Source organism: Rufibacter psychrotolerans (genome assembly GCF_016924645.1).
Lineage (GTDB): Bacteria > Bacteroidota > Bacteroidia > Cytophagales > Hymenobacteraceae > Nibribacter > Nibribacter psychrotolerans.
The window spans coordinates 1-57,671 of the sequence record NZ_JAFFJV010000012.1 but is presented as its reverse complement, the minus strand read 5'-3'; the positions used below and the strand labels follow the sequence as shown (position 1 = coordinate 57,671).

Here is a 57,671-nt window from a genome sequence, read left to right as displayed (position 1 = left end):
AGGTGAAAGATGATGTTGTTTTGGTCTCCGGCCGCGCCGGAGGGAGCATTTTAGCGGAACCCGAACAGCAGGGGGAACAGGAACACCACCACTATGGTCCAGACAAAGTACACCGGCAGGTACAGGGCAATGGCTCTGCCCACCTCGGTAAGGGCGGCTTTGCGGGTAAGGGTCTTGAGCAGCATGACGGTGACCAGCAGCAGGTGCACCAGGATGAGGACGTTGCCGCCCAGCACCGCCACCCGGTTAGGGGTGATGCCCCACTCAGAGATGCGGAAGGAGATCGCCGACAGCGCGATGCCGTTGACCACCACCGTGACTATAGACAACAGCAGCAGCACCCACACGGCCGAACCAGATTTTTCCTTAGCGGAGCTCTCGGCTACGGAGAAGAAGATAAGGGCCATGACCCCAATCAGGAGCACGTTGAAGAGCAGCAGGAAATCGCGGTCGTTGTAGGGGTCTTTGCCCGAGAAAACTATGGCCCCCAGGTAAATGACCAGCATCACCAACACCAGCGGACTGAAGATACGGGCAATGACCGGCGATACTTTGTTGACCAGCTGCGGATTGGTTTGGGTGAGGAACGCCGCCACCAACGGCACCGCGGGCAGCCCGAACACCACCACGTACTCAAAGTAAAACTTCTCAATCTTGAACCCAATGAGCGCGAACAGCCCAATGGTGATGCCCGTCATGATGCCCCCCGCAATGACCAGCATGGCCGACATCACGGCCAGGTCGCCGTTGAAGCGCAGGAAACTGAGCCGTTTCCTGTAGTCCTGGAGCTCATCGCCGGCATACGCAACCCCCAGCACCACCCACAGCAGCAAGGGCAGATGGAGGCAGGCCAGGACCAGGGTGTCGCTGGCAGGGTTGTGGGGCAGGAGGTTGATGTACACCAGGCACACCAGGAAAACCGCCCCCAGAAAAGCCAGCTTGCCGGGGCTTACCTGGTTTTTCCAGGCGAAGTACGCGGCCAGGAAGGGGAACACCAGAAAACCGATGTTCCGGGGGTAGAAGAATTCCTCGTCCAGGGGGAAGAAGGTGGGCAGTTTGGCGCACAGCCCGGCCAGCAGAGCCGCGATGGCCACAAACCAGAACTCCCGCCGGGTGCCCCAGGAAATATCATCAGACTCGTAGGTGAGGCGCTCGTGCCAGTAATCGGCCAGGAGGTTGCCCTTTAGCTCGGGGTACAGGCCGCTGAACTCCCGCTTGAAGGGGGCCGCGTTGCCCCGGTACAGCTTCTCAAGCTGACGGGGGTTTTGTAGGTTAGAAAGGATCTGGTCCCGCATGGTGCTAACAGGTTTCATTGCCGGAGAGAAACAAAGCGCTTAATTCCACATGGTGCCGGCCAGGCCTAGCACAATACCCAGCCACAGGCCAACAAAGTACACGACCATGCTGAGCAGGATGGCCAGGGTGCGGTTAAAGCCCCGGGCACTCTGGTAGTCCATGAAAGCGTAAAAGGCACCGCCCAAGGCTCCGGCCAGGGGAGTAATGAGGAGCGGCCTGATCATCCAGTATTCTCCCCACTCGGGGCGGGGCGAATCTACGCCGGTGACAAAGAACAGGATCGCCAGCAGGGCAATGCCCGCCCCAGTCAGGATGGGCTTCAGGGGGGATACTGGCGGATGCGGTTGGGTGGTTAAGGGGTTTGTGGTCATGGTGTTAAAGATTAAATGGTGGATAGATGTATTTACGTTTAAAGTACTTTGAGTTTCAAAGTTAAGCTGCAAAAAAAATTATTCTTTTTGCCGATTGTTCAAAATAAGTTGCTCCAGGGCATCTAAGTGGCTTTTGAAGGCCTGGCGGCCCGACTCGGTGGCCTGGTAGGTGGTCTGGGGCTTGCGGCCCACAAACTGCTTTTCCACCTGCAGGTAGTCGGCCTCCTCCAGCGCCCGCAGGTGACTGGCCAGGTTGCCATCGGTGAGCTGCAGGTTTTCCTTTAAAGTATTAAAGTCAACTTTGTCTTCTACCATCAGCACCGACATAATGCCTAGCCGCGCCCTGCTTTCAAAGGCCTTGTTTATATTTTCAAGATAGTTTTTCACCGGTCTGCTAGCGCTCGTATTTAAAGTATACCAACGCCCCATATACTACGTGCAGCATGCCAAACCCCACGGTCCAGAGCATGAGACCGTAGCCCACAAAAATGCTGGCCAGCAGCCCCAGCGCAATCTCAAACAGGCCCAGGTACCTGATGTCGCTGAGGGTGTACTTGCTGGCGTTAAGCAGGGCCAGCCCGTAAAACACCAGCATGGCAGGCGCCACCAGGTAGAAAAGGCCGTGGTAAAGCAGGATGGCGCAGAAAGCCCCGCCGGTTCCCAGGGGAATGGCCAGGTTGATGAGCAAGCGCCTGGACTGGTTGTCCCAGACGCGCTGGTTCTTTTTGCGGGCGTTGCGCACCGTAAAGTACGTGGCGGCGCAGAACCCCAGCACCAGCACGCCGGCCGCTACCCCTAGCAGGAAAAGAATGTCCTGCCGGGTAAGGTCGCGGTCCAGTTCCTGGTAGTAGTTGATGTTGCGTTGGCTAAAGTACCATTTCACCAGCGCAGCCCCGGCCAGCGCCGTTAAGCCCGGGAATACCCCAGACAATCCGCTTAGCGAGATGAAGCGGGAAGAACGATCCATGATGTTGCGGATCTCGTGCAGGGCTTCTAATTGGTCTTGCGGTTGGTTCATAGTAAAGTACTTTGCGTTTCAAAGTTACAAAAGGTTTCAGAATAAACAAGCGCTGCCCGCATTATTCCTCCTTTCTTTTTTGGGGTCAAGGCGTTCGTGCTTCGCCGTTGTACTGGCAGGCTTTATGAACTAGTTAGCCTGAAGGAAGCCCGGCGGACCCTAGGCTGTGTCTTAATGATGCTCCCGGAGTTTTTCATCCGGTTTCCTTTGGCTGATCTCTGCCGCCATTGCCTATTGTAGGCCGGCGTTTTGGGGCTACTTTCCCAAAAGCAGCCCCAAAACGGTACTGCCCCGCCATTTTTCAGACACAGCCTAGTAGGAGCTAGGAGCTTTATTGGGTGAAGGTAGGAGCCATAAACAGGAGAGAGGCTGCTTGTTTTGGAATGGCCTTAAAAACCTCAATCAGCGCGCATAGCCCTTCTGCGGCAAGAAGAAGCGGACCTGGTGGTGCCAGGAATATCCCTTGTCCAATTAACAAGAAACCTGTAGGCGGGAGTAAGAAGGCTTCAGGCTTTTTGCAGCAGGAGCGTGAGGATTCTGGGGAGGGAAGTTCGGTCCTCCGCGTCAAAATACTCCTTTACCTCCTTGATCTGAAGCCCAGTCTGGTGGACCGCCTGCGCGAAATCGGAGAAGTGGTGGGTGAAACAGGTTACTTCCTGCAGGCCTGCCTGGGTCTCAAAGCGAGCTTTGGTGCCGGCATACTGCTTAAAGGGGTGCAGTTCGCCCACGTACACGTAGCCGCGGGGCGCCAGGGCGGCGGCTGCTTGCCTAAAAATGCTGGTCAGGTCCTGGATGTGCTCCAGCACCAGGCTGAAGGTGATCAGGTCAACCGGGTGCTGCACAAAGCTCCAGGGTTGCGTGATGTCGGCCTGGTGGAAGCGCACCCGGTCTGAGGTGACTTTTGCTTTGGCCCGCAGGAGCATTTCCTCTGAAAGGTCAACGGCGGTTACCTGGCGGGCCCTGGTGAGCAGCCATTGGGTGTTCTTGCCGGTGCCGCAGCCTACCTCCAGACAATGGTTTACTTCCAGATCGGCTATTGTTTCGCGCAGCGATACGGCCTCCAGGTCGCGGGTTCTATTCTTGTTGGTGTCGTATTGCTGGGCCCAGAGGTTGTACGCTTCTCTTACTTCCATGGGGGGTCTTGGTTAACGGGCCACTCCCGTGGCGGTTATGATGTACAAAACGAGATAAAAGTACTATGCCCCTGGCAGGAGCGCAAGAGCGCCGAGGGCAGCATCACCGGCAGCTCGGCGCTCTACAAACAGGTTCCGCGGGGCCTTGTAACCGGGTATTCCTGAGAGAAGCCTACCGGAGTTGACTCGCCCATCCCGTTTGCTTACCGTTGGTTTTTTAGGCAGCGAACGCTGAACCCCGAGCTTTTACCGGGCGTGAAGATGCTGATCCTTTCCCCGTTGTAAAACAGGGTGGCGCTCCAGGCTAACCAGTCCCGGTACTCGGTAGAACTCCAGAAGTGGCCCAAAAAGCCTTTGCTGATAAAGTTGTGGTAGTTGGCCACCGGCTCAGAAGATCCTCCCGGCAGCCCCGTGAACCCGCTGCTGTTACTGGCTCTGGTATTGGGCTCTTCCCAGTGGGTGGTGCCTTCTTCCTTGAGGTACCGGCCTACAAATTCTTCCTTGTCAAGCAGGTCTCCGCCCAGGTGGTTCACCAGCACATCCCACTCTTGCTTGCTGGGCAGGTGCCAGTCGGGCGGACAGACCTTGCAGGCGGTTTCCCAGTTGTACAAGCGGCCATACACCGCGGCGTTGGCCGAATCATTATCGTACACCAAGCTGCCCGGGGCCTCGTAGTTGAGGTTTTCGGCCATCCAGACCTGTGCGCCTATCTGAACGGTCTTGTAGGTTTTGCCGTCCCGGGCATCGGTAAAGTGGCCGTGCAGGCTTTCGGCCTCGTCTTTGTCGCACCCAAACAGGGCCGCCACTACCATCACCTTTAAATACAACGCTCCTTTTCTCAGGGGAGACTTCCGGGCCTTTGTCATGTACAGTTTGCTGGTTCCTTGGGCTTAGAATTGGTTCTGGGGTTTGTAGATCGCCCTTGGGCAAGCCTCGGACAGGCTGCGGTCCAGAGGGGACGATAACACAATAATAAGCGTAGTTTTTGTGTTCAGAAAGAGCCTTTCTGTTTCGGGGCCTTTTTCTCCAAAATAGCCCCAAAACAGGAACCGACCGCGCCCACTCAGGCCTGGCCTGTGCCATTTCATGGTGGCCGGGGGCTTGCCGGATGAGGCAACAGCGCCCTGGGCTTATGGAGGTAGCGCTGGGTGTCCCTTGTGCCAGTAAAGAACCCTGAAGGGTTGTGCAGGGTGGCTACCTTGCCTGGTTCCAGCGGCTTTGGCTCCCTGCGGGCTGGGGGGCAGGGAAGGGACGGGTGGGGTACGCGGTCTGGTGGGCGCGCATGGCTTTGCCTACCCAGCAGGAGCGGCTGGGCAACCAGGCCCACGCGGAGCGTCAGTTTTCACATTGGTTGTTGGCGTGCCGAACGGTTAGTTTCCAGGTATCTGCTTTCTTCATCCAGATATTGGTGTATCTCCTGGTTAGGGTCTTGCCCGCATTGGGGGCGCCGGGGGCCGGAACCACTTCTTCGGTGCCCATCACTACCACGGTTTGGTCAAAGAACAGGAATTTCTGAGGGGTTCGCTTAAAGGAAGTATACCGGATCACGCCGGCATTGATGAGCTGCAGCAGTTCCTGTTTCTCATTGACAATGCGGTTGGTGGGGTGATGGACCGTGATGTTGTCGTCCATGAGGGCATCTAAGGCGGGAGCATCGCCTTTGAAGATAGCGGCGGCATGCGCCAGATCCAGCTTTTCAATTTCCTGCCTCAATTGCGGGTTTTCCTGCGCCGAAGAGGTGGTCAGGTGCAGCACCGCCACCGCCGCGAGCAACATTTTCTTCATACTTCATCAAGGTTAAAACTACGTGAAGAAACGTGATAAATGATACATGCCCAGGAGGATAAAGCTGGCCGCTCATGCGAAGAGGTACGCGGTTGGGCCAGCCCAGAGAGGAGCGAAGAGCCACTTATTGGCTGGTTGAATTGAATACCCGCCGTTCTATTTTACGGTAGTTTTCAAGAAAAAAGGCTGAAAACGGAAGTTTACAGCACCACCCGCTTTTGGATTGCGAGCATCTTCTGCCACTTGCCGTGTTCAGCCTCTTCTTTAAAAACTTGTTCCGCTTTGTAAGTAAGTAGAAAGACAAATTAAAGTATACATTTTGTCATCCTGAAAGGATCTTGGTGACGAACTAGATAGGCTCTTATAAACCGCTACTGCCGTTCGCCACCAAGATCCTTTCAGGATGACAGAGAGGAGAGGAATGTATCGTTATTTCTGCCCAGTAGGTAGTTGCGCCAGCCTGAAGGATTATGATGCGATTTTGTCTTTTAGAACTTCAGGACCACTTTCCCAATGGCTTTGCCACTTTCTAGTAAACGGTGCGCTTCTTTCAGGTTTTCGGTGGTCAAGCCTTCCATCGTGGTATGAAGGGTTGGTTGTAAGGTACCCTCATCCAGCAGTTGCGCAATTTTGTTTATAATGTGGTGCTGCGCTACCATGTCTTCTGTTTGGTACATAGAACGGGTAAACATCAGCTCCCAATAAAAGCTGACACTCTTTCTTTTTAGCTGCTGCAATCTTACAGGTTCTGTAGGGTCGCTGATGGAGCCTACCTTTCCCAACGGTTTGATGAGTTCTACTATGGCCTCCCAATATTGATTCAGGTCTACAAAGTCTACAATAAAGTCTACCTGTTCAAAGCCGATATTTTTTACCTCAGGCACAAGGTTGCTGTGGTTGACGACGTGATCTGCACCCATTTTTTGGCACCAATCAATGGTAACGTCTCTTGATGCGGTGGCAATAACGGTTAACCCCAACAACTTTTTAGCCAGTTGGATGGCCACGGAGCCAACACCTCCTGCACCGCCAATAATAAGTAGGGTTTTGCCTGCATCTTTCTCTTTACTCAATCCAAAATGGTCAAAGAACAGTTCATAGGCAGTAAGGGAAGTAAGCGGCATGGCGGCAGCTTGTTCCATGCTGATGTTCTTCGGGGCGAACCCTACAATGCGTTCATCCACTAACTGGTATTCTTGGTTAGAGCCTTCTCTGGTTAGGTCTCCGGCATAAAATACCCTGTCGCCTTTCTGAAAGAGGGTCACCTCCTTGCCGGTAGCCTCTACCGTACCTATCGCATCCCAACCAATGACCTTAGGCGAATCCTGTTGCTTGTCTTTGAGGCTGTTTCTTCTTATTTTATAATCTACCGGGTTGACCGATATGGCTTCCACCTTTACCAGAATGTCTTTTCCTTGCGCAGTTGGTATTTCTTTTTCAAACTGGAGAAAGCTATCTGCTTCCTCAATGGGTAATGATGTTTTAAATCCAATTGCTTTCATAGTGTGTGTTACTTTGGTTTTAGATAGTAGTTCTAAAGCCTGTTACCGTTAAATTCCTGTGGGTGTTGTCAGGAATTCTTCTTTCCCCTATAGCTTTCAGTTTCAATTCTTCGGGAAGCTTATAGAACCACCCGCTTTTCAATAGCGAGAACCTCCTGCCATTTGCCGCTTTCCGCCACTTCTTTGATCACCCGGTTCCGCTCCAGAAGCAGGTGCGTCATGTACTGCTTTAAAAACAGGATATCTGCCAACTTGCCCAGTATACCCAAAGGCGAGGTAAACTGGAACACATCTGTCATGCGGGTAGCCTCTCCGGCTATGGCCTCAAACCTGTGCTCATGCCGGAAGCTTTTGAAAGCGCCGGTGAGCATTTCATCTGCAAAGAAGTAAGGCCGTTCAAATGCCGTTATGTGGCTGCTCAACTTTTGCCGAACGCACAGGTGTTTAGCTTCCCACGTGACGGAATCTCCTAACTCCATCAAGCCTGCTACTACTCCTTTGATGGCTTTCTCTTCAGTTTGTGCCGTAGAAACCTGATGCAAATCAACGCTTCTGGACAAGTCAAAACAGACAGCAGGTGGTGCTTGGATGGTAGTACTGAGATTGATTATGGGCATTATACTAGATTAAAGAGACCTATATATAAGGCTAATATTTTTTATCAGTAACGATAAGGGCTATGCGCTGTGGCCAATAGGAAAACTTCTGATTGTTTGGGTGCTCGGAGTTTATAGCGCAACTGTGCTCTAGTTCGGAAGGTACCTTAACTTATGACTCCCCACGCATTCTTCTTCCAACAGCATTAGAGAACTCAATCCATTCGTTCGTCAATTGATTGTCGAAACTCCAATGTAGGGACCTCGCGAAGCCATCCAAGCCAGGATAAAGCGTTGCTGCAGTAATATTCATTAACGACAGGTCTTTTCTTATCTCTTTATGTATTGATTTTGGTATCCGCACTTTCAAGAGCGCACAATCATCAATGTCTGAAAACTCCCTGATAGCCTTTACCTTTGGCAAGTCCTTTCGTAAAGGATAAAGAGTAAGAGATAAGTTGTACTCAAAAGTTTGTGCTATCTCGAATGGGACGGCAAAGAGCCCTTGTTGAGCCGCTAATCTTTCATTGTAAGAATCTGGCTCTGCAATAATAACGAGGGGGCTTAGCCGTCCTTCAGTTATCGCATGATCACAGAAAGCAGATGTACCAAATTTGAATTTACTGTCTGCTCCCAATCTATATTCAGCCTCTTTTCCCTTTCTATCAATCAATTTTCTATTAAGGCAGTAAACAGCAGCGTCTGTTGTTGTCGACTCAACAGCAAAAAAGATCGCAACATAAAAAGAATGCGACAAGTCTAAAAGCCTGCTTGGACCTCCAAAGTGCTGAATAAGCGAAAACCATTCTAGTAGCCTACTGTTGTTGGGAACTCGACTCAAGTAACTACTTGCCCTTTTCCTAAACTTTTCCAAAAGCACCTTTTCGATTTCCGCAGTTGCTCTTGTATCATAACCGCTTCTTGACGCTGAACGCTCTAAAGAAGTAGACAATTTCCATGAATAATCCCCTTGACCTCTAAAAACCCAATCGTTTAAGCCTGATAATACATCTCTAAGATCAGCCCATGATTTTGCGTAATAGCTACAAAAAGTATTTTCGAATTCTTTTTCCATTATTAGAGTGGTCTATGATGGCAACTAACGGTTGAGCATAGGCAGTAGCGTCCCACAGGATGCTATTGCTTTTAAGTTTTGTTGGCATTAGTATTTATTCTTCTTTTTAGCTGGTCTTCCAAAATATTTCGGCAGTCATAAACGGCTAAAGACTTATTTTCCTTTAGGTAGTCAGTCAAAATTTTCGAGAATAATTCCATGAAAATACTAGGTAATTTACCAAAGAAAACTTCTATAACCTTACTAGTAAGAGGAATAGAGTTTATCATTGAATCTTTAATATTCATAATAGATGAATTTGATTCATAAAGGTCTTTACCTGCTTTTTCTATTCTTTTAATTGTATTAGTAGTTAAATTGTTATTTAGTGATATTTCATTATGCGCTTCCTTATAAAAGCCAAACTCTTTACTTTCCAAAACTTTAAACAACCGTTCTATATCAATTTTATTTATATCATACTTTAAAACAGGCAATTTGGAATTTACAATTTGAACAGACTTTTCAATTGCATTGATAGGTACTGCAATCTCAGGATTTAGATTATCTAAGTTTCCAAACAATTCATCTTTAAAGATTTGAAGAATACTGGATTTCGTTTCCATTGCAAACAATAGATTCGATAATCTATAAGCTGCCCTTGAATAATTCTTCTTATCAATATTTGGATGATAATAAGCCATTAACTCGTTGACTTTTTCAATAGCACTATGCCATTTTTCTTTGTCCGAAACAGTAACAAGACCTTTGATTAGTTTGGTATTTGAATCTTTTGGGAAGTCAAAAGAAAGAATCTTATCTACTCCCGAAATTGTTATGGCAGAAAAAAATATGTGAGGTACATCAATTTGTGGTAAGTCGCCTTTCAGTTCGGGAAAGTTGAGAACTTTGTTAAAAGCGTCTAATCCTCCAAGTTCATATGGAGTTATGATTATTTTTCTGCTCATCTTTATTAATATTAATGCCAATTACTGGACAAACGGAGTGAGTTCCGGTTATCGGCTCTATAGTCGGAGGTAATTAATACCACTTGTTTTGGGGCTGTTTTCACCAAAACAGCCCAAAACAGAAAACTCTACCTCAACGCCTCATACAACACCTCAATCGGGTGTTGCGCATCTCTGCCGGTACCGTCGTGGATTTGGTGGCGACAGCTGGTGCCCGGGGCGGCGATGATGACATCGGCGGGTTGTTGGCGGACGGTAGGAAAGAGCACCAGTTCGCCAACTTTCATGGAGACCTCGTAATGCTCGGCTTCATACCCGAAGGAGCCGGCCATGCCGCAGCAACCCGATGGAATGACTTCTACCTTGTAGTTGGCCGGTAAGCTCAGCATCTGCTGGGTGTACAGCACACTGGAAAGCGCCTTCTGGTGGCAGTGGCCGTGCAGTTTAATCAGGCGGGCCTCGTCTTTGAAGAGATCCTTCTCAATGTTCTTGTTCAGGATTTCACGCGCAATGAACTCATCAAACTGAAGGCAGTTGATGGAAAGCTTTTTGGCGTCTTCCAGTTGGTCTTCGTCTACCAGATCAAGGTACTCATCACGGAAGGAGAGGATACAGCTGGGTTCAATGCCTATGAGCGGCGTATCTGAAGAGATCAACTTGTGCAGCATGGCCACGTTCTTCTGAGCCAGCTTCTTGGCTTCGCGTACCAAACCCTTAGACAGGTAGGTACGGCCGCTTTCTTCGTGCTCGGGTACCACTACCTCATAGCCCAGTTTCTCCAGCAGCAGCACCGCTTTAATACCAATAGGCGTGTCATTGTAGTTAGTGAACTCGTCGCAGAACAGGTACACCTTCTTCTTGAACACCTTGCACTCTTTCAGTTTCTCTTGCTGGTGCTTCTTAAACCAGCTGCGCAGCGTGGTTTTGTGCAGCAACGGCAAGGTGCGCTCCGGCGCAAAACCTACGGCTTTCTTAAAGGCTCTGGCCGTGAAATCGTTTTTGAAGAGCAGGTTGTAGGCACCCGGCAGGAGCGAAGCCAGTTTGTTCGCGTTATTGAAATTAGAGATGAGGCGCGTACGGAACGGAATTCCGTTGGCATCATAGTAATGCTGCAGGAACTCGGCCTTCAGCTTGGCTACGTCTACGTTAGAAGGGCACTCAGACTTGCAGCCTTTGCAGGAAAGGCACAGATCCATGGCATCCTTGATTTCTTCATGGTCAAAGCGGTTGGCTTTAGGTGAGCGGGTCAGGAACTCGCGCATCACGTTGGCCCGTCCGCGGGTAGTGTCTTTCTCATTGCGGGTCACCATATAGCTAGGGCACATGGTACCGCCTGTGAGGTGCGTTTTGCGGCAGTCGCCGGAGCCGTTACAAAGTTCAGCTGCTCTGAGTACGCCCCCCGCCTGGCTGAACTTGAACACCGTGTGAAACTCCGGGGTCTCCTGTCCGGGTTCATAGCGCAGGAAGGTGTTCATAGACGGCGTGTTCACAATCTTGCCCGGGTTGAAGATGTTGGCCGGGTCCCACACGCGCTTCACTTCCTCCAGCAGCTTGTAGTTCTCGTCGCCAATCATGAACGGGATAAACTCACCGCGCAGACGACCATCGCCGTGCTCGCCACTCAGAGAGCCGCGGTACTTCTTCACCAAGTGGGCAATCTCGGTGGCAATGTCCCGGAACAGCTTATTGCCTTCCTCGGTCTTCAGGTCAATGATAGGCCGCAGGTGCAGCTCACCGGTACCCGCGTGGGCATAGTGCACGCAGTACAAGCCATACTGCTCCAGCGTGAGGTTAAACTCCCGGATGAACTCAGGCAGGTCTGCCACATCTACGGCAGTGTCTTCAATGACCGCCACTGGTTTGGCATCTCCGGGGATGTTAGACAACAACCCGAGGCCCGCTTTCCGAAGTGTCCAGACTTTCTTGGTGTCAGCGCCCAGTACCAGCGGATAGTGGTAGCCCAGTTTATTTACTTCTAAGTCTTTCACCAGCGCGTTGGCTCTTTCCTGAATAGCGGCCTGGGTGTGATCGGTGAATTCCACCACCAGAATAGCGCCCGGGTCACCTTTCACGAAGAAGCGGTTCTGGCTCTGCTCAATGTTAGTTTTGGTACACTCCAGCACGTAGTGGTCCATCAGCTCACTCGCACTTGGGTGATGGCGCAGCGCCACCAGGTTGGCCCTGAGGGATTCATCTACGGTCTCGCAGTGAATACACAGCAAGCCAATTTCCTTTGGTGGAAGCGGATCTGCGTGTAGTTTGATCTCGGTAAGGAACGCCAGCGTACCCTCAGAACCGGCAATCAGTTTACAGAAGTTGAAAGGCTCTTTGCCCTGGGTGAACGGCTCGGTTTCCAGCAGCAGGTCAATGGCATACCCGGTGTTCCGGCGCTGGATGCTTGGCTTCGGAAATTCCGCGCGGATGTTCTCCTGCGTAGGCTCGTGGCTCAGCATGGCCTTGGTGGCCTGGTAAATACGTGTTTCTAAATCACCGGAGGTATTCTCGCCGCGACATTTGGCTTCAAATTCTTCCAGGGTCAACGCCCCGAACTCCGCCTCAGTACCATCGCTCAAAATAGCTTTCACGCTCAAGAGGTGCTCCCGCGCGCTGCCGTACACAATAGAGTTAGAACCGCAGGAGTTGTTACCCACCATGCCGCCAATCATGGCACGGTTAGCGGTAGACGTCTCCGGCCCGAAGTACAGGCCATGCTGCCGCAGGAACATGTTTAATTCATCACGTATCACACCCGGCTCCACGCGTACCCAGCCTTCAGCAGGGTTTACTTCCAGAATCTTAGTGAATGTTCTGGATACGTCCACCACAATGCCGGCTCCCACTACCTGGCCCGCCAAAGACGTACCCGCCGTACGCGGAATCAGCGAGGTGCCTTCCAGCCGGGCGAATTTAATTAAGGTTTTTATATCCTGCACCGTAGCCGGGAACGCCACCGCCAAGGGCTTCTCGCGGTACGCCGAAGCATCGGTGGCATACAGGGTGCGGTAGGTATTGTCTAGGTGCAGTTCGCCTTCCAGCTTGCTGGCAAGGTGCAGTAATTTCTCTGGACTCATGTGCGTGGGGCGGCTCCGCACCAAACAGGTGAAAGGGAAGGCCGCGTAAAAACTCAGAACTTGGAAGAAAAGGGGCGGTAAGGCCGCTCAGGCGTAGCGTGCGCCAGTAGCAACGGACAAAGCCACCCCTTTTCCCTGAAACCCGAATGTAAGGCGAACCGGGGGAAAGTCAAAAACGATTTTGGCCCGTTTTACAACTTCTGAAACCAGCGGGTGTGCCAGTTATGAGTCCTGAGTCTTGAGTTCTGAGTTCTGAGTCTTGAGTGGGAATTTGTTCTTGGGGCTTTTGAGTGGGGCAGTGGTAGGAACGTAGAAAGTGCTAGGAACGGATCAACCCACCCCTAACTCCTCCCAGGAGGGGAATTCCTGGAGTGCGTGATGACCTTTCTACATCTTCACCTTAAGCCCCTTCAAGGAAGGATATAAAGAGGACAAGAAAATGCACCTACAAACGCTGAGATACCATCATGCGTTACCATGCAACAAAATTCCCCTCCTGAGAGGTAGGGCCGTTAAGTTCTACACAAAGCCTTAAAAGGCAGAAAAGTCCATTGCCAGTCTGACCTATTTTGAGGCTATTGCCTCACTGATTTGCAAACTTCAATTCATTTTAGGTCCAAGTTGAAAACTTGAACCATGCATATTTTAGAACTTAACGGCCCTACTCCCAGGAGGGGAATTCCAGGAGTGCGTGCTTTCCTGTGTAATCATCTCCCAAGGCCTCCTTGAAAGAAAGGAACGAAGAGGACAGGAAAATGCACCTACAGACGCCAGCATACCATTATACGCCACTATGTAACAAAATTCCCCTCCTGGGAGGGGCAGGGGTGGGTTTAACGTTCCCACTACCTTCCCCCAAATTCCTAACTCAAGACTCAGGACTCAGCACTCAGCACTCAGAACTACCACTCGACCTCATAGTGTCCGCAGGTCCTACGAGTGTCTCAATTGCTCCTCACCCCCTAAAAACAGTTTTGGGCCTCTTTTCTGGAAAAGAGGCCCGAAACGAGGGAACGCTAAGAAACGCTGCGGCTTAGTTGCGGCCCCCGCCGGGGATACCGCCGCGCGGACCGGCTGGCATGCTGCCCCCGCGGGCCGAGCCAAACTGGCGCAGGTTGTAGTTGAAGCTCAGCATGAAGTAGCGGCGCAGCACGGTGGTCTGCACGTCTTCAATGTAGGCGTTGGTGATGTTCCGTTGGATGCTGGTGTTCTCGCCCAGCAGGTCAAAACCCGACAAGCGGATCTCGGCCTGACGGTCTTTCATGAACTTGTAGCCAATGCTCCCGTTCCACAGCATGAACGTAGGGTCAATGCCCGCCGAGAGGCCGCCGTTGTACTGGTGGTTCACCTCAGAGGTAATGTTCAGGCCTTCCCAGATCACCCAGTTCACCCGCACCAGGCTGCTCTGGTTGTAGTAGTTGTTGTTCTGGGAGGTCAGGAAGCTGTATTTCACGTGGTTGTAGTTGGCGTTGGTAGACACCAGAAAGTCCAGGTTCTCGCTGATGTTGCTGCTGATCACCAGGCCGCCGCCCAGGTTGGTGGTCTGGGTGTTGTTCTCCACAAACCGGAAACCAGTGCTCCTGTCGGCGTACAGAGAAGGGGAGTTGGTGAACGTGGCGTTGGCGTTGAGGTTCAGGTTAGACTTGATGAACGGAATGGGCAGGCCGTAGTTGAGGAACGACCGCAGGCTGTACTGGCCTTCCAGGTTCACGGGTCTGGACAATTGCTGTCCGCTGGCCAGCCGGATGCCGGTAGGGGTGAGGATGGACTGGTTGTCCGTGTCAGCTCCGCCGGGCGTCTGGTTGCTGCGGTTTCTGATGCCGTTGCTGATGGTGCTGGTGCCTATGTAGTCCTGGGCAAAGGAACCGCCAAACACGGCGAAGAACGAAGAAGACCTACCCGGGTTGGCCGCCGAGTACCGGATGTTGAAGTTATGGTTGAAGCTCTGCCCCAGGTTAGGGTTGCCCTGGCTCAGCAAGGTAGGGCTAGAGTAGTCCACGGCGCTCTGCAGCTGCTCCACGCTGGGGGTTTGCGAACGGCCCATGTAGAACACCCGTATGTTGCGGTCTTGGTTAAAGTTGTAACGCAGCATGGCAAACGGCAACACGTTGTGGTAGTTGCGGGTAGTGTCAATAGGGGTGGGGTAGAGCTGGTCGGTGGAGAGCTGCAGCCACTGGTAGCGGGCGCTCAGCATCAGCTGGAAGTCTTTGGTGTTGTAGCGCCAGCCCCCGCCCAGTTCCTGGGTGCGGGTCACGTTGTCTACCGTGCTGCTCTGGTTGGTCACCAGGCTGTCGTACTGCTCGGTTCTGGGCCGGAACTGGAACGTGCGGCGGTCGCCGTCTGAGTTGCTGTAATTGGTGCCGTAGGTCAACTGCAACTGCGTGTTCTGCGACAGGGGCTCGGTGTAGTTCAGGTTGGCGCCCATGGAGAAGCCCTTGTTGTCCAGGTTAGACGACAGGTACACCAAGGAGTCATCGCCCTCGTTCACCAGGTCTTTCAGGTACGAGATGTTGGAGCGGCTGTCGCCTTTGTTCTGGTTGTAGCCGTTGTTAATATCAATGCTGAACGTGCGGCCCCGCTTGGCAAACGCGTGGCGGTACAAAATGCTGTTGTTGAAGTTAAACCCGGTAAGGTCTGAGTTGAACAGGTTGTCAAAGTTGTTGATCAGGAGCCGGGCCGACTCATCTGCCGTACCCACCGACAGGCGCGAGTTGGTGAGGCTGGAACCGTCGTTCTGCTGGAAACTCAGGCGCGGCCTGATGATGATGGAATTGGCGCTGTCAATGGTGTAGGTGAGGCGCAGGTTCAGGCGGTGGTTCTGGTTTCGGGCGTCTGAGGTACCGCCCTCGCGCACGTCATAGGCGTCTTCGGTGTCAATGCCGAACTGCCGGAACGCCGAGTAGTTGTAGTCGTTGTTGGTGTGGTTGAAGAAGTAGCTGCCCTGCACGTCTACCTTTTTGCCCCACTTGTCCAGGTAGTTCAACCCGATGGCGTTGGTGTTGGCAATGCCGTTGCTGGTGTTCACCAGAAAGTCGCCGGTGTTGTTGCCACCCCAGCCGCCGCCGCCGCCGCGCGGACCACCACCGCCCCGGGGGCCACCGCCGCCGCGGTTTCCGCCGCCCCGGCTAGAGGCGCTGGCCACGCCCACCAGGTCCTCAGAGGAGAAGTTCTGCTCGTTCACGTTGTTGCTGAGGCCCACAATGGAAATGCGCTGGTCGCCCTTGAAGCTGTTGAGGTTGCCGCTGACCCGGTACCGATTATCCGTGCCCACGCCCGCGCTGAAACGCCCGAACTGTCCGGTCCTGAACTCGGGCTTGGTCACAATGTTGATGGTTTTCTGCTCGTTTCCGTCAGAAAAGCCCGTAAACTGGGCCTGGTCGCTCTGGCGGTCGTACACCTGTATTTTGGCGATCACCTCGGCGGGCAGGTTTTTCAAGACCGCGTTGGGGTCTTCCCCAAAAAACTCCTTGCCGTCTACCAGCACGCGCTGCACCCGCTCGCCCTGGGCCTGCACCTGTCCGTTCTGGATGGTGATGCCCGGCATTTTCTGGATGAGGTTCTCGGCGTTGGCATCGCGGTTCACTTTGAAGGCCGCCGCGTTCATCTCAGAGGTGTCCTGCTTCTGGATCACAGTGGCGGCGCGGCCTACTACTTCCACTTCTCTGAGCCGGGTGGCGCCCTGCCCTAAGGTAAGGGTGCCCAGGTTGATGGGTGCACCGGTGGCCGTGAGGGGGCGGTACAGATCGGTGAAGCCCAGGTACGACACCTTCAGGATAAAGCGGCCATTTCTGACCCCGGCAATCTCAAACCTTCCTTCCAGGTCAGTGGCGGCCCCTTTGTATACCGTGGAGTCCTGTGCGTTCAGGAGGGCCACCGTGGCCGCAATCAGCGGAGAGCCGCCGCCTACCGCCTGCCCGCTGATGGACGTGGTCTGGCTCCAGCCCAGAAAGGAAAGGGTGAAAAAATAGAGAAAAAGTAGAGGTATTTTTTTCATTTGCACATTGGTTTCAGCTTAGACTGTATTGCCTATCCTTGGTTTAACGGCCCCTGAAAAAATCCATGCCACGGCTTGCTTTCAGGAAGGAGCCGTGGCATGGATGGTAGGGTAAGCAGGTAGAAGTGGGTGCGGGAATCTTGGGTAATCTGCCCTTGTACGGAGTAGCGTGATTTTCCTCCCGCTTGCGGCCTGCCCGCGGGGGTTGCCTGCGGACTCTGCCTGCTAAGTGGTGATCTGCTGCTTTTTCAAGGGTGCGCACTAGCGGCGCTGGTTGAAGTTGTTGGTGAGAACACCAACAACGGGGGCGTTCTTGGGTGATCCTATCACGGCAGAACAAACACCACGGTGATAGCGGCTCTGGTGAAAAAGTTGTTGGTGATAACACCAACAACGGGTATAAACACCAACAACGGGTATAACGGGGTATCCTAATAAACGACGGTAACCCAACTACAGAGGTAACCCCAGCAAATGAGATAACATTTGCAACGACGTACAAGCAGCGTTACCCCTTTTCATGATTCCTTCCCGCGCGCGTAAGTTTCCGCAGGTTTCCGCCGCTTTGGTGGTCTACAGATTGCCGAACCCCTCAACTCCAACCAGTGCTTGGCTAGCGACCAAATGACTTAGTCTTTTAGAGCCGTTTTCTGAAAATCAGCCCTAAAACGGTTGGAGAGAAAGAGCTGGAATTTGGGCCTGGCTTACTGTTTCAGGAAGGCCAGCAGGGGCTGAATGAACCGGTCATAGGCCTCAATGTGCGGCAGGTGCCCCACGTTGTTCAGCTCCACCAGTTTGGCGTTGGGAATCTTCTGGGCGGTTGCTTTGCCCAGGGCCGGATAGTTGCCCAGTTTCTCCCGTACGGCGGCCGGGGCGTTGGCCTTGCCCAAGGCGGTGCGGTCGCGCTGCCCGATGAGCAGGAGCGTGGGCATTTTAAGCTGGCTGAACTCATAGACCACGGGCTGGGTGAAGATCATGTCATAGGTGAGGGCGGCGTTCCAGGCAATCTGGGGGTAGTCGGGGCCCACGGTCCAGCCGGCCAGCAGGTCAACCCAGGGGTCGTATTCGGGCTTCCACTGGCCGCCGTAGTAGTTGTCCAGCTGGTATTTCCTGATGCCGGCCTGCGTCTGCTTCAGCTCGCCGGCGTACCATTTCTCCACGCTCTGGTAGGGCACCCACACCTTCCAGTCTTCCAGCCCAATGGGGTTCTCCAGGATGAGCTTCTCGGTCACCTGGGGGTACATGAGGGCAAAGCGGGTAGCCAGCATGCCGCCCATGGAGTGCCCCAGCACCGCCGCTTGCTGCACGCCCAGGGTGTCCAGGAGGCTTTTGGTATTCTGCGCCAGCATCTGGAACGAGTACTGGATGGCCTGCGGTTTGGAGGACTTGCCAAACCCAATCTGGTCTGGGATGATGACGCGGTAGCCGTTTTTAGCCAGGTCTTTGGCGGTCTGCTCCCAATACGCGCCGTTAAAGTTCTTGCCGTGCAGCAGGAGCACCGTTTTGCCGTTGGCTTTCTGCGGCTTCACGTCCATGTAGGCCATTTCAAAGTTTTGCCGCTGCACCTTTACCGGGTGAAACGCCACCGGGAAAGGGTAGGTGTAGTTGGTGAGTCTGGCATCCAGGGGTTTTAGTTGCGCCTGCAGCGAGGAGGCAGTTAGCGTGAGTACCAGCAGGAAGAGGAATGTAAGCTGTTTCATTTTTTAATTCGGTTTACCTTCTGGGCCAGAAGGAAGGGGTTTTGGGTTGATTTTTATAAAAAGGGCCCTGAAACGGGTCGGCGTGCACCGGCTTGGCTTACTTGGCGGCCACCCGCCAGATGGTGTTGGCCGCGTCATCGGCGACCAGCAGGGAACCGTCCTGCAGCACGGCCAGGCCCACGGGCCTTCCGTAGACCTTACGGCTGTCCTCCTCGGCGATAAAGCCGGTCAGGAAATCCTGGGGCGGGCCGCTGGGCTTGCCGTCCTGGAAGGGCACGAACACCACCTTGTAGCCCGCCAGCTGCGAGCGGTTCCAGGAGCCGTGCTGCCCAATGAACGCGCCGCCGCGGTACTTGCCCGGAAACGCCGACCGCTTGTAGAACGCCAAACCTAGCGAAGCCGTATGGGCGCCCAGCGAAACGTCGGGCACCAGGGTCTTTTTCACCAGGTCGGGGCGCTGGCCGGCCAGGCGGGGATCTTCGTTGGGGCCGAAGTAGGCGTAGGGCCAGCCGTAGAAGCCGCCTTCCTTAACGCTGGTCAGGTAATCGGGTACCAGTTCATCGCCCAGTTCATCGCGTTCGTTCACGGCGGTCCAGAGGGTGTGCGAGTTGGGGGCCCAGTCCATGCCCACGGGGTTGCGCAAACCACTGGCAAAAATCCGCTCGCCGGTGCCGTCTGGGTTGATCTCCAGGATGCAGGCCCGCCGCACCTCGTGTTCCATGCCGTTTTCGCCGTTGTTGCTGCCCGAGCCCACCGCTATATAGATCTTGGAGCCGTTGGGGTGCGCGATGAGGTTGCGGGTCCAGTGGTTGTTGTAGCCGCCGGCGGGCAGCTCCAGGATCTTCTCGCCCTTGCCCCGGAGCTGGGTTTGGCCCGGTTGGTAGGGGTAGCGCCACAGGCCGTCGGTATTGGCCACGTAGAAGTAGTTCTGGAGCACCAGCATGCCGAAGGGTTGGTTGAGGCCCCGCAGGAACGTGTAGCGCTCCTCGGGCACGCCGTCCTGGTCTTTGTCGCGGAACAGGGTAATGCGGTTGGCGCTGCGGTTCATGTTCTGGGATTTGTCCATCCCCGATTTTCGGGCTTCGGTTCGCTCTTTGCCCCGCTTGATGGTTTCAGCCTCTGAGACAAAGATATCGCCGTTGGGCGCCACGTAGATCCAGCGCGGATTGCGCAGCCCTTGGGCGAATTTGTTCACGGTGAAACTGGCGGGGGCCTCCGGGGTTTTGCCGGCGGGCCAGCCGATGACCTGGCTGTAGTGCTTAACCTGGTGGGTGGTGTCGGGGGGCGGCAGGGGTACGCTGGCGGCGGCCGCCGATCCGGCCTGGCCCGCACTAGCCCGCCCATTTTCCTTTTTGGTGGAGGGGTTACAGGAAAAGAAGAAACTGCCGGCCACCAGCAGGGCCACCGGTATTCTGGTAAGTGGTTTCATGAAAGGATGCAAAGATTGTCACGTGCTGTGGTATATACGCAGGTTTTGGGGTAATACGGTTTCTGCCGGCCACAGGCTTCCGGGTTTAGATGAAATTCCGGTAAAATATGCCCGTATCGCTTCCTACGCCCTGGTTCAGGGATTTTCCCGTACGCTGAAGCGACCGGATGCTAAGGGACTCGGCCCCGTTGGGCCGCAGAAAGTGTCCCAAACTTACGGCTTCCTCTCACCTTTTGCCAAACAGGTTTGGGTGACTACCGGTAGGTTCAGCGCCAACCAAGGCCTTTACGGGAAAAACAGCAACCGCCCGGGGCTATGCTAAGAAAGCCCCGGGCGGTTACTTAAAGGGAGGACCTGCGCATTACGCTTCGCCCATCATCAGCCCCTCAATGGTGTGGGCCTGCACAATGGGTTCCAGGTGGTCTACCAGCCGGTAGGTGAGGTGCCGGATGACGTTTTGGGGCAGTTTTTCGTAAAATGCGCGCGAAAGCTGCAGGTCGTGGCGCTCGGCGTTGATGCCGCCGGGAGCGTCTACCCCCAGCACCAGCGCTGGCCGGGCCTGGTCTGAATGGTTGGCGGTGCCCCGGTGGATGGTCAGGGCCGACCGGGCCGAAATGTCGCCCATCTGGGGCATCTTGCGCTGGGCTCTTTCCTCGTAGCGCCCGTACAGCGTTTTGGGCGGGAACATGCCGTGCTCAAAGCCGGTGGGGAGGTCCCACTGCGTGCCCGGCGCTATCTCAAACGGCCCCATGTTTTCCTTCACGTCTACGGTGGTGAGGTTAAAGGCCAGCGAGTTGAGCCGCCGCCCCAGGATGGTGTCCTCGGGGGCGGGGAAATCGCGGTGCCAAGGCTGGTTCACGGCGCCGGGGTTGGGCACGTCAAAGCCAATCTCCACAATCTTGTAGTCGGGGCCCAGCACCGCTTCGCACACGGTGGTCACCCAGGGATGCGTGACCAGGTCTACAAAACCCCGGATGTTCTCCGGATGGATTTCCACGTAGTGCCGTTTGGGGCCCCGGCCCACCGCGCCACCCGGCCGCTGCAGGGCCGCTTCGTACAGGGCCAGAATATCCTCGTGCAGCTGCTGCACCCATTCGCGGCTAAACGCGCCCTTCAGCCCGATAATGCCTTCGCCGTAGATGCCGCCCATGATCTGCGCAAGGTCATACTGCGGCGAAGCCAGGCTGGTGAACGTACCTTGATAATCAGCGATGCCTTCCGTGGCCTGCTCTTTCCAACTGTTTTCCATGTCTTTTTCCCAAATTAGCCTCCTTTCAAGAACGGGCCGGGAAGCGTTTTGTTCACCTGAAAGGCCGCCCGCCCCGCGGCAGCACGCTGAAAAGGAGCTGTTTTGGCGAAAAGGGATGAAAAACAAGGCCGCCTGGACTACCAACCCCTGGACAGGGACAGGAGCAACCTGCGCTCCCAGACGGCGGCGCCCCTTGCGCCACTCAGGGGGCCAGAAACACAAAACCCCGGCTTTTGAGCCGGGGCTTTAGAGGTGTTATGAAGAAAACTTTGGTAAAACTCGTTGATGCGTGGTTACCCTTTTCTCACCGGGCCAGAGGCCCATTCTTCCCTCTCTTGTATGTTATAAGGCAACTTTGGCGGGTTCAGCGGCTGCCTGGATGTGCAGCGAGTGCTGGTGGATCTCCTGGAAAATGGCTTTCACGAACACTTCTTCCAGGCCTTCGCGGGCGGCGGCTTTCAGGCGCTGCTCCATCACCTGCTCCCAGCGGCCGGTTTGCAGCAGGTTCATTTTGTTTTCCTTCTTCAGGAGCCCGATCTGCTTGGCCACCGCTGACCGGCGCGACAGCACGTTGATCAGTTCATTGTCCAGGTAGTCGATCAGGTTACGGAGCTCGCTCAGTTCTTCCTCGTTCTGGGTGGAGGTAACCGGAATACGCTCAATCTCCAGGGAACCCAGGAGCTGGGCCAGCCCCTGCGGAGTTACCTGCTGGGAGGCGTCGCTCAGGGCCACGTCTGGGTTGCAGTGGGTCTCAACCATGAGGCCGTCTACCTGCAGGTTCAGGGCCTCCTGGCTGATCTGCTGCAACAGCGAGCGCTTGCCGGCAATGTGGCTGGGGTCGCAGATCAACGGAATCTCGGGCAGCAGTTTCTTGAACTCGTAGGCCATGTTCCACTTGGGGTGGTTGCGGTACGGGCGGCTGTCAAAGGAGGAGAAGCCCCGGTGAATGGCGGCCAGGTCGGTGATGCCGGCGCGGTTGAGGCGCTCCAGGGCTCCCAGCCACAGCTGCAGGTCGGGGTTCACGGGGTTTTTCACCAGCACGGGCACGTCTACGCCTTCCAGCGCATCGGCAATCTCCTGCACCGAGAAGGGGTTTACCGTGGTGCGGGCACCCACCCACAGCACGTCCACGCCTTGCTTGAGGGCATCGTTCACGTGTTCGGCGGTGGCTACCTCGCAGGCGGTGAGCAGGCCGGTTTCCTCTTTCACGGTCTTCAGCCATTTCAGGCCTACTTTGCCAATGCCCTCAAACGCCCCCGGCCTGGTGCGCGGTTTCCAAATACCAGCCCTGAAGATGGTTACTTCAGGTACGGCCTGCAAGCCCCGGGCGGTGGCCAGCATTTGCTCTTCGCTCTCGGCGCTGCAGGGGCCGGCAATGATCAAGGGTTGTCCATCCGCACGCTTGAAGATGGTGTTAGAAGACAGGGCTAAAGGTTTGGTGCTCATAAGGAAAGTTCGGCTTGGGCCGAGGTTAAATGGGTTGAAATTCTGGTTGTTGCTTCTTCAATCTTGCTTTCTGGCAGGCAGAGGGAGATGCGCAGGTACCGCTCGCCCTGGGTGCCGAAAATCTTGCCGGGGGTCAGGAACACGCCTGCCTCGTAGAGGAGTTCGTCCAGGTAGGCTTCCACGTCGGTGACGGCCTCGGGCACGCGGGCCCAGACAAACATGCCTACCCTGTTTTTCTGGTACGAACACCCCAGCAGGTCTAACAGTTCATACACTTTCTGGCGGCGCTGGGCATACACCTGGTTGCGCTGCTGGTGCCAGGCCGGCGGGTTGGCCAGGGCCTTTATGGCGGCGTGCTGCACCGGCAGGAACATGCCCGAGTCCAGGTTGCTCTTGACCCGCAGCACGCACTGCAGGTAATCCTGGCGGCCCAGCACCATGCCCACGCGCCAGCCCGCCATGTTGTGCGACTTGCTGAGGGAGTTGAACTCCAGGCAGCATTCTTTGGCCCGGGGCAGCGACAGCAGGCTGAGGGGCTGCTCCTGGGGCAGCACCAGGCTGTAGGGGTTGTCGTTGGCCAGCAGGAAACGGTGTTTCAGGGCCAGGTCTACCAGCTGTTGCAGGGCGTCGGCCGTGGCCTGGGCCCCGGTGGGCATGTGCGGGTAGTTGATCCACATCAGCTTCACGTCCTCGGCCTGGAGCAGTTGCTCCAGTTCCTTGTGGTCGGGTAGCCAGCCGTTTTCCTCCTTCAGCGTGTAGAAGATAGGATCGGCGCCTACCAGGCGGGCCGCCGCCGCGTAGGCCGGGTAGCCCGGGTTGGGCACCAGTACCCGGTCGCCGGGGTTCAGGAACGCCATGGACACGTGGAAGATGCCTTCCTTGGAGCCCATGAGGGGCAGGATCTCCTGCTCGGGGTCCAGGTCCACGGCGTACGTTTGCTGGTACCAGGCCGCAATGGCCTGCCGCAGCGGGGCAATGGAGTTGTAGGGTTGATAGCCGTGCACGCCGGGGCGCTGGCTGGTGGCCACCAGGGCTTCTATGGTCTGGGCAGATGGGTCCAAATCGGGGTCGCCGATGCCCAGGTTGATGATGTTGCGGCCCTGAGCATTGAGAGCACGTACCTCGGCCAGCTTGCGCGAGAAGTAGTACTCCTGTACCTGTTGTAACCGGTGGGCGCTGGGGATGATCATACTATACTAATTCGGGTTGGGCCTTTAACACATCTGATAAGCAACCGGCCAGGCGGTCTTGCGGAAGCGGCGCCTCGGCTTTGGGGTACAGGCCCAGCACCTGGTGGTTGGGCGATACCGTCTGCAGCGCCGCAAGCAGCTGCGTGATGCAGCCGGCCTCATCGCCTTCCATCTCCAGCACCCAATCCTGGGGCTGCCCGGGGTTAGTGGAGGGCAGGGGCTGCAGCATGGTGAGTTCCAGCTGGCAGGTGTCCAGCTTCTCCAGCACGTTTTCCAGGGAGAACTTTACCACCGGGTACGGCAGGAGCAGGGTGGCCTTGGTGGCTACCTTCTGGGGGCGCTGGCGCGAGAGCACCACAAAGCGGGTGTAGTTCTCCACGTCATTGGCTACGTTCTGATGCAGCACCTGCAGGCCGTAAAGCTCCGCAGCTTTGCGGCTGGCAATGGCAGCCACGCCGGTGATCTGCTCTTCTTTGAGCAGGCGGGCGGTGTCTGCGGTGTCTGCGGTTTCCTTGGTGCTCACGCCCGCCCACTGGTTCAGGTAATCGCAGCACTGCAGCAGGGCAATGGGGTGGGACCACACCTGCTGAATGTCTTCCAGGTTCTGGCCAGGCAGGGCCATCAGGGTCTGGTCTAACAGCAACCAACGCTCGGCGGTCACTGAGAAGCCGTACTCGGCCATGAGCCGGTAATTGGGCAGGAGCGGACCCGCCAGGGAGTTTTGCACGGCCATCACCGCGTAGTCGGCCAGGCCTGACTCCAGCGCCTGGCACAGCTCCGGGAAGGAGGCGCAGGGGATGGTGCTGAGCGGTGCGGCCGGAAACAACTGTTTGGCGGCGGTTTCATGGAAAGAGGCCGGACCTCCCTGGATGGCGATTTTTAAGGTTCTGTTCATAACGAAAAAAGCCCCGCTTCTGGCGGGGCTCTGAGGTTTTTCTTATTTGTTTAATCAACGCAAAGTCTTACCTGTTGAGCCCCGGATGAGGTCCAAAAAAGTAAAAACCGTAAAAGTAAGAATTGCGCTGTAGCATTGCCTTGGTGTAAGTATGCCCAAACATACAAGGTGTCCTTTACACTTCCAAACTATTTGGCAAAATATTTTACTAAATTCTAATAAAACACTTGTTAGTTTGAAAAATTATAAGTAGAAGCAAACAGTAGTTAGGAATTTCTTACCAATTCTCTCTGGTTTTGGGCCTGTTTTCAGGAAAACCGCCCCAAAACGGTCAAAAGGGCAGGGGTAACCTCGCTTACCGGGTGAGGGCCGGCAATTGCCAGACCAACGCACTCTCCAATTGGAAGGGGGCATGGTACAGCACGGTTTGGAGCAGGCCGGGCAGCAGGTGCGGGTTGTCGGCCAGGTTAGAGAAAGCGGTGATCAGTACTTCCTCACGGGGCAGGCTCACCACCAGGTGGCTGAAGCCGCTGCTGTTGCCGGTATGGCAGAGTTCAAGGTCGCCGGTGGCGCGTTTGGTGAAAAACCAACCCATGCCGTAACACCTGTCCGTGCCGGGCTGGACGGGGGCGTGTACCCGTTGCAACAGGGAAGGCAGGTCCACCAAGTTGCCTTGCAGCAGGGCCTGGTGCCACAGCCGGTAGTCGTGCAGGGAGGTGTAGAGACAGCCGTCGCCCCGGGTGGCGCTGCAGGGGCTTTGGTCAGCAGCTATCACGCGGCCGCTTGCCTCGCGGGCATACCCCAGGGCCCGGTGCTGGATTTCGGATGGGCGGTGAGGGTGGTACAACCGGGTGCCCGCCATGCCCAATGGCTGGAAAATAGCCTCCCGCAGAAAATCACCGAAAGGTTTTTGGGCCACTTTTTCTATAATAAGGCCTAACAGCACGTACCCCGTATTGCTGTACCGGAACTGACTGCCGGGGGGGAAGTAGGGCCCCGGCTGGCGGGCCGTAATCTCAAGCACCTCGGCATCGGTGACCTGATAGGGGCGGGTGGGGGCCACCTCAGGTTCGTAGTCGCGCAGGCCCGAGGTATGGGTGAGCAGGTGCTGCAGCGTGATCTGCTGCCCCAGTTCGCCCAGTTGGGGGAAGAAATCGGCAAAGCGGCTCTGAAACGAAAGGGCTCCGGCCTGCTCCAGCAGCGCAAGGCCCACGGCCGTGAACTGCTTGGTGAGCGAAGCCATCCGGAAGTTGCTCTGAGGGCCAATCCGTTCGCCGGTAAGGGCATTGGCCCACCCAATGCTCTTTTCATACAGCACCTGTCCCTTCCGGGTCACCGACACGATGATGCCGGGCGCCGAAGGGGCGTACACCGCTTCAAGTTCCTGGTCCAGCGCGGTGGCCAAGTTTTGTGGCAACGTTTCTTTCATGCGTGAAAGCTACGCAATCTACGGAAACCGAAAAACCGGGACCACGCTCCTAATAAAGAAGGTGTTCCCGGTTTTGGGCAGTTTTTCAGAAAATCGGCTAAAAACCGGCAGCGCAGGAATGCCTCCTTGGTAGCTTAGCGCCGAGGGTTGGTAAACCGGCTGGCCAGGATCTGTCGCAGGTTCTGGAACGTTTTGTGGGGGCCGGTGGCCACGGTTAGGTTCACCAGCCAGGCTGGTACCGTGCCGCCGGGGTTCACGCTAAAGGTGTACTCCACCTTCACTTTCCTGTCAGTAACGGGGGTGATTTCCCAGACCGCCAACGAGGTGGGAATCCGCACGAAGCCGGTTTGCCGGGGAAGGTATCCGGTCACGCTTTTCACTTCAACCCGTGCGGGCTTATGGGCCTGCACCGGGAAGAACACCGCCTCCACCACCATGTCGCGGTCGGTGAGGGGCCAGGGCAGGTCGGCTTCGGTGTAGTAGACCAGGCGGTTGTCGCTTAGTTTCTTCAGCAGCCTGGTTTTTCGGTTCAGGTACACCCAGTCCTGGTGGCGCTCCACGTCTTTGAGCAGGTTCACCAGCAGCTGCGGCGTGCCGGGCAGTTCGCAGACCACCTTTATCTGTTTGTAGGCGTCGTTGGCCAGGTCTTTGGTGTAGACCGCAATGCCGTCGGTGTCTTTCCTGAGTTCCCAACGCTCCTGCGCCTGGGCCACCGGGCCGCACGTCAGGGCCCAGCAGACCAGCAGCAGGCCTAATCTCCATCTTTTCATGCTTCTCATGCTTCCGCCGCTTCTCCTTGCTAGAACTCCTTCTGCGCGACAGTCTCCTAAACGGTTCCGGCCCCTTATTATTGCCGTAGGCCTGCAGCCCAGGCTCTCCGCTGAGGCTTAGTCTTCAAAAAAGGTGACAACGCCGGTTTCCACGTCATACACGCCGCCGGCAATCTTGAGGGCGCCCTCGCGTTCCAGCTCGGCAATGATGGGGCTGCCTTCCCTAACTTGCTGCATGGTGAGGTGCACGTTGAGCTCGGTGACTTTGTCTACAAACGCGGCGTTGTTGCCGGTGCGGTCTTCCTGCACGGTGGTTTCCTGGTCAATGGCGGGCTGAATCTTCTCCAGCAACCCGGTAAGGTTGCCCAGTTCTACCTGGTTGCAGGCCCCGGTTATAGCGCCGCACTTGGTATGCCCCAGCACCAGAATCACCTTGGTGCCCACCACCTTGGTGGCGTACTCCATGCTGCCCAGAATGTCCTGGTTGAGCACGTTGCCCGCAATACGGATGCTGAAGATGTCTCCCAAGCCCTGGTCAAAGATCAGCTCGGCAGAGGTTCGGGAATCCATGCAGCTCAGGATGGTGGCAAACGGAAACTGGCCTTCTTTGGTCTCGTTCACCTGCTGCAGCAGGTTGCGGTTGGCTTTCAGGTTCTTTACAAAGCGGTCGTTGCCTTCTTGCAGGATCTCCAGCGCTAACTCAGGTGATAATTTGCTTTGGGTTTCTTTGGAATGGGTGTACATGGTGTGTTAGAATAACTTATAACAGGTAAAAGCCCTGGGGCTCCACGGGGCCGGGAACCTGTGGTTCGCCCAGCAGTTGCCGCAGGTTAATCTCTATGGTGCGGGCAATGGCCGTTACCGGGGTGTCATTGGGCCGGTTGCGGAACGGGTCCTGCAGGTGAAAGGCGGCTTTCTCCAGCAAAAAGAACACCGACGACAGGATGATCAGCAATGGCATCTCAAAAATAAGCGGTATTTCCTGAAGTGAAATAGAAAGCATGACCACAAACAGGTAAATGGAGAAATGCAGGAACATGCGGTAGGTCTTGGGAAACACGGTGCTGTTGATGCGCTCGGCCCGGCCCATGGCGTCGCAGAGCCGCACCAGGGTGGCGTCTAGCTGCACGTGCTTGAACGTGTCCAGCTCCTGGGCCTGGTACAGGCCTTTGATGTCCAGGGCGTTTAATTGTATGATGCCCAAGGGTTTGTTCTGGTGGGCGGCCAGTTGCTGCAGCTCCTGGGCAGACAGGTAAGGCTCCAGGCCCTCCAGCGGGTTCTGGCCCCGCAGCGCCTGCCCCAGCGCATAGCACCACCCAATTTGCCGGTAGGCCAGCGTTTTGATCATGGGGTGCGAGGTATTGGGCAGAAAAGACTGCAACTGCACCAGAAAGCTGCGCGAGTCGTTCACAATGGCGCCCCACACCTTGCGGGCTTCCCACCAGCGCTCATACGACTGGCTCATCTTGAACGACAGTAGCACCGTAATGGCGGTCCCCAGAAACGCTGGAATGTTGCCGGGCATCACGGGCAGTTTGCTGCTGAAAAGGGCGGCCAGAAAGTGCGCCGCCAGGCCCGTAATGATGATAATGCCCAGTTCCCGCTTGATTTTACCCAGAAGATACTTGAAGGGTATTCGTTTTTCTAAAAGCATAGGCTAACGTGTCTGCTTTTCTCATTGGCGCCGAAGCGCTTTTTAAGACGGCTATACGGGGGCAAACGGCGTTTTGGTCAACCTGGTCAGTATTTATTCCGGAAAAAACCGCAGAAAAAGGCCGTGAGAAGCAGGAGGGGGCAACGGGAAAAATAAAAAAATCAGCAAGCCTGTAAGCCGGGTTCTGTCCTCCGCGGGCGCGGATGGCTTATCATTTATCTAGGCCCGTCCTCACGGAGGGGCTCCATCAACCTACCCACTGACATCGGACGAGCAGCCCTTAGCCCTGCCCTGGGGCAAGGCGCTGTCAGCCTATTTGGTCTTTCAACTCCTGAGGTTTACCCAGCCGGACTGGTCACCCAGCCGCTGGTGCGCTCTTACCGCACCTTTTCACCCTTACCCTCGGTAGTTGTCAGTTAACAGTTATTCGTTATTAGTAAAACTAACAACTACCAACCATCAACTAACAACTAAAGTGGGCGGTTCTTTTCTGTGGCACTGGCTGTCACCTGGCCGTCGCCCGCCAGGTGCCTTCCCGTTAGGAAGCAGGATGCTCTCTGTTGCCCGGACTTTCCTCTCCGCCCAAAGGCGCAGCGATAAGCCGGCTTGCCGATTTTTTACAAAGGTACAGCTTTCTGCCCTAACCTGCGGCATGCGCCGGGGGCTCATTTTAGGGCTGTTTTCCCGGAAAGAGGCTTAAAACGGGTGCGGGCTGCTTTTCTGCGGCCTGCCGGTCTTCTTGGTGGTTCATTGTTGGTGGTTCGTGAATCCTTTTTCGGTCTCAAATCATACACAGGCCGGCGCGGCCCTTGGGCAGTACTTGGAAAACAAGAAGAGATACTCTAATCTAAAATGCTTAAAAGCAGTATCTAATGCTAGAACTACTGCTATGGAGAAGATGACGGAACACGCCTTGGAGAACCTGGTAGCGCAGGTGGAGGTGCTTTTACAGAAGGCCGCCGAACTGGAGCAAGCCTATGCCCCGCAGGTGGCCAAGGTACACCCCGCCTTTGAGGAAGGCAGCCGGAACCTGCTGCACTACCTGGCCCTGCGCAAACAAGACATACGGGGGCTGCAGACGCAACTGTCGGGGTTGGGGCTATCCTCGCTGGGCCGGGCCGAAAGCCACGTGCTGGCCAACCTGGTGGCGGTTAAGAACCAATTGCGGCTGCTCCTGGCCCACCTGACGCAGACTACCCCGCAGCTTGCGCCTTTCCTGCAAACCAACAACCATCTCCAGAACCACATTGCCGCCCTGCTGGGAGAACCTTCGCCCGGCCGGGAAGGACGCATCATGGTGACCTTCTCGGCTGACCTGGCGGAAGATTACGGGTTGGTGCGGGACCTGCTCAAAGCCGGCATGAACTGCGCCCGCATCAACTGCGCCCATGACGATAAAACCGTCTGGGAGAAAATGGTGCGGCACATAAAGCAGGCAGAGGCAGAAACCGGACAGCCGTGTAAAATCCTGTTTGACCTGATGGGGCCCAAACTGCGCACCGGGGCCCTGGCGCCGGGCCCCAAGGTAATGGCCATTCACCCCAGAATAGACGAAGTTGGGCAAATGCTGGCGCCGGCCAAGGTGTGGTTGGTGCCTGAAACCGCCCCAAACGGGCTCAGTGCCGAAAGCCTGCCGGTGCCCGCCCAGTGGCTGGCGCAGGTAGAGGAGGGCGACCAGATCCAGTTCCAGGACACCCGCCGTAGAAAGCGGAAAATCATTGTGATCCAGAAAAAAGCCGAGGCCGTGTTGGGGCACCTGTTCAAGTCGGCTTACCTGAGCACCGGCACCCCGCTGCACCTGGTAAAGAAAACCGGCCAGCGACACACCGCCCGGGTGGGGGAGCTGCCCGCCATGGTCATCCCGCTCAACCTGAAGCAGGGTCAGGAGATCCTGCTGCACCGCGAACCCATTCCCGGCGGGCCGGCCCGCTACAACCAACAAGGAGAGCAGCTGGAACCGGCCCATATTTCCTGCACCCTGCCCGAGGTCTTTACCCGGGTGAAGGCCGGCGAGCCCATCTTGTTTGACGACGGCGAGATTGAAGGCGTGATAGAGGAGGTAACCCCAGATTTTCTGCGCGTGAAGATCACCGCCGCCGAGGAGGCCGGCAGCAAGCTGAGGCCCGACAAAGGCATTAACCTGCCCGAAAGCGACCTGCAGCTGCACAAGCTCACCGCCAAAGACCGCGAAGACCTGGCCACCGTGGTCCAGTACGCTGACATCGTGAACCTTTCCTTCGTGAACCACCCCCAGATGGTGGAGGAGCTGCAGCAGGCCCTGGCGCAGCACCAGGCCCAGCACCTGGGCGTGATGCTTAAAATAGAAACCAAGGCGGCCTTTAAGAACCTGCCCCAGCTGCTGCTCACGCTCATGCGCCAGCACCCCGCCGGCATCATGATCGCCCGCGGCGACCTGGCCGTGGAGTTGGGTTGGAAACGACTGGCCGAGGTGCAGGAAGAAATCCTCTGGATTGCCGAAGCCGCCCATTTGCCGGTGGTCTGGGCCACCCAGGTGCTGGAGAAACTCACTAAAAAGGGCCGGCCGTCCCGCGCCGAGATCACCGATGCCGCCATGGCCCAGCGCGCCGACTGCGTCATGCTCAACAAAGGTCCCTACATCGTGAAATCAGTGGCCATGCTGGATGACATCATGAAACGCATGCAGGAGCACCAATACAAGAAAACTGCCCTGCTGCGCATGCTACGCGTGTCAGAGATTGACGCACGGGTGAGTGAGTGAGTGAGTGAGTGAGTGAGTGAGTGAGTGAGTGAGTGAGTGGCGCTTTCAGTGGGCAAAAGTGGCTTGTTTTGGTCTATAGCATTTGAACACTTGCTTTCAGCAGATAAAGGTGGTTTGCTTTTGTCTAAGCGGTTGAGTTCCTGCTTTCAGTGGGTTTAAGTGCCTTGCTTTTAATAGGCTGGGGCTTGCTTTCGCGGGCTGATGTGCCTTGCTTAGTATTAAAATGGCATAAGGATAACTGCCAGGTACTATCCTTCAGCGACTGGGCTGGTTTGGTGAGAAGTAAAACATGTTGGGTCTTCGCAACCATTGGTACATCGCAACCACCATGTCTGGGCAGCCCCCGCGACACCGCTCCATGCTCTCCCCAAACTCCCCACTACATTGTCATCCTGAAATGCACTCCCTAATCTCTCCACCACATTGTCATCCTGAAAGGATCTTGTGGGCCAACTAGAAAAGCGCGCCATTCCCTGGTCTCACCTCTAAACTGCAATGCCTTTTAATCACATCTTGCCAAAAGCATCGGTTTAAGCCCTATGTTTCTGAGCCCTTTTCCTGAATTCAAACTCAAAACTGTAAAGCAAGCGCCAGCTTCCTGCGGTAAGCTCCTCCTTCCCCGCAGGAGCGGCACTGCATAAAAAAAGGAGATGCGCTTTGCGGCCATTCCTTAGAAAACAGGCCCAAAACGCATCTCCTCTAAAAACAAATAAAATTACTTCAGCTGCACCCGGGTGGCCCCGTACCCGAACTTCTCCTTGCGGGCATCTTCAAAGAATTTGATGTGCGGGTTTTTGCTGAGAACCTTCTGGATTTCCTTCTTCAGCACCCCGTTGCCGGTGCCGTGGATGAAGATGATCTCGTGCATGTTGGCGGCCAGGGCGCGGTCCAGGTTGTCTTGGAAAGCGGCAAGTTGCTGGCGCAGAATCTCAGAGTTGCTCATCTTTTTGGGGTCTTCGTGGGGCAGCAGTTTCTCAATGTGCAGGTCTACCTCGTGGTTGGGCACCGCCACCTTGATGTTCTCAGCCTGGGCCGCCGACTCAATCAGCTGCTCCTGAATCTGGTCGGGGTTGACCAGGGAGGGCTTGGAGTCCAGCTGGAACACGTAGCCTTCTTTCTGCAGCACCGGGGCCGTTTTTTTGCTCTTGTAGAACGAAGATGCCTTGAATTTAAGCTTTCGGGTCACGGGCTCCAGCAGGGTGTTCGCGCTGGCTTTGTGTTGCAGGTACTGCACCACCAGGTCGGGCCACTTCTCAAAGTCGTTGAGGTGCAGGTGCGCCACCACTTTGGTTTTCTTAGGCGTGAGTTTGTCGTTGCTCTGGGCGCGGTAGCCTTTGTCGGTTTCCTCGCCGTAGGTGAACAGCAGGTCATATTCAGAGTTGTTCACCAGGTGCACGGCCAGCAGCTCGGGGGTTTGGTGCACCAGCGCCACGTAGATACCGGCCACGGCGGTGGAAGGAACCACGGGAGCCTCTTTCTTCGCCGGCTCCGGGGCGGGGGCGTTCTTAAACATCTGGTCTTCCTCGGGGGCAATGACCACTACCTCGCGGCGCATCACCGGAATGGTGAAGTCATTGTCAATGGCCACCTCTACCAGGTTGTTGTCCAGGAAGCGGGTGATCACACCTTGTTCTTTGCCGTGCATCAGGCGCACGCGGTCTCCTATGTTCATCTTTTTGGGGTCTTTTTGCAAAAATCGGCCGAAAAACTCCCGGCCTCTGGCAAAGATACGCAAAAGAGAACGGAGCAGCGGCGGAAAGCACCAGGGGCGTGTGATGGAACCAGCCAATCAGCGCCCTTTCTCGTGTGCAAGTAACGCCTGCGCCCCGGATTCGTTTAGCAAGGAACCACCCAGCCTCGTTTGCCATGGAATCCTCCTCCTTTGCTGCCCCGCCCCCCTGGACCCTTACCGGCGAAGGTATCGTCTGGCTGTACGCTATTCCCAAAGGGTTTAACCGGCACCACGGCTTCCTGGCCGACTACCAGACTGAGGGGTACGTGGGCAAAATAGGGGCGGTGCTGTACTTCAACTACACTACTTCAGACGTGGGGCCGTACCAGGAGCTGATCTACCTGCCGGGGCTGTTCAGGGTGGGCGGCAAGCTGGCATTCTCTATCTCCAAGATCTACGTTTCTACCCTGGCCAGTGCCAGCAACGGCTGGCAGAACTGGGGCATTCCCAAAGAAGAAGCCGATTTCAGCCTCCGGAAGTCAGATACCGGCGATTTTCAGCTGCAGGTAAGCCGGCACGGGCTGCCTTTCTTTGCCGCGCAGGCCAAGCCGTTCGGACCCGCCTTGCCGGTGACCACGCGGCTGTTTCCGTGGACCCGGCTAGTGCAGCAACACCCCCGGGGCCTGCTGCTCACCAACCCCCAGCTACACGGCCAGGCCCAATTGGCCACCACCCAAACCATCACCGCCGATGCGCGCTTATTCCCGCCCGTTCAGCACCTCAAACCTTTGTGTACCGTTGTGCTGCGCGATGTAAAGATGGATTTTCCGGTGCCGGAGCTGATGGGTAGTGCTTTTTAGTTAGCGCTCTTTCTATGCCGCAAGTTTAGCGGAGCGTAACGGGTGGTCTCTATAAGGTCCGATTGATACTGGCACTATCACTCCTTCAATCTAAGGCACACCGTGTTCAATCATAAATAAGGGCGTTTCAGAGGCCTTTTCAGGAAAATGGCTTAGAAATAAAGCGGGTGCATCTTCCAGCCGTGCCGATGGTTGAACTCCAGGGCAGGGGCGGGGAACTTGAGAATGCTGAGCACATAGAAAGCACTCTTTAGAAACTTGCTGCGGGTGGGAATGGCCTGCCAGTTGAGGTCCACGCTCAGGTAATACTGCCGGTACGCGGTTAACCCCAGGGCCTGGTTGGCAGCTGTATCATGGTAGACCATTTCCTGGGCGCCATAGCCCAGCGCCGGGTTCAGCCAGGCCGGGAATTTGCTCTGGGCGGGCAGGAACTTAGCCAGGTCCACGCTCAGCCAGTAGGTTTGGCCGTTGTAGTCCTTCAGCATTTCTTCGGGGAGGCCCTTGCCCAGCACGTTGGGGCGCAGGGCGGCGTACCGGGTAGGGTGAAACGAGTACTTGGGCACCAGGCGGAGCTCTCCCCAGGCCAGCTGTTGCCCAATGACCGCCAGGGAGCCGGCGGCGTTGGCCAGCAGGTCGGTGGCCGAGGCGCCATAGGCGGGGGAGCGGCCGTCAAAGTACTCAATGGGCGACTGCAGCACAAAACCCAGGGCCCCGCCGTACCAAATGGCTTGTTTCTCGGGCACGCCCGCTTTGCGCAGCAGGTCTACGCCCAGGCGGCTTTCATGGAACGCGCCCCACAGGTGCCCAGCTTTGTCCAGTTGCTTCCACTCCTGAGAATCGTCAAACCAGTGGAACGAGGTGCGTTCCTGCTCCTGGTACCAGGCGTGGTTCAAGAGGGCCAGGCCACCCCCGTACAGCACGGTGGCCCCGGCGGCCAGCCAGGGCAACTGGCGGCTGAAGCGGTTCACCGTGTCGGGCTCCGCCTCGGTCTCCAGCGTATAGGTAGATTGCGCCCGTACCTGCGCGGGCAGGAAGGTTAACTGGCAAAGCAGCAGAAGCTGGGGCAAATAGGAGAGGGCGCGTCGGGTTACCACAGGTTAAAAGTACGCAATGGCCTGCAGTTTGCCACTTTTTACGCCACATCGCATATTTTTTCAAAAATTTTCTTGCAATTCAGGGGCGGGCCTTTACATTTGCAACATGAACAAGACCAACTTTCAGCACAACGCCTGGTGGCACACACGTCAGATCTGATGGGTGAACCGCTTGCTGTGCAGAAATGTACGTCTTCCAAAGGCTCGGATTCACCCCGGGCCTTTGGTGTTTTTAGCCAGGTTCATACGTAACAAAGGAACAATCGCATAAGAAAATGAAGCAGGGAATGAATATTGGAATGACATGTTGGTGGCACCAGTCAGCAGACTCGTGAACAGCAGGCCATTGCCTATTCTATCCTAGCCCGTTTTGCAGAAGGCTTGCTGTTCCAACCAAACAGTAAGCCTTTTTTTATACATTTTATGAAAACCTACCCCTTACAAACGCAATACCGCCAACTCCTGGCCGACACCGTGACCCCGGTGGGTATTTACCTGCAGCTGCGCGACAAGTACCGCAACTGCCTGCTGCTGGAAAGCTCAGACTACCACGGTCATGAGAACAGCTTCACCTACATTTGCTGTGAGCCCATCGCTGAGTTTAAACTCAAGGACAGCACCCTGCGCCAGACCTTCCCAGACGGCACGGTAGAGGAGCAGCAATTGGCCAACAAGCGCGACGCGGTGCCGCTGCTGCAGGCCTACAGTGAGCGGTTTCAGTCAGACACCAGTCAGTTCGGGTTTATCCAGAACGGGCTGTTTGGCTACATGTCGTTTGAGGCGGTGCAGTACTTTGAGACCCTGGACGTGCGCCAGAAGCCCACCGCCCATCCAGACCTGCCCGAGATCCTGTACCAGGTGTTCCGCTACGTGATCGCCATTGACCACTTCAAGAACGAGCTCTACATTTTTGAGCATTCTCTGGAAAATCAGACCCAAAACAGCGGGTTGGACGAGCTGGAGACCCACATCCGGAACAAGAACTTTCCGGTGTTCAGCTTTTCCCTGGCCGGCGAGGAAGCCACCAACCAGACCGATGCCGAGTTCCTGCGCGTGATTGAGGAGGGCAAGCGCCACTGCCACCTGGGCAACGTGTTCCAGATTGTGCTGTCGCGGCGGTTCTCGCAAGGGTTCCAGGGCGATGAGTTCAACGTGTACCGCGCGCTGCGCTCCATCAACCCCTCGCCCTACCTGTTTTACTTTGACTACGGCAACTTCAAGATCTTCGGGTCTTCGCCCGAGGCGCAGCTCACCATCAAAAATGAAACCGCCACCATTTACCCCATCGCGGGCACGTTCAAACGCACCGGCAATGATGCCGCCGATGCCGAGCTGGCCCAGAAGCTGTACGATGACCCCAAGGAAAACGCCGAGCACGTGATGCTGGTAGACCTGGCCCGCAACGACCTGAGCCGCCACGGCGACCAGGTGCAGGTGGAGGTGTTCAAGGAGGTGCAGTACTACTCGCACGTGATTCACCTGGTCTCTAAAGTAACCGCCCAACTGCCGCAGGCGCACGGCTCGGTGCAGATGGTGGCCGACACATTCCCGGCCGGCACCCTGTCCGGGGCGCCCAAACACCGGGCCCTCACCCTCATTGATGAACTGGAGCCCACCGGGCGCGGTTATTACGGCGGCTGCATCGGGTTCCTGGGCTTTGGGGGCGATTTCAACCACGCCATCATGATCCGTTCGTTCCTGAGCGTGCAGAACACCCTGTACTACCAGGCCGGGGCCGGCGTGGTGGCCAAGTCAGACACCCACAGCGAACTCAACGAAGTGCACCACAAGCTGGCCGCCCTCCGCAAGGCCCTGGAGAAGGCCTCTACCATTTAACGTAGTGAAGTGACGTTTTAGACCCGTTTTCAAATAATTAGGCCCGAAACACCCAGCACCAGACCAAGACAGACAGACCCTTTTTTATCATGAAGATTCTTGTTTTAGATAACTACGACTCGTTTACCTACAACCTGGTGCAACTGCTCCGGGAACTGGGCTACGCCGACCAACTGGAAGTGCACCGCAACGACCAGATCAGCCTGGAAGAGGTAGACCGCTTTGACGTGATCCTGCTTTCGCCGGGGCCGGGCGTGCCCAGCGAGGCGGGCATCATGCCCGAACTGCTGAAGAAGTACGCCCCCACCAAGCGCATCATGGGCGTGTGCCTGGGCCACCAGGCCATTGCCGAGGCCTTTGGGGCCCGCTTGGCGAACCTTACCGAAGTATTCCACGGGGTAGCTGCCACGTTAAGGGTGGTGCATGACCAGGAGCCCATGTTCCGGCAATTGCCCGCCACGTTCAAGGTGGCCCGCTATCACTCCTGGACCGTGGTGCCCGACTCAGTGCCCGCAGCCCTGCGTATCACCGCCGTGGATGAAACTGGTGAGGTGCTGGCCCTGCGGCATACCCAGTACGATGTATGCGGCGTGCAGTTCCACCCGGAATCCATCCTAACGGACTACGGCAAGGACATGCTGCGCAACTGGTTGCAGAACCCCAGCACCCGCGTGACTAAATGGACTTCTTACGCCGCTTCCCTAGTGCTATGAAACAGGTACTGCAACAACTCATTGAACACAAAACCCTCACCAAGGAAGACGCCCGCCAGGTGTTGCTGAACACGGGCCGGGGCCAGTACAACACTAGCCAGATGGCCGCGTTCATGACCGTCTACCTCATGCGCAACATCACGGTGCAGGAACTGGAAGGTTTCCGCGAAGCCATGCTGGAACTGTGCCTCTTGCCCGACCTGGGCACCGACCAGGTAATTGACCTCTGCGGCACCGGCGGGGACGGCAAAGACACCTTCAACATCTCCACGCTGGCTTCTTTTGTGGTGGCCGGGGCCGGGTACAAGGTGGCCAAACACGGCAACAACGGGGTTTCTTCGGTCTGCGGGTCTTCCAACGTGATGGCGCACCTGGGCTACACCTTTACCAATGACAGTACGCACCTGAGGGTCAAACTGGAGCAGACCAATATCTGCTTTCTGCACGCGCCCCTGTTCCACCCAGCCATGAAGGAAGTGGCCCCCATCCGCAAGGAGCTGGGCGTAAAGACCTTCTTCAACATGCTGGGTCCCATGATCAACCCGGCCAAGCCGCACTTCCAGATGGTAGGCGTTTTCAGCCTGGAGCTGCAGCGCCTGTACACCTACCTGTACCAGAAAACCGGCAAGCGCTTTTTGCTCCTGCACGCCCTGGATGGTTACGATGAAGTGTCGCTCACCGGTGCGTTCAAGATGGTAACCCCGCAGGGCGAGCAGATTCTGCAGCCCTCAGATTTGGGACTGCCTACCTATCAGGAGCATGACCTGTACGGGGGCAGCACCGTAGAAGAGGCCGCCCAAATCTTTATGCAGGTGCTGGAAGGCCGGGGCACACCGGCCCAGCAAGATGCCGTGGTAGCCAACGCCGGGCTGGGCATTTACTGCGCAGATGAGCGGCTTAGCATGCGGGAGGCCTTGCAGAAAGCCCGCCATTCCCTTACCTCGGGGCAAGCGCTCCAAACCTTTCAGAAGTTTTTAGCTTAAACAAGAGTATGTCCCAGACCATTCTAGATAAGATCATTGCCCACAAGCGGCAGGAAGTAGCCGACCGCAAAGCCCTGGTGCCCACGGCGCTGCTGGAAAGAAGCATTTATTTCAACTCGCAACCCGTGTCTCTGCGCAAGTACGTGCAGCGCCCCGACCTGAACGGCATCATTGCTGAGTACAAGCGCAAGTCGCCGTCTAAAGGTACCATCAACGCCTACGCGCCGGTAGAGCGCACCTCCATCGGGTACATGCAGGCGGGGGCCTCGGCTTTGTCGGTGCTCACCGATGCAACCTTTTTCGGGGGCAAAAACGAGGACCTCACCACCGCCCGCAAGTTCAATTTCTGTCCTATCCTGCGGAAAGACTTTGTGGTGGAAGAATACCAGATCCTGGAGGCCAAATCCATCGGCGCAGACGCGATTCTCTTGATTGCGGCCGTGCTTAGCAAAGAAGAGGTAGACCGTCTGGCGCAGTTTGCCCATTCACTGGGCCTGGAGGTACTTTTGGAGGTACATAACCAGGAAGAACTGGAGCGCGCCCTTACGCCGCACGTAGACCTAGTAGGCGTGAACAACCGCAACCTGCACGACTTTACCGTGAGCCTGGAGACTTCCAGGCAGCTGGCCAGCCTTATCCCAGATGAGTTTGTGAAGGTATCAGAAAGTGGGTTGAGCGAGGCCAGCAGCATTGTGGAATTGCGCCAGTACGGCTTTGAAGGTTTCCTTATAGGGGAGACCTTCATGCGCCAGCCCCGCCCCGAGAAAGCCTGCGCCGCGTTTATTGAGGAACTGAAGAAGCTGCGGCAAAGCCAGCCCGCCTTCTCCATCTAACCAGATAGAGAAAACGCCGGAAGCCCCTGAATCTTCCTGGTTTTAGGGCTGTTTTGCTGAAAGTAGCGCTAAAACAGGCCTCTAGCCAAAAGAGCAGTTGCTGTAACAGCGCCTAGAAGACCGGAGAAAGAAATCCTAACCTAGTTACCCATGCCAAACCACACGCTTCAGATTAAAGTCTGCGGCATGAAGTACCGCCAGAACCTCCAGGATTTGCTGCTGCTTCAGCCAGACTACGTGGGCTTTATTTTCTACGACAAGTCGCCGCGGTGCATTGCCGAACAGGAGGCCGTTTTCGACCTAGATTTCCCAATCCAGGCCCAAAAGGTGGGCGTGTTTGTGGATGAAGCCGTTCCCGTGATTCGGGAGAAAGCCTCCCAGGGGGGGCTGCAGGTGGTGCAGCTGCACGGCCATGAAACGCCGCAGACCTGCCGGGTACTGAAGGAAGCGGGCCTGGTGGTGATGAAAGCCTTCCGGGTAGGCACCGACTTTGACTTTGCACCGCTGCAGGCGTACGCCGCCAGTGTTGATTTTTTCCTGTTTGACGCCAGCGGGGCCAGCCCCGGCGGCAACGGCGTGCGGTTCAACTGGGAGCTGCTGCAAAAGTACTCCCTGGAGGTGCCTTATTTTCTGAGCGGCGGCATTGACCTGATGCACGCGGCGGAGATAAAAGCCTTGCGGCTGCCCCACCTCTACGGGGTAGACCTTAACTCAAAGTTTGAGGTGCAGCCGGGACTGAAAGACGTGCCAAGACTGAAACAATTTGTAGAGGAACTGAGAGGGTAAGGGTTATTAGCCAATAAGTTACAGGAGGGAGGGTTTGTTGGCCTTTTCTCAAAAAGACACTAGAAATACATGAACTACGCAGTAAACGAACGAGGCTACTACGGACAATTTGGAGGAGCCTACATCCCGGAAATGCTTTACCCCAATGTGGAGGAACTGCGGGAGAAATACCTGTCCATCCTGCAGGAGCCCGAATTTCAGGCAGAAATGCAGGAGCTGCTGCGCGACTATGTGGGTCGGCCCACGCCGCTGTACCACGCCAAGCGCCTGTCTGAGCGGTACAACACCAAAATCTACCTCAAGCGCGAGGACCTGAACCATACCGGGGCCCACAAGATCAACAACACGGTAGGGCAGATCCTGCTGGCCAAACGCCTGGGCAAGAAACGCATCATCGCGGAGACCGGAGCCGGGCAGCACGGCGTGGCCACCGCCACCGTCTGCGCCCTGGCCGGGCTGGAGTGCATTGTGTACATGGGCAGGATTGACACCGAGCGCCAGCGGCCCAACGTGGAGAAAATGCGCCTGCTGGGGGCCACCGTGGTGCCGGTTACCTCCGGTTCCCAAACCCTGAAGGACGCCACCAACGAAGCCATCCGCGATTGGATCAACCACCCCGAGGACACGCATTACATCATCGGTTCGGTGGTAGGTCCGCATCCGTACCCTGATATGGTGGCCCGTTTTCAGTCCGTTATTTCCGAAGAGATCAGAAAACAGCTGCTGGAGAAAGAAGGCCGCGAACTGCCGGATTACGTGGTGGCCTGCGTGGGTGGGGGCTCCAACGCCGCCGGCGCGTTCTACCACTTCCTGGACGAGCCCGACGTGAAACTGGTTGCCGTGGAAGCCGCCGGGCTGGGCGTGGACTCCGGCCACTCGGCCGCTACGTCCATTCTGGGCAAAACCGGCATTATTCACGGCAGCAAAACCCTGCTCATGCAAACCGAAGACGGCCAGATCACCGAGCCGTACTCTATCTCGGCGGGTTTGGATTACCCGGGCGTAGGACCGCAGCACGCCCACCTGGCCCAGACCGGGCGGGCCCAGTTCATCGCCATCACCGATGCCGAAGCCATGGAAGCCCTGCGCGAACTAAGCCGCCTGGAGGGCATCATTCCCGCCATTGAAAGCTCGCACGCGCTGGCAGCCCTCAAGGAAGTAGGAGCCGGTCCAGATGACGTGGTTGTCCTCAACCTTTCCGGCCGCGGCGACAAAGACCTGAACACCATTCTCACTTATTTTGAACAACAAGATGGCCAACAATAGACTCACGCGCCTGTTCCAGGAGAAAAGCGGCAATCTTCTGAATATCTATTTCACCGCCGGTTTCCCCAAGTTGGAAGACACCGTGACCATCCTGGAAGAACTGCAAGCCGCCGGGGCCGACCTGGTGGAGATCGGCATGCCATTCTCAGATCCCCTGGCCGACGGTCCTACCATTCAAGCCAGCAACCAGGTAGCGCTGGAAAACGGCATGTCCATCAGGACGTTATTGGCGCAACTTGCCGGCGTGCGGGAGCGGGTGACCTTGCCCATCATTCTCATGGGCTACCTGAACCCGGTGCTGCAGTACGGCTTTGAGCGCTTCTGCCAGGATGCCGCCCAGGTGGGCGTGGACGGACTCATCCTGCCCGATCTTCCCTTCGCGGAGTACGAAGAGGAGTACAAACCCATCCTGGAGAGATACGGCCTCAGCCTTATTTTCCTGATCACGCCGCAGACCACAGATGACCGCATCCGCAAGATAGACGCCCTCACAGATTCGTTCATCTACATGGTGTCCAGCGCCAGCACCACCGGCAGCCAGGTACAGACCAACGAGGCGCAGCAGGCGTATTTCGCCAAAGTGCGCCAGTTAGGACTGAAGAACCCGCTGCTCATCGGCTTCGGCATCAGCGACAAACCCACGTTTGAGCTGGCCTGCCAATCGGCGCACGGCGCCATCATCGGCAGCGCCTTCATCAAAGCCCTCCAGCAACCCGCCGAGGTGCGGGAAAACGTACGGTCCTTTTTACAGCAGATTAAGGGGTAAGATTTGGGGATTTGGAGATTTGAGGATTTGGAGATGAGGAGATTTGGAGATGACACTTTCTTTTTCCCTCGCTCGCCTCTGGCGAGTGTGAGCTATTAAGCGGCCTCTGGCCGCGATGCGGGAAGTTTTCTTCAATGTGCCTAGAGGGCAACGTACCTAGCGGCGAGACGCCGCTCAATTTCTCACACTCGCCAGAGGCGAGCGAGGGCATTAGGGGAATGGCGCATCTGCAAATCAACAAATCCCTCCATCTTCAAATCCTCAAATCTTCAAATCTCCTCATCCCCAAATCTCCCCATCTTCAATTTTAAAGAAAAACATGTTAATTCAACTACATCCAGACATACGTCCTGAGGACAAAGCGGCCATTGTAGACAAGGCCAGGGAACTGAAATACAAAACCACGGAGGTGGTGACCCAGGCCGGGCATTACCTGGTGGGCACCGGCAAGGCCGAGTTTGACGTGCGCGCCATCGGCAACCTGCCGGGCATTAAAGACATCCACATTGTGTCAGATGAGTACCGGTTGGTGTCGCGCAAGTGGAAGGTAAACCCTACCGTGATTGACTTCGGCGACGGGTTGCAGGTGAAGGAAGGGGAGTTCACCATCATGGCCGGTCCGTGCTCCATTGAGAACGAAGCCCAGATTGAGAAAACCATCCAGCACTTGGTAGCCAACAACGTACGCTTCATGCGGGGCGGGGTGTTCAAGCCGCGTTCTTCGCCCTATTCGTTCCGGGGCCTGGGGCTGGAAGGCCTGAAGCTGTTCTATGACATGTGCCGCGCCCATGGCATCAAGATTGTGACCGAGGTGATGCAGGTGTCCCAGATTGCGCCCATGGAGCCCTACACCGATGTGTTCCAGGTAGGGGCCCGCAACACGCAGAACTTTAACCTGCTGGACGAACTGGGCAAGGTAGACAAACCCGTACTGCTGAAACGCGGCATCTCGGGCACCATTGACGAGTTGCTCTACTCGGCGGAGTACATTTTCTCGGGCGGAAACGAGAAACTGATGCTGTGTGAACGCGGCATCCGGACGTACGAGACTGCCAGTCGGAACACCCTGGACCTGAACGCCATTCCCATCCTGAAGGAGAAAACGCACCTGCCGGTGATTGTGGACCCTTCACACGGCATTGGCATCAGGGAATACGTGGAGCCCATGGCCCTGGCCGCCATCATGGCCGGCGCCGACGGCATTATCTACGAAACCCACGAAAAGCCCGAGGAGGCCGCCTCAGACGGAGCCCAGACCCTGAGTTTCACCGAGTCGGAGCGCATGATCCGGAAGATGCGCAGGGTGTTTGCCCTGCGGCAGGAACTGGCCTAGAGCTTTGCGCCCCTGTAACCTTGCCCTGGCCCTTTGCGTAGAAAGCACAGCTTCAACCCACTTCTGCCACGCAGCAGAAAGAGGAGGAGCCAAGAGGGTCTAGGATTAAATTAGAGGAAAATCAACGTTTTACTTGACTTTAAATTCTAGATATTCTATATTGGTAGAAGTTATGAAAACATTTGCCCAGATTCTAATGATTGTCAATTGCAAACCGTTCGCGCTGCGAACCGGAGCAGGGACATTATTGGCTAAATCTAGTAAATGATTTAAGGAAGAAATTCAAACCCAATATGAAGCCTGGCTCCGGTAAAATGGACCCAGGCTTTTTTTATGTATTAAAGCCATGTATCAGCAACAGTACCATCAGTACACCATCCAGCAACAACAAATCTGGAACATCCTGTACACAAAGCGGGCAGAAGCACTTTCTGCCGTGGTTTCCGCGCCTTTCTGGAACGGAGTCAACGCTCTGGGACTGAAGGCTTACTTTATTCCTGATTTCCAGGACCTGAATTTCTTGATGAAGCGCCTCTCTGACTGGGAAGTGGTGGCCGTGGAGGAGCCTTTGCGGCCCCGCCAGGTATTGGCCCGGTGGGCCAAGCGGAAGTTCCCGGCAGTGACCTCGCTGCGCCTGCACCCAGACGCCGACCTGCGCCTGCAGGGCAACAAAGACCTGTTCCAGGATGTGTTTGGCCTTTTGCCCTGGGTGTTGCAGCCCCAGGTGGCCGATTTTATGCAACGCGTGGGGGCTTTGGCCTTGCAGCACAAAGACCCCGCCCACACCGAGTTACTGTGGCGCCTGGTGCAGCACGTACTGGGCAGCGGCCTCCTGCGCGAGTCTGAAGGCAAAGTCACGCTGTTTGGGTACCGGTTGATCGCCAATGCCGCCGAGACCGAAGCGGCCCTGCTCTCTGAAACTGCCTGGCGCCCCGCCGAACTGGAGGAAATCCTGGCTCTTCCCTTCCAGGAAGGCCAAAGCCCCGAGGCATACTTTGTGCTGGACAGCCTTTCTGATCTGACCAGCCTGGCCGAGCAGTTGGAGAAAGAAGGATTGCCCGTGGTGGCGGTACCTGCCCCCTTGCAGTTGGTGGCCGGATAACCTACGCTTTAACTGTTTGTATCAAAAGACCAGTGGCGCTTTTCAAGAAGCGCCACTGGTCTTTTTGCTTTAACGCAGATTGGAGATAGAAAGGGACGGGGACAGGGACTTATGGCTAGGCAGCCAGTCCTTGGGCGCTCTTTCCAAGCCTAGGAGACTAGGAGGCGTGAGAATTTCCGCTGCGTTTACCGGCTTGGGCCAGGCGTTTTTCTCCTGTTTTCACCAAAATACCCCTAAAACTAGGCAGAAAGCCTTCCCCGTAAGGGTTGGGATTGGGTGCTCAGATCGAGGAGATAGAGACCGGAGCTTGTTGGTTACTTGGTTTCTACTTTCACCACCCCGTTTGCGCCCATGGTACCGTAAAGGCCCGCGGCCTGAGCCTCTTGCCGCCCGATGATTTGCAGGCTTTTCACCTGGTCTAGTTCATACCGATTGAGGTCTTGCAAGTACGCGGGCTTGCCGTTGAGCAGCACCAGGGGAAATTGGCGCGAGCTGGTCTCAGTGGTAAGGCGCAGGTCGGTTTTCAGCTGGTTTTCTACGGTTTTGTACAAAGAGGACCTTTTTGCGTTTTTGGGCAGAAAACGGTCCACGGTGATGCTGCCCATTCCCCACGGATAGCCGCCGGGCTCCAATGCTTCTAAAAAGCGGTGGGTATGTCCCGGCAGGTCAACCATCTGGTTTATGGTTGTAACCAGCGTTGCCACCTGCTGGGCTTCTTTTCGGCGGGAGGAAGTCATTGCCCCCGGACTCCAGTAACTAAAGAGCCGGTAGGTGTTAGGGGTGGCTACTTCAAAGGTGACGTGGCTGCCGTCTACTCCCCAACGGTCATCGTCTGGTATTTCCTCCAGCCGGTGGGCTTCCAGCGTGTCCAGGAGGCGTTGGGCTACGTCAGGGGGCAAATCAGTTTTCTGCACCACCGGGTTGGCGGGCCGTATCCATTGGGTGAGCCGGGCGTGGGGCTTTCCGGCCTCCAGCCACACATCCAGAGCCGAGTTTGAGCCCCACAGGCGCAGGTACCGCTGGGCGGTTGACCGGGTTAAGTCTGGTAGTTGGTACTGCAGGAGCCGTTCTGGAAGCCGGGCGAAAATGGCCTGGTCGTTGCGGTCTGGGGAGACTTCCACTTGTTTCTGGGCGGTGGCCGTAAAGCTCGCGGTTAACAAAAAGAGAAAGGGGGCAAGGGGTTTCAGCATGTGGTAAGGGGCATTGATGGGAGTGGTTGAGAGGCAACAGCCTCCTAGCAGCTTTTAAGATAAGCATTTGGTGGATACCAGCAGCAGGGAAGACTACAGTGTCCCCGTTTTTAGATGGCCCGGTGAGTAAATTTACTGGTTCGCCTATCTTCCCCGATTTCACCAAAAGCAGACAGACCGTAGCCAGCGGCACAGAACCTAGGCCTTGGCGGAAAAAGCCTCTACGGATACTCTGGGGGCATTTACTCCAAAGGAGCGGGTGGCTAGCCCTGCACGATGGCGTACCGGTGCTCGTTCCAGAACTTGCCATTCTTGAAAATGGCCTTTTTAAAGATCCCTTCCTTCTGGTAGCCGCATTTCTCCAGCACCCGCATGGAGGCGGCATTGTACTCAAAAATGCCGGCATAGATCCTGGCCAAGCCCAGTTCCTGAAACCCGTACGCCGTAATGAGCTGCACCGCCCGGGGAGCGATGCCCTGGTGCCAGAAGGGTTCGCCCAGCCAATAGCCAATTTCGGCGGTAAACCGGTACACATCGGTTTGCCTGACCAGGCTGATGACTCCGCACAACTGGTCATGACAGGTGATGGCAAACGTAAGGGGCGGGTTTTCCTCCTGCACCAGGCGAATGAACTGGTGGGCGTGCTCCACGGCGTACGGATGGGGGAAATAATCCCGCAGGTTCTCCCACACCTTCTTGTTGTTGGCCAGCTGGGCCAGGGAGACTTCGTCCTGAAAGGTTAACCTGCGGAGGGTGACGGCTTGTACGGTATGCATGGGCAACAACCTGTTTGGTAAGGGCTAGGTTTTAGTTTCGGCAGCTGATGGTGTGTGTATGGGGCGACTTTCCTTTAGCGCTTCCTGCCCGCAGGTGAGGCACGAACAGTACCCGTAGGGCGAGCTGGCTCCTGTCAACCTGTTTTACGCTGGTTGGTCTGCCTCTGCTACTTGCACTTCGGGAGTTTTGGCGTGGTGCGCATACACCCGCAACAGATCATTCCCCACCTGCAGCTCCTGGGAGAAGCGGAACCCTAGCTTTGTTAGTAATTGCATGGAGCGCTCGTTGGTGGGCAGGGTGGTGGCCAGGATGGTGGCGTGCCCGGGCATAGAGCTTAGGGTAGAAAGAACGGCAGCAGCGGCTTCCTGCGCGTACCCGGCCCCGGTGTACTGGGGCAGAAAGGCAAAACCCAGGTCAAAGTGCGGCAGGTAATTGCGTTTCAGGAAAGTAATGATCCCCAGGGGGGCGCCAGTGTCCTTCAGCCTTGCCACCCAGTAGTAGAGGTCTGGGGTGCCGTTGATCTTAGCGATGTAGCAGCTGGCCTCCTCAGAAGTGTGTACTTTTCTATCGCCAATAAACCGGAGCCAACCCGGAGTATTGACCAGTTCCAGGACAAAGTCCTGGTCTTCCTGGGACAGGGGAGCCAGGCTGAGGCGGGCAGTGGTAAGTTGGTTCAGCATGCTGATGTAGGTAGAAGTTTCAACGCGGTTGCTTAGGGATCTGCCCGGTGGTTTCTGGTTTAGGTGGGCCGTCCCTGTGGCAAGCACGCCTGTTTTGAAGCTGATTTCTGGAAAATAAGCCAAATTTAGCCAGAAAGTAGAATGTGGTAAAGGGGAGCTTTTGGAGCGCAAACGCCTGGGCTTTGCCAGGGAAAGGTTTGGCTTGAGCAATCACCCCTCGGCCAAGTGCTGGCCTCGGGCTGCCTTAGTCGTTCACTTTCTGCACCACCGCCCAACCGCGCTCCTTCACCATCCTGAACGCCGCCCGACCAGGGTAGTACACCCTTGCAGAATCAGGCAGTTTAGCAAAGTCACCGTGCTGCCGGGGCACCTCTACGTAGCTGACAAGTTTCCCTGCCTTGATGAAGGCAAGCACGGTTTTGCTATCGTCTAGCTCAATGCCGGTCTTTTTAAGCGGCGTTAAATCTGCCGGGATAGTAGGGTTTACCTTGTCAAGGGAGGTATAGGGCGTAAGGAACAAGGCTTCCTCCCAGGGGTAAGTGGTCAGACTATCCAGGCTGAAATAGACCGGAGCAGAATGGGTAAGCACGTTGTCTGCCAGGTGGCGTAGCTTTTCCTTGAGCGCCTTGTCTTCCTCCACCTGCTGCGCGCAGGAGGCCAGGACCGTTCCGGCGCAGGTCAAACTTAGGTAGAGGAGCTTATTGTACATGTGAAGTAGTGTGTGAGGTCAGGAAACAGATAACATATGCCCCCACTGCCTAAGGCCCTGTACAGCCCTGCCCGGTATAAGCATTCGCTTTGGTGCCAGGGAGGCTGCTTCCCTCTGTTTACGGGCCGTTTTCCCGAAATTCCAGCAAATCGCCGGGTTGGCATTCCAGTACTTTGCAGATGGCTTCAAGGGTGCTGAAGCGCACGGCTTTTGCTTTCCCGGTTTTTAAGATAGACAGGTTGGCCAGGGTAAGTCCTACTTTTTCAGAAAGCTCGTTGAGCGACATTTTCCGCTTTGCCATGACCACGTCAAGGTTTACTATAATGGGCACTGCTTATACCGTTAGTTCGTTTTCAGACTGTAATTCCACCCCTTTCTTGAAGATCTGGGCAATGACAAAGATAATACCGGCCAGAAACAGGATTTCGCCGCCGTTGTCCAGGTACTGCGAAAGGCTTTGCAGGTCAATCCCCTTCTTGAGGAGCCACTTGGCGTAGGCATTGGCTAAAATGGCCAGGATTCCCGCGCCCAGGGCCAGCTCGCTTATCTGGGAGATTAGGGCAGCGGCGTGTATGTTAAAGGGTTGTCTGGGGTTAAGTTGCAGGAAAAGCCTGATGACCAGGTACGCCATGTGCGCCTTTACTGCCGATAGGGCAATCACGAGGGAAACCATGGAGACATAGTGCCACCGGTCAAAGGCCAGCAGGCTGAATAGGTCCAGCCCCAGGTGCAGGTTCTGGGCCCCCTGCGGATTGATGAACAGGCTCACGAAAAAGGAGATGAGGAGGGCGCCCGTTTTGATGCACAAACCCAGAAATACGATCCAAAACAGCACATTCACTGTTGTGAAAATCAATTGAGCTTTTGTCTTCATGGCTATTCGCTTTACAGTTTAAAACAAATATCAATAATTTATTATTGATTATCAATAAACAGTTTAGCTTTATTTTAGTGCCGATGGTGTGGTTGGAAGTGAAGCACGCAGGACTTACCCTAAAGCCATGGGGCGTCACCATTCAAACGAAAGCTTTTGGAAGCATCTGGATTTTGGGGATTTAAGATAATAGGTAGCTACCCGCCCTTCCTCAACGATTTTCTTTTCTGGCCAGGCGCTGGTGGGAGAATCAATACTGACGGCGAGGGGAGTGGCCGGTACCTCCTGAAATCATTGCCCTTGACAGACCACTCACCAGCTGAGGCATCCCGAAGTATGCCGCTCAAGCAGTAGCACCCGGAGGGAAGATAGCCGGCAGCCTGGCTTTTAGTTACCAGGGGTAAGGCCTGCCCGAACTTTAATCTGGCGGGCTAGTGGAAGGGTGGCTGGTTGATCTTCGCCGGTGCTCAGTCCTCTATGGCCTCTATTCCGAGCTGTTCAAGGTGCCTCAGGTGCTCCTTCATGGCCTTGAGCTGTTCAGGGGAGTGTCCCTGCCAGTCTTTTACCTCGCCGGTTACCAGCAACGGGCTCCGGGTGCGGTACGACCGGGTTGGATTACCGGGATACTTCTTGTCCGTTAGATTGGGGTCATCTTCAATGGGACCGGTGGGTTCTACTAGGTAGATTCTGCCGGCACCTTCGCCCACAGCAAGCTCGGCACCCCAAACCGCAGCGTCCAGGGTGGCAGTTAAGTAGACATACACGGCCTTCTTTCGCTTACCGTAATTAGACGCAAACCCAGGCACTATCAGATCACCGGGTGTAAGCTGGGCTTTTGTGCCATGATAGTACCTCTCTGAGTTCTGGGAGAGTGTAGAGTCTGGTGAGTTCTCTCCGCTACCGTCGGCTTGGGTTGTCATCAGAAGAACTGGGTTTTCGGTTTCTGGTGGAATGTGGGCGAAATAGAAGGACTCGTGCATGAGGCGTGCTAGGCCCTTGGCTGTGACAAGGCTTATACACCTATTTATGGGTTAATTTTTGTTTCGGTTCTTTTCTCTTTGTCCATTAGGATTTCCCCATTTCTCTGTACTCTTCCGTTCTTTCTGATCACTATCAGCTCTCCGCTATTGGGGACGGGGTTGCCAATTGTATCACAGGAATATTCGTATCGGATACTATCTACGCTGAGGATTGAGAAGTCTTTCATTATTATTCCAGTCATTGTACATTCAACCAGTCCGCAATCTGAGCCGCAGGCGCCATTTATCAGGTCTTCTTGTCCTATAAGTTTCCCTTCTTTGGTATAAGTCGCTAAAACGGGGTAATGCTCTGAGGCGGGTTGCAGGAAAACCAAGGCGTAGAAATTGGAAGTGTCTGAGAGCATTCCCAAACAGTAGGTTTCATCGAAGAATTCTGCCTTCGCAAACAATGTATCAATTGAGTTCTTGTTCAGTTTCTTCAAGCCCTTGTAATCCGCGCTCGAATCACCGGTTTCCCTAAAGACGTATGGAAGCCCAATAGGGCTGAACTTGGTTAAGAATTTTCTAAAGAGTTCCTTTTTTGTTGCAGAAGTGTTTTTAGAATTTGTGTCGCCTGTTTTTGCCTCACTAGATGGTATGTTTCTATCATGATTACTTTTGTTACAGGATGCAGCAACCAAGAGTAAAAAGGCAAAGATTACTTTTTTCATTATTTGTAAATTGCCAATAATGGTCTTGTATAGACAACAAGCGATACCATTGGACAATGCTGGCGGTTATACAATGGGGGTTAGTCTTTCTTAACTTGATTCATTGTTATTTCAAGAGTACCAAGACTCTTTCTATCTATTTCAACTAACATTCCATTCATAATAATCAAAGAGGTTCTGTCACCTCCTTTCAAGAGCCCATTCGGCTTATATTCCTCTAAAAAAAGAGTGTCACCATGGAATTTGAACCTCCCTTCCGCTTCTTTGTCGGTTGGCAGGTAGCCTAAGTGGAATTCCTGATTGTCATAGAGTTTGAGCCATATCCCTCCAGTCGGAGCTTCTCGCCAAGCATACATAATTAAGCCTCTGTTTCTGAACTGCTTTAAAGCGAACTCCAACGCTATTGCTAAAGTGAAGAAGCCCAAAATTACCAAGAGTAATTTCCCGCTTTTTTTGATTTGTAAGTTGTTGTGCTGGACTACTCCTAAAATCAAGTGTCGCATGATCAGGATTAGCCCGATTACTGCTACTAAGAACTTGATAAGAAGAAGGAGCATTATTTTTGTTTTAAATTAACCCCAACGGTCTCGTATAAACCATGGTGAAGGTCGTCGGCCACAGTTGACGTTTACACCATGTTAATGGAAGTTTTTTATTTAGAAGTTAGCTTTTTAAAATAGATATTCTCCTCAGAAGCATACATTAAATATGTTTCACTCCCGTCAATTCTAAGCCTTGAGTGCCAGTTTCCTGTTGGAAGCCCCTCTCCCAGAAAAGAAAATTTATCGAAATTGATTTCATTTCCAGCTGCATTTAATTTCCAGGTTCCTGAGTTGTCTAATTTACGGTTGTCGAGGTATGTTCTGAAGTAATACGTGCCATCGGGTTTCAATTCTAATGTGTCCTTACTCCAATGACTAAATTCATAATGTCCATATAGCTGCTCTTTCTCTAATTTTTCGCTACATGAAACAAGTGTAAAGAGTAGTATAGCTATGCAATATGCCTTCATCCTTGAGCTTACTAATTTAGAATTACTGCAAACGGACACGTTTAAACGGCAGCCAAGGTAGTTGGCCGAAGCTTCCGTTTACACGTGGTTGTGAGTAGTTTTTTCTGTGTTGTCTTAATTTACCTTTTGGAAAAGGCTAATCTAATTCCTAATACAATGAATATTCCACCCGTTATTCTATCAAGCCATTTCTTTATGCCGTAATTCTCTCTTATTCTAGATGATAACTTTGATGAAAATAAAGCTAGAATCAAGCACCATAATGTTCCGGAAGTCACAAAAGTTAATCCAAGAATCAAAAACGGCATAGGGTTTTCAATATGGCTTGGTTTTATAAACTGAGGTAAAAACGCCAGAAAGAATAAAGCTACCTTTGGATTCAAGACATTTGTCAGTACTCCAGAGAGATAAATCTTCTTATTACTTACTGTTTTAATCTTTTCATTTAGCTTAAAGTCGTTTTCGTTTTTTGCAGTTAGCATTTTAATCCCAAGAAAAATTAGATATGCAGCTCCAACGTACTTTACCATTTGGAATGCAAAAGCTGATTTAGCAATAATGATGGATAATCCTAAGACTGCAAATATGCAGTGAATCAATGTTCCTGTTCCAATACCTAATGCGGATAATAGCCCGGCTTGTTTCCCTTGAGAGATGCTCCTGCCCAGAATATACATTGTATCAGCTCCTGGGGTTAGGTTTAATAAAATGGAAGCTAGTAAGAATGCTTCAAAGTTGACTATTCCCATTATTTATCTTTTGTTTTTGAATTGGTTAATTCTTTAAAATCACGCATAACGGTTAGTATAAAAAACGTGCGAGGCCGTCGGCCGAAGCATGATTTTTATACAGTGTTGGCAGACGTTATTATTTAATTTTTTTCCAAGGCGATTTAAACCATGCGAAGAAGGCCGTATCATAAGGCTCACCGTTTAAATTTTCGAAACGGTGGCGGATGGCAATTGACCATTTTTCCTCAAGTTCATCAGAAGAGGCTTTAAGGTCTTTCACTTTGAGCCTGAAATAAGCTGTATCATTTGATATGTTTTTTACCTCAAAGCCATTCTCAAAATCGGAAAGGCTTTCTTTGGTAGTTGTGTCCATATAGAACCTCTTATAGTGCTTCAGGTTTTCCATGTGCGCCAAACTTTTGAAGGCACTATCTTTCGTCCACATTCTGGCTGTGATTATTTTATATCCATCGGCCGAATCGATTGAAATTTCCCCGTAGGCAAGCTCTAACTGATCTATTGGTCTGTTTGGTGAAGGGTAATAGGCTGATTCTTTAATATTGACGAACCAGTTTCCTCCATTTGTTGGATTAGGAAAGGATTTTTCTTGGGTAGCTGGCTTTGGTTCTCCACAAGAGAGGACAACCAAGAACAAAGAGAAGTATAAAATTATGTTTTTCATTTTTATGAATGACTGCTAACTAACACATTAACCGAACCCTATTCGGTTTACTGGCTATATATTCAGCCTGGGTAGCTTGGGCCATACCTAGCGGCAGGCTCCCTGGACTGGCCATAAGTTACAAGATAGGAGGAAGATAGAAAAAAGCCTGCGTTTTAGGGCTGAAATCACCGAATCAGACCTAAAACGCAGGCGTACTTGTAGACCCAAAAGGGGTTATAGTACCTCTTTTAGAACCTCCCACACATTGTTAGCCAGGATTTTCTGTCCGGCGGCGGTGGGGTGCACCCCGTCGGGTTGGTTGAGGGAACGTACCCCGCCCACGCCTTCCAGCAGAAACGGTACCAGGGCCATGTTGTTCTCGGTGGCCAGTTGCCGGAAGATCACCCTGAACTCGCCGGCGTATTTGCCCCCCATGCTGGGCGGAACCTCCATGCCCAGCATGACCTGCTTGGCCTCGGGGTATTTGGCCCGTACCTTGTCAATGATGGCCTGCAGGTTCTTTTTGGTTTCGGCCGGTGGTATGCCCCTAAGGCCGTCGTTGGCGCCCAGTTCCAGCACAAACACGTCTACGGGTTGGCGCAGGAGCCAGTCAATCCGGTTTTTGCCGCCCGCCGAGGTTTCGCCGCTCAGGCCGGCATTAATGGCTTTGTAGGGCAGGCCCAGGGAGTCAATCTTTTGCTGGATCAGGGCCGGGAAGGCCTCTGAGGGGGAAAGGCCGTAGCCGTGGGTGAGGCTGTTGCCAAAGAAGAGGATGTTTTTCATAGGGGGGGCTTCCTTTTTTGCTGCTCCCGAGGTAGCGCCGGGTTGGTCTGGCGTTTCGGCTCCGTTTTTTCCAGAACAGGCGCTAAACAGACTGGCGCAGAGCAGCAGGTAGATGAATGAAAGTTTATACATGGTGTGGCGTAATCTGGTTCTCCTGCAAAGAAAGTACTTATAACTTGTTTTGAACGTTTGAGGTTTAAACAATGGATTATAAAACCTGTTCCGTAATTTGCCGTGGGCGTATACGCCTCCAGAACAGATCTTCCCTCCTCAAATAAAAACTTGTGACGCCAATCCTCCATATTCAAGACCTTACCAAAACGTACCAAAGCACCGGCCGCACCTTAACCGTGCTGGACCGCATCAACTTCACCGTGGAAGAAGGCTCCACCGTCTCCATCGTGGGACCCTCGGGCAGCGGCAAAACCACCCTGCTGGGCCTGTGTGCCGGGCTGGACCGCTCCAGCTCGGGGCTGGTGGAACTCAACGGCATCCGGCTGGACCAACTCAGCGAAGACGCCCGGGCGCAGGTGCGCAACCAGTACGTGGGCTTTATCTTCCAGAACTTTCAGCTGCTGCCCACCCTCACGGCCCTGGAGAACGTGATGGTGCCGCTGGAGCTGCGGGGCGAAAAGAACATAAAACCCCAGGCCCTGGACCTGCTGGACAAAGTGGGCCTGGCCAACCGGGCGCACCACTACCCGGCCCAGCTGTCGGGTGGGGAGCAGCAGCGGGTGTCGCTGGCCCGGGCCTTTTCCAACAAACCCCGCATCCTGTTCGCCGATGAGCCCACCGGCAACCTAGACGCCGAGACCAGCGAGAAAGTGGTAAAACTCATCTTCGACCTGAACCGCGAAGCCGGCACCACCCTGGTGCTGGTAACCCATGATGCTGAACTGGCGTCCCAGACCCAGCGCATCCTGAGGATGCGGGGCGGCAAGCTGGTGTCTGATGAACGGACCAGTGCTCTGTACGCGAATGGCTGAGTTTTCAATGTGCTAACGGTGGTAATGTGCTAATGGAGTAATGTGCTGATGGGGAGAGGTGTTAATGGAGTAATGTGTTGATTTGAGGATGGGTCAAGTCAATCTAATAAGATCCCCAGAATAGCCCGCTATAGCGGTTTGCTACTACTCGGTTAAACGTTATTTCCCTATAGCAGTAGCAGAAGGCTACAGATGCACACGGTCCCATTACCACATCAGCTTAATACTTTCTCTGCACTTTCCCATCCGCACATCCTACTATTAACGCATCAGCACATCAGCACATTAACAAATTAGCACATCAGCATATCAGCACATTGATCCATTCGCACATTAACTCATTAGCACATTAGCACATTAACCCAATGAACGACCTCAATCTTCCGTGGCTGGTGAAGATGGCCTGGCGCGACAGCCGGCGCAACCGGTCCAGGTTATTTCTATTTATTTCTTCCATCATTCTGGGCATTGCGGCCCTGGTGGCCATCTTTTCCTTCGGGTACAACCTGCGCGACGACATTGACGAGCAAGCCAAGGAACTCATTGGCGCCGACCTGGTGATTACCAGCAACCGGCCGGTGAACCCCAAGATGATGCCCCTGCTGGATTCGTTGGGCACGCGCCGCTCGCACGAGCGCAGCTTTGCCTCCATGGTCCTGTTCCCCAAGAGCCAGGGCACCCGCCTGGTGCAGGTACGCGCGCTGGAGGGCGAATTTCCGTATTACGGCGCCCTGGAGACCACGCCCACCCAGGCGGCCCAAACCTTTAGAACCGGTCAGCAGGCCCTGGTAGACAAAACCCTCATGCTCCAGTTTGGGGTTGCCGTGGGCGATTCCATCAAAGTGGGGGAGGTAACGTTCCAGATTGCCGGTATCCTCAACAAGGCGCCGGGGCAAACGGGTATCTCGGCCACGGTGGCCCCGGCGGTATACATTCCATTGCGCTACCTGGCCCAGACCGGGCTGGAGCAGAAGGGCAGCCGCATCAATTACCTGTTCTACTACAAGTTTGACACCAAGGTAGACATCAAAGTCCTGGTGGAGAAACTGGAGCCGCGCCTGGAAAAGGAGTTCCTGAACACCGAGACCGTGGACACCCAGCGCGAAGACATGGGCCGCTCCCTGAAAGACCTCACCAGCTTCTTGTCGTTGGTGGGCTTTATTGCCCTGCTGCTGGGCAGCATTGGCGTGGCCAGCGCCATTCACGTGTACATCAGGGAGAAGCTGCGGTCTATTGCCATTTTGCGGTGCCTGGGCGTGAGCGCGGTACAGGCGTTCCTCATCTACGTCATCCAGATCCTGGGCATTGGGCTGCTGGGTTCCGTTATTGGCGCGGCGTTGGGCACGCTGGTGCAGCAGCTTTTGCCGCAGGTCTTGCAGGACTTGTTGCCCATGGAGATCACGGTGGGCATTTCGTGGGTGGCGGTGTTCCAGGGTATTGGCCTGGGGCTCATTATCTCGCTCCTGTTTGCCCTGCTGCCGCTGGTGAGCATCCGCAACGTATCGCCGCTGAACACCCTGCGCCTGTCGCTGGAGAATACCGGTATGTTCAAAGACCCGCTTAAATGGATGGTGTACGGGCTTATCCTGCTGTTCATCTTTGGGTTTACCTTCCTGCAGACCGAAAAGTGGAAGGAGGCGGCTTACTTCACGCTGGGCGTGCTGGTGGGCTTCCTGGTGCTCTCGGGCATTGCGGCGGCCCTCATGTGGGCGGTGCGGCGGTTCTTCCCCGAGTCGTGGAGTTACTTGTGGCGGCAGGGGCTGGCCAATCTGTTCCGGCCCAACAACCAGACGCTCATTCTCATTGTCTCCATTGGCCTGGGCACGGCGTTTATCTGCACGCTCTACTTTGTACAGACCATTCTCATGAACCGGGTTACCCTGGCCGCCCGAGAAAACCAGCCCAACATGGTCTTGTTTGACATTCAGCAGGGGCAGCGCGAGGCAGTGGCGGCACTCACCAAACAGCAGGGCCTGCCCGTGATTCAGCAGGTGCCCATTGTGACCATGCGCATTGAGGAGATCAACGGAATGACCGTGGACGAAGTGAAGGAAGACAGCACCTCGGGCATTTCGCCCCGGGCGTTCCAGCGCGAGATCAGGTCCACATTCCGGGCTGCCCTCACCGAGACCGAGCGCATCGTGGAAGGCAAATGGCAGGGCCGCGTGGCTTCGCCCAGCGATCCTATTCCGGTGTCCATTGAGAACAACTATGCCGAGCGCATCAAGGTAAAAGTGGGCGACCAGATTGTGTTCAACGTGCAGGGGGCGCTCATTCCCACGGTGGTGGGCAGCCTGCGCGAGGTGGACTGGAACCGCATCCAAACTAATTTCAGGGTAATTTTCCCCGTGGGCGTGCTGGAGGAAGCGCCGCAATTCCACGTGCTCATTACCAAAGTACCGTCGGCGCAGGCCTCGGCCCAGTTTCAGCAGGCGGTGGTGCGGCAGTTCCCCAATATCTCCATCATTGACCTGGAACTGATCCTGAGCGTGATGGACGAACTGCTGAGTAAGATCGGGTTTGTGATCCAGTTCATGGCGGCCTTCAGCATTATCACGGGCTTGGTGGTCCTGATCTCCTCGGTGCTCATCAGCAAATACCAGCGCATGCAGGAAAGCGTCTTGCTGCGCACCCTGGGCGCCAACAAAAAGCAGATCTTCGCCATTACCGCCCTGGAGTACTTCTTCCTGGGCGCCCTGGCGGCGGGAACCGGCATCGTGCTCTCGCTCATAGGCAGTTGGGCGCTGGCCAAGTACTCCTTCGAGACCAGCTTCACCCCGCAACCCTGGCCCATCCTGATCCTGTTCCTGATGATCTCCCTGCTCACCGTACTGATTGGCCTGTTCAACAGCCGGAGCGTAGTCAACCAATCCCCTCTGGAAATACTTCGGTCAGAGTCATAGCAACTTAGATACTTTCCTACACTGGCGCGAGGATCTGGTCACGTGACTTAGGATGAAGCGAAAGCTCCTGACTCGCCGGGAATTAGAGGTGTTCAAATATGGCGCGGAAGTTACTTCCGTGACTTACTCGTTAGTCAC

Annotated in this window: 51 protein-coding genes and 1 other RNA gene; 13 read left to right on the top strand and 39 right to left on the bottom strand. The window is 55.0% G+C overall.

Annotation, left to right across the window (positions count from 1 at the left end; translation table 11 throughout):
• Positions 1-50: 50 nt before the first annotated feature.
• The 24 genes from JT718_RS12915 to rnpB form a co-directional block, all read right to left on the bottom strand.
• A complete protein-coding gene (locus JT718_RS12915) occupies positions 51-1,295 on the bottom strand; it encodes a DUF4153 domain-containing protein (protein ID WP_205503122.1) in 1,245 nt (414 codons plus the stop codon).
• Between the two features lie 39 nt (positions 1,296-1,334).
• Positions 1,335-1,667: a potassium transporter KefB gene (locus JT718_RS12910; protein ID WP_205503121.1), complete on the bottom strand. Its 333-nt coding sequence runs from the start codon at positions 1,665-1,667 to the stop codon at positions 1,335-1,337.
• Positions 1,668-1,745: 78 nt separating this feature from the next.
• Positions 1,746-2,054, bottom strand: coding sequence for a winged helix-turn-helix domain-containing protein (locus tag JT718_RS12905; protein WP_317195509.1), 309 nt, complete (start codon positions 2,052-2,054; stop codon positions 1,746-1,748).
• A 7-nt stretch (positions 2,055-2,061) separates the two neighbouring features.
• On the bottom strand, positions 2,062-2,685 hold the full coding sequence (locus tag JT718_RS12900) for a hypothetical protein (RefSeq protein WP_205503119.1): 624 nt from the start codon (positions 2,683-2,685) through the stop codon (positions 2,062-2,064).
• Between the two features lie 506 nt (positions 2,686-3,191).
• Positions 3,192-3,818 (bottom strand): class I SAM-dependent methyltransferase, encoded by a 627-nt coding sequence (locus tag JT718_RS12895; protein ID WP_205503118.1) that lies wholly within the window; start codon positions 3,816-3,818, stop codon positions 3,192-3,194.
• Positions 3,819-4,021: 203 nt separating this feature from the next.
• Positions 4,022-4,684, bottom strand: a complete 663-nt coding sequence (locus JT718_RS12890) for an FISUMP domain-containing protein (RefSeq protein ID WP_205503117.1) — start codon at positions 4,682-4,684, stop codon at positions 4,022-4,024.
• A 469-nt stretch (positions 4,685-5,153) separates the two neighbouring features.
• Positions 5,154-5,603, bottom strand: coding sequence for a nuclear transport factor 2 family protein (locus JT718_RS12885; RefSeq protein WP_205503116.1), 450 nt, complete (start codon positions 5,601-5,603; stop codon positions 5,154-5,156).
• Positions 5,604-6,091: 488 nt separating this feature from the next.
• Complete coding sequence (locus JT718_RS12880; protein WP_205503115.1) at positions 6,092-7,105, bottom strand: zinc-binding alcohol dehydrogenase family protein; 1,014 nt, start codon at positions 7,103-7,105, stop codon at positions 6,092-6,094.
• Positions 7,106-7,224: 119 nt separating this feature from the next.
• Positions 7,225-7,722: an SRPBCC family protein gene (locus tag JT718_RS12875; protein WP_205503114.1), complete on the bottom strand. Its 498-nt coding sequence runs from the start codon at positions 7,720-7,722 to the stop codon at positions 7,225-7,227.
• A gap of 151 nt (positions 7,723-7,873) precedes the next feature.
• Positions 7,874-8,776 carry an FRG domain-containing protein gene (locus tag JT718_RS12870; RefSeq protein WP_205503113.1) on the bottom strand — a complete coding sequence of 301 codons (903 nt, stop codon included), beginning with the start codon at positions 8,774-8,776 and terminating at the stop codon, positions 7,874-7,876.
• A 71-nt stretch (positions 8,777-8,847) separates the two neighbouring features.
• Positions 8,848-9,723: a hypothetical protein gene (locus JT718_RS12865; RefSeq protein WP_205503112.1), complete on the bottom strand. Its 876-nt coding sequence runs from the start codon at positions 9,721-9,723 to the stop codon at positions 8,848-8,850.
• Positions 9,724-9,851: 128 nt separating this feature from the next.
• The gene (locus tag JT718_RS12860; protein ID WP_205503111.1) at positions 9,852-12,794 is read right to left on the bottom strand and encodes an FAD-binding and (Fe-S)-binding domain-containing protein; all 2,943 of its coding nucleotides are present in this window, start codon (positions 12,792-12,794) and stop codon (positions 9,852-9,854) included.
• Positions 12,795-13,827: 1,033 nt separating this feature from the next.
• Positions 13,828-16,788 carry an outer membrane beta-barrel protein gene (locus JT718_RS12855; protein WP_205503110.1) on the bottom strand — a complete coding sequence of 987 codons (2,961 nt, stop codon included), beginning with the start codon at positions 16,786-16,788 and terminating at the stop codon, positions 13,828-13,830.
• Between the two features lie 704 nt (positions 16,789-17,492).
• Entirely contained in the window at positions 17,493-18,488 is a 996-nt protein-coding gene (locus tag JT718_RS12850; RefSeq protein ID WP_205503109.1) for an alpha/beta fold hydrolase, read from the bottom strand.
• A 97-nt stretch (positions 18,489-18,585) separates the two neighbouring features.
• The gene (locus tag JT718_RS12845; protein WP_205503108.1) at positions 18,586-19,917 is read right to left on the bottom strand and encodes a PQQ-dependent sugar dehydrogenase; all 1,332 of its coding nucleotides are present in this window, start codon (positions 19,915-19,917) and stop codon (positions 18,586-18,588) included.
• Positions 19,918-20,278: 361 nt separating this feature from the next.
• Positions 20,279-21,166, bottom strand: a complete 888-nt coding sequence (locus tag JT718_RS12840; RefSeq protein WP_205503107.1) for a phytanoyl-CoA dioxygenase family protein — start codon at positions 21,164-21,166, stop codon at positions 20,279-20,281.
• Between the two features lie 342 nt (positions 21,167-21,508).
• Positions 21,509-22,612, bottom strand: a complete 1,104-nt coding sequence (locus tag JT718_RS12835) for a chorismate mutase (protein WP_205503106.1) — start codon at positions 22,610-22,612, stop codon at positions 21,509-21,511.
• A complete protein-coding gene (locus tag JT718_RS12830) occupies positions 22,609-23,802 on the bottom strand; it encodes a pyridoxal phosphate-dependent aminotransferase (protein WP_205503105.1) in 1,194 nt (397 codons plus the stop codon). The genes JT718_RS12835 and JT718_RS12830 overlap by 4 nt, the downstream gene beginning before the upstream one ends.
• Before the next feature lies 1 nt (position 23,803).
• A complete protein-coding gene (locus tag JT718_RS12825; protein WP_205503104.1) occupies positions 23,804-24,697 on the bottom strand; it encodes a prephenate dehydratase in 894 nt (297 codons plus the stop codon).
• A gap of 355 nt (positions 24,698-25,052) precedes the next feature.
• Positions 25,053-26,126, bottom strand: coding sequence for a serine hydrolase domain-containing protein (locus tag JT718_RS12820; RefSeq protein ID WP_205503103.1), 1,074 nt, complete (start codon positions 26,124-26,126; stop codon positions 25,053-25,055).
• A gap of 134 nt (positions 26,127-26,260) precedes the next feature.
• Positions 26,261-26,896, bottom strand: a complete 636-nt coding sequence (locus JT718_RS12815) for an START domain-containing protein (protein WP_205503102.1) — start codon at positions 26,894-26,896, stop codon at positions 26,261-26,263.
• 117 nt (positions 26,897-27,013) lie between these two features.
• Positions 27,014-27,640, bottom strand: coding sequence for a carbonic anhydrase family protein (locus JT718_RS12810; protein WP_205503101.1), 627 nt, complete (start codon positions 27,638-27,640; stop codon positions 27,014-27,016).
• A gap of 16 nt (positions 27,641-27,656) precedes the next feature.
• Positions 27,657-28,550 (bottom strand): bestrophin family protein, encoded by an 894-nt coding sequence (locus JT718_RS12805; RefSeq protein WP_205503100.1) that lies wholly within the window; start codon positions 28,548-28,550, stop codon positions 27,657-27,659.
• Positions 28,551-28,707: 157 nt separating this feature from the next.
• Positions 28,708-29,163, bottom strand: an RNA gene (gene rnpB, locus JT718_RS12800) — RNase P RNA component class A.
• Between the two features lie 276 nt (positions 29,164-29,439).
• Here rnpB and JT718_RS12795 point away from each other — a divergent pair.
• Positions 29,440-31,290, top strand: a complete 1,851-nt coding sequence (locus tag JT718_RS12795; RefSeq protein WP_205503099.1) for a pyruvate kinase — start codon at positions 29,440-29,442, stop codon at positions 31,288-31,290.
• Between the two features lie 715 nt (positions 31,291-32,005).
• Here the strand turns inward: JT718_RS12795 and JT718_RS12790 are convergent.
• Positions 32,006-32,962 carry a Smr/MutS family protein gene (locus JT718_RS12790; protein ID WP_205503098.1) on the bottom strand — a complete coding sequence of 319 codons (957 nt, stop codon included), beginning with the start codon at positions 32,960-32,962 and terminating at the stop codon, positions 32,006-32,008.
• A gap of 194 nt (positions 32,963-33,156) precedes the next feature.
• On the opposite strand from JT718_RS12790, the gene JT718_RS12785 reads away from it, so the two are divergent.
• A complete protein-coding gene (locus JT718_RS12785) occupies positions 33,157-33,822 on the top strand; it encodes an acetoacetate decarboxylase family protein (RefSeq protein WP_205503097.1) in 666 nt (221 codons plus the stop codon).
• A 152-nt stretch (positions 33,823-33,974) separates the two neighbouring features.
• On the opposite strand, the gene JT718_RS12780 is transcribed toward JT718_RS12785, so the two are convergent.
• Entirely contained in the window at positions 33,975-34,916 is a 942-nt protein-coding gene (locus tag JT718_RS12780; protein ID WP_317195508.1) for a DUF2279 domain-containing protein, read from the bottom strand.
• Between the two features lie 423 nt (positions 34,917-35,339).
• Between JT718_RS12780 and JT718_RS12775 the strand changes: the two genes are divergently transcribed.
• From JT718_RS12775 to JT718_RS12735, 9 genes are all read left to right on the top strand, one after another.
• Positions 35,340-36,752 carry an anthranilate synthase component I family protein gene (locus JT718_RS12775; protein ID WP_205503096.1) on the top strand — a complete coding sequence of 471 codons (1,413 nt, stop codon included), beginning with the start codon at positions 35,340-35,342 and terminating at the stop codon, positions 36,750-36,752.
• Between the two features lie 89 nt (positions 36,753-36,841).
• Positions 36,842-37,465, top strand: coding sequence for an anthranilate synthase component II (locus JT718_RS12770; protein ID WP_205503095.1), 624 nt, complete (start codon positions 36,842-36,844; stop codon positions 37,463-37,465).
• Complete coding sequence (trpD, locus tag JT718_RS12765) at positions 37,462-38,448, top strand: anthranilate phosphoribosyltransferase (RefSeq protein ID WP_205503094.1); 987 nt, start codon at positions 37,462-37,464, stop codon at positions 38,446-38,448. Before JT718_RS12770 ends, trpD begins: the two co-directional genes overlap by 4 nt.
• A gap of 8 nt (positions 38,449-38,456) precedes the next feature.
• The gene (trpC, locus tag JT718_RS12760) at positions 38,457-39,281 is read left to right on the top strand and encodes an indole-3-glycerol phosphate synthase TrpC (RefSeq protein WP_205503093.1); all 825 of its coding nucleotides are present in this window, start codon (positions 38,457-38,459) and stop codon (positions 39,279-39,281) included.
• A 150-nt stretch (positions 39,282-39,431) separates the two neighbouring features.
• Positions 39,432-40,067 (top strand): phosphoribosylanthranilate isomerase, encoded by a 636-nt coding sequence (locus JT718_RS12755; RefSeq protein ID WP_205503092.1) that lies wholly within the window; start codon positions 39,432-39,434, stop codon positions 40,065-40,067.
• A gap of 69 nt (positions 40,068-40,136) precedes the next feature.
• On the top strand, positions 40,137-41,333 hold the full coding sequence (gene trpB / locus JT718_RS12750; protein WP_205503091.1) for a tryptophan synthase subunit beta: 1,197 nt from the start codon (positions 40,137-40,139) through the stop codon (positions 41,331-41,333).
• On the top strand, positions 41,320-42,099 hold the full coding sequence (trpA, locus tag JT718_RS12745) for a tryptophan synthase subunit alpha (RefSeq protein ID WP_205503090.1): 780 nt from the start codon (positions 41,320-41,322) through the stop codon (positions 42,097-42,099). The genes trpB and trpA overlap by 14 nt, the downstream gene beginning before the upstream one ends.
• Positions 42,100-42,418: 319 nt before the next feature.
• The gene (gene aroF, locus JT718_RS12740; protein ID WP_205503089.1) at positions 42,419-43,432 is read left to right on the top strand and encodes a 3-deoxy-7-phosphoheptulonate synthase; all 1,014 of its coding nucleotides are present in this window, start codon (positions 42,419-42,421) and stop codon (positions 43,430-43,432) included.
• Positions 43,433-43,778: 346 nt separating this feature from the next.
• On the top strand, positions 43,779-44,534 hold the full coding sequence (locus tag JT718_RS12735; protein ID WP_205503088.1) for a hypothetical protein: 756 nt from the start codon (positions 43,779-43,781) through the stop codon (positions 44,532-44,534).
• 314 nt (positions 44,535-44,848) lie between these two features.
• Here the strand turns inward: JT718_RS12735 and JT718_RS12730 are convergent, their stop codons facing one another.
• The 13 genes from JT718_RS12730 to JT718_RS12670 all read right to left on the bottom strand — a co-directional run bounded on the left by JT718_RS12730 (position 44,849) and on the right by JT718_RS12670 (position 53,644).
• Entirely contained in the window at positions 44,849-45,724 is an 876-nt protein-coding gene (locus JT718_RS12730) for a hypothetical protein (protein WP_205503087.1), read from the bottom strand.
• Between the two features lie 263 nt (positions 45,725-45,987).
• Positions 45,988-46,500, bottom strand: a complete 513-nt coding sequence (locus tag JT718_RS12725) for a GNAT family N-acetyltransferase (RefSeq protein ID WP_205503086.1) — start codon at positions 46,498-46,500, stop codon at positions 45,988-45,990.
• 144 nt (positions 46,501-46,644) lie between these two features.
• Positions 46,645-47,181 carry a GNAT family N-acetyltransferase gene (locus tag JT718_RS12720; RefSeq protein ID WP_205503085.1) on the bottom strand — a complete coding sequence of 179 codons (537 nt, stop codon included), beginning with the start codon at positions 47,179-47,181 and terminating at the stop codon, positions 46,645-46,647.
• Positions 47,182-47,425: 244 nt separating this feature from the next.
• Positions 47,426-47,890 (bottom strand): hypothetical protein, encoded by a 465-nt coding sequence (locus JT718_RS12715; RefSeq protein ID WP_205503084.1) that lies wholly within the window; start codon positions 47,888-47,890, stop codon positions 47,426-47,428.
• A gap of 118 nt (positions 47,891-48,008) precedes the next feature.
• Entirely contained in the window at positions 48,009-48,221 is a 213-nt protein-coding gene (locus JT718_RS12710; protein ID WP_205503083.1) for a helix-turn-helix domain-containing protein, read from the bottom strand.
• A 3-nt stretch (positions 48,222-48,224) separates the two neighbouring features.
• Entirely contained in the window at positions 48,225-48,764 is a 540-nt protein-coding gene (locus tag JT718_RS12705) for a DUF2975 domain-containing protein (protein WP_205503082.1), read from the bottom strand.
• 467 nt (positions 48,765-49,231) lie between these two features.
• A complete protein-coding gene (gene arr, locus JT718_RS12700; RefSeq protein WP_205503148.1) occupies positions 49,232-49,684 on the bottom strand; it encodes an NAD(+)--rifampin ADP-ribosyltransferase in 453 nt (150 codons plus the stop codon).
• Positions 49,685-49,788: 104 nt separating this feature from the next.
• The gene (locus tag JT718_RS12695; RefSeq protein WP_205503081.1) at positions 49,789-50,454 is read right to left on the bottom strand and encodes a hypothetical protein; all 666 of its coding nucleotides are present in this window, start codon (positions 50,452-50,454) and stop codon (positions 49,789-49,791) included.
• Positions 50,455-50,534: 80 nt separating this feature from the next.
• A complete protein-coding gene (locus tag JT718_RS12690; protein ID WP_205503080.1) occupies positions 50,535-51,011 on the bottom strand; it encodes a hypothetical protein in 477 nt (158 codons plus the stop codon).
• Between the two features lie 95 nt (positions 51,012-51,106).
• Entirely contained in the window at positions 51,107-51,466 is a 360-nt protein-coding gene (locus JT718_RS12685; RefSeq protein ID WP_205503079.1) for a hypothetical protein, read from the bottom strand.
• A gap of 119 nt (positions 51,467-51,585) precedes the next feature.
• Positions 51,586-52,215, bottom strand: a complete 630-nt coding sequence (locus JT718_RS12680; RefSeq protein WP_240337075.1) for a LysE family translocator — start codon at positions 52,213-52,215, stop codon at positions 51,586-51,588.
• Between the two features lie 118 nt (positions 52,216-52,333).
• Entirely contained in the window at positions 52,334-52,879 is a 546-nt protein-coding gene (locus tag JT718_RS12675; protein ID WP_205503078.1) for a hypothetical protein, read from the bottom strand.
• A 216-nt stretch (positions 52,880-53,095) separates the two neighbouring features.
• A complete protein-coding gene (locus tag JT718_RS12670; RefSeq protein ID WP_374729168.1) occupies positions 53,096-53,644 on the bottom strand; it encodes an arylesterase in 549 nt (182 codons plus the stop codon).
• 284 nt (positions 53,645-53,928) lie between these two features.
• Between JT718_RS12670 and JT718_RS12665 the strand changes: the two genes are divergently transcribed.
• Together JT718_RS12665 and JT718_RS12660 are read left to right on the top strand one after the other, a co-directional pair.
• The gene (locus JT718_RS12665) at positions 53,929-54,630 is read left to right on the top strand and encodes an ABC transporter ATP-binding protein (protein WP_205503076.1); all 702 of its coding nucleotides are present in this window, start codon (positions 53,929-53,931) and stop codon (positions 54,628-54,630) included.
• Positions 54,631-54,995: 365 nt separating this feature from the next.
• Positions 54,996-57,533 (top strand): ABC transporter permease, encoded by a 2,538-nt coding sequence (locus JT718_RS12660; protein WP_205503075.1) that lies wholly within the window; start codon positions 54,996-54,998, stop codon positions 57,531-57,533.
• The last annotated feature ends 138 nt before the right edge of the window (positions 57,534-57,671 follow it).

What these genes read in the sequence shown, in the direction of transcription:
- JT718_RS12915 (WP_205503122.1), bottom strand. Translation starts at nt 1,295, where the DNA reads ATGCGGGACCAGATCCTTTCTAACCTACAAAACCCCCGTCAGCTTGAG.
- JT718_RS12910 (WP_205503121.1), bottom strand. Translation starts at nt 1,667, where the DNA reads ATGACCACAAACCCCTTAACCACCCAACCGCATCCGCCAGTATCCCCC.
- JT718_RS12900 (WP_205503119.1), bottom strand. Translation starts at nt 2,685, where the DNA reads ATGAACCAACCGCAAGACCAATTAGAAGCCCTGCACGAGATCCGCAAC.
- JT718_RS12895 (WP_205503118.1), bottom strand. Translation starts at nt 3,818, where the DNA reads ATGGAAGTAAGAGAAGCGTACAACCTCTGGGCCCAGCAATACGACACC.
- JT718_RS12890 (WP_205503117.1), bottom strand. Translation starts at nt 4,684, where the DNA reads ATGACAAAGGCCCGGAAGTCTCCCCTGAGAAAAGGAGCGTTGTATTTA.
- JT718_RS12885 (WP_205503116.1), bottom strand. Translation starts at nt 5,603, where the DNA reads ATGAAGAAAATGTTGCTCGCGGCGGTGGCGGTGCTGCACCTGACCACC.
- JT718_RS12880 (WP_205503115.1), bottom strand. Translation starts at nt 7,105, where the DNA reads ATGAAAGCAATTGGATTTAAAACATCATTACCCATTGAGGAAGCAGAT.
- JT718_RS12875 (WP_205503114.1), bottom strand. Translation starts at nt 7,722, where the DNA reads ATGCCCATAATCAATCTCAGTACTACCATCCAAGCACCACCTGCTGTC.
- JT718_RS12870 (WP_205503113.1), bottom strand. Translation starts at nt 8,776, where the DNA reads ATGGAAAAAGAATTCGAAAATACTTTTTGTAGCTATTACGCAAAATCA.
- JT718_RS12865 (WP_205503112.1), bottom strand. Translation starts at nt 9,723, where the DNA reads ATGAGCAGAAAAATAATCATAACTCCATATGAACTTGGAGGATTAGAC.
- JT718_RS12860 (WP_205503111.1), bottom strand. Translation starts at nt 12,794, where the DNA reads ATGAGTCCAGAGAAATTACTGCACCTTGCCAGCAAGCTGGAAGGCGAA.
- JT718_RS12855 (WP_205503110.1), bottom strand. Translation starts at nt 16,788, where the DNA reads ATGAAAAAAATACCTCTACTTTTTCTCTATTTTTTCACCCTTTCCTTT.
- JT718_RS12850 (WP_205503109.1), bottom strand. Translation starts at nt 18,488, where the DNA reads ATGAAACAGCTTACATTCCTCTTCCTGCTGGTACTCACGCTAACTGCC.
- JT718_RS12845 (WP_205503108.1), bottom strand. Translation starts at nt 19,917, where the DNA reads ATGAAACCACTTACCAGAATACCGGTGGCCCTGCTGGTGGCCGGCAGT.
- JT718_RS12840 (WP_205503107.1), bottom strand. Translation starts at nt 21,166, where the DNA reads ATGGAAAACAGTTGGAAAGAGCAGGCCACGGAAGGCATCGCTGATTAT.
- JT718_RS12835 (WP_205503106.1), bottom strand. Translation starts at nt 22,612, where the DNA reads ATGAGCACCAAACCTTTAGCCCTGTCTTCTAACACCATCTTCAAGCGT.
- JT718_RS12830 (WP_205503105.1), bottom strand. Translation starts at nt 23,802, where the DNA reads ATGATCATCCCCAGCGCCCACCGGTTACAACAGGTACAGGAGTACTAC.
- JT718_RS12825 (WP_205503104.1), bottom strand. Translation starts at nt 24,697, where the DNA reads ATGAACAGAACCTTAAAAATCGCCATCCAGGGAGGTCCGGCCTCTTTC.
- JT718_RS12820 (WP_205503103.1), bottom strand. Translation starts at nt 26,126, where the DNA reads ATGAAAGAAACGTTGCCACAAAACTTGGCCACCGCGCTGGACCAGGAA.
- JT718_RS12815 (WP_205503102.1), bottom strand. Translation starts at nt 26,896, where the DNA reads ATGAAAAGATGGAGATTAGGCCTGCTGCTGGTCTGCTGGGCCCTGACG.
- JT718_RS12810 (WP_205503101.1), bottom strand. Translation starts at nt 27,640, where the DNA reads ATGTACACCCATTCCAAAGAAACCCAAAGCAAATTATCACCTGAGTTA.
- JT718_RS12805 (WP_205503100.1), bottom strand. Translation starts at nt 28,550, where the DNA reads ATGCTTTTAGAAAAACGAATACCCTTCAAGTATCTTCTGGGTAAAATC.
- JT718_RS12795 (WP_205503099.1), top strand. Translation starts at nt 29,440, where the DNA reads ATGGAGAAGATGACGGAACACGCCTTGGAGAACCTGGTAGCGCAGGTG.
- JT718_RS12790 (WP_205503098.1), bottom strand. Translation starts at nt 32,962, where the DNA reads ATGAACATAGGAGACCGCGTGCGCCTGATGCACGGCAAAGAACAAGGT.
- JT718_RS12785 (WP_205503097.1), top strand. Translation starts at nt 33,157, where the DNA reads ATGGAATCCTCCTCCTTTGCTGCCCCGCCCCCCTGGACCCTTACCGGC.
- JT718_RS12775 (WP_205503096.1), top strand. Translation starts at nt 35,340, where the DNA reads ATGAAAACCTACCCCTTACAAACGCAATACCGCCAACTCCTGGCCGAC.
- JT718_RS12770 (WP_205503095.1), top strand. Translation starts at nt 36,842, where the DNA reads ATGAAGATTCTTGTTTTAGATAACTACGACTCGTTTACCTACAACCTG.
- trpD (WP_205503094.1), top strand. Translation starts at nt 37,462, where the DNA reads ATGAAACAGGTACTGCAACAACTCATTGAACACAAAACCCTCACCAAG.
- trpC (WP_205503093.1), top strand. Translation starts at nt 38,457, where the DNA reads ATGTCCCAGACCATTCTAGATAAGATCATTGCCCACAAGCGGCAGGAA.
- JT718_RS12755 (WP_205503092.1), top strand. Translation starts at nt 39,432, where the DNA reads ATGCCAAACCACACGCTTCAGATTAAAGTCTGCGGCATGAAGTACCGC.
- trpB (WP_205503091.1), top strand. Translation starts at nt 40,137, where the DNA reads ATGAACTACGCAGTAAACGAACGAGGCTACTACGGACAATTTGGAGGA.
- trpA (WP_205503090.1), top strand. Translation starts at nt 41,320, where the DNA reads ATGGCCAACAATAGACTCACGCGCCTGTTCCAGGAGAAAAGCGGCAAT.
- aroF (WP_205503089.1), top strand. Translation starts at nt 42,419, where the DNA reads ATGTTAATTCAACTACATCCAGACATACGTCCTGAGGACAAAGCGGCC.
- JT718_RS12735 (WP_205503088.1), top strand. Translation starts at nt 43,779, where the DNA reads ATGTATCAGCAACAGTACCATCAGTACACCATCCAGCAACAACAAATC.
- JT718_RS12730 (WP_205503087.1), bottom strand. Translation starts at nt 45,724, where the DNA reads ATGCTGAAACCCCTTGCCCCCTTTCTCTTTTTGTTAACCGCGAGCTTT.
- JT718_RS12725 (WP_205503086.1), bottom strand. Translation starts at nt 46,500, where the DNA reads ATGCATACCGTACAAGCCGTCACCCTCCGCAGGTTAACCTTTCAGGAC.
- JT718_RS12720 (WP_205503085.1), bottom strand. Translation starts at nt 47,181, where the DNA reads ATGCTGAACCAACTTACCACTGCCCGCCTCAGCCTGGCTCCCCTGTCC.
- JT718_RS12715 (WP_205503084.1), bottom strand. Translation starts at nt 47,890, where the DNA reads ATGTACAATAAGCTCCTCTACCTAAGTTTGACCTGCGCCGGAACGGTC.
- JT718_RS12705 (WP_205503082.1), bottom strand. Translation starts at nt 48,764, where the DNA reads ATGAAGACAAAAGCTCAATTGATTTTCACAACAGTGAATGTGCTGTTT.
- arr (WP_205503148.1), bottom strand. Translation starts at nt 49,684, where the DNA reads ATGACAACCCAAGCCGACGGTAGCGGAGAGAACTCACCAGACTCTACA.
- JT718_RS12695 (WP_205503081.1), bottom strand. Translation starts at nt 50,454, where the DNA reads ATGAAAAAAGTAATCTTTGCCTTTTTACTCTTGGTTGCTGCATCCTGT.
- JT718_RS12690 (WP_205503080.1), bottom strand. Translation starts at nt 51,011, where the DNA reads ATGCTCCTTCTTCTTATCAAGTTCTTAGTAGCAGTAATCGGGCTAATC.
- JT718_RS12685 (WP_205503079.1), bottom strand. Translation starts at nt 51,466, where the DNA reads ATGAAGGCATATTGCATAGCTATACTACTCTTTACACTTGTTTCATGT.
- JT718_RS12680 (WP_240337075.1), bottom strand. Translation starts at nt 52,215, where the DNA reads ATGGGAATAGTCAACTTTGAAGCATTCTTACTAGCTTCCATTTTATTA.
- JT718_RS12675 (WP_205503078.1), bottom strand. Translation starts at nt 52,879, where the DNA reads ATGAAAAACATAATTTTATACTTCTCTTTGTTCTTGGTTGTCCTCTCT.
- JT718_RS12670 (WP_374729168.1), bottom strand. Translation starts at nt 53,644, where the DNA reads ATGAAAAACATCCTCTTCTTTGGCAACAGCCTCACCCACGGCTACGGC.
- JT718_RS12660 (WP_205503075.1), top strand. Translation starts at nt 54,996, where the DNA reads ATGAACGACCTCAATCTTCCGTGGCTGGTGAAGATGGCCTGGCGCGAC.